Here is a 56,613-nt window from a genome sequence, read left to right on the forward strand (position 1 = left end):
ACCTTCTCGCACCGCCACGCGGTGATGTACGACCAAAACAACGAGAACAAGTACATCCCGCTGAATCACCTGCGTCCGGACCAGGGCCCGTTCGAGGTGCACGACAGTCCGCTGTCCGAAGCGGCCGTCGTCGGCTTCGAGTACGGCTATTCGCTGGCCGAACCGCACAGCCTCGTGCTGTGGGAAGCGCAGTTCGGTGACTTCGCCAACACCGCCCAAACCATCATCGACCAGTTCATCTCGTCGGGCGAGTCGAAGTGGCTGCGCATGTCGGGCCTCGTCATGCTTCTGCCGCACGGCTACGAGGGCCAGGGTCCGGAGCACTCCTCCGCCCGTCCGGAGCGCTTCCTGCAGATGTCGGCCGAGGACAACTGGCAGATCTGCAACCTGACGACCCCGGCGAACCTGTTCCACGCCTTCCGCCGCCAGGTCCGCCGGCCGTTCCGCAAGCCGATGGTCCTGTTCACGCCGAAGTCGCTGCTGCGCCACAAGCTGTGCATCTCCTCGCTGGCGGAGCTGGCCGAGGGCTCGCATTTCCGCCGGGTGATCGGCGAGACGGCGCCGGCCGAGCTGCTGCCGGCCGAGCAGATTCGCCGCATCGTGGTCTGCACCGGCAAGGTCTACTATGACCTGCTGCAGGAGCGCGCGGCGCGCGGCATCAAGGATGTGGCGATCATCCGCCTGGAGCAGCTCTATCCCTTCCCCCGCTCCGCCCTGACCGAGGAGTTCGCCCGCTATCCGAACGCCGAGGTCGTGTGGTGCCAGGAGGAGCCGGAGAACCAGGGCTACTGGACCTTCGTCGACCGCCGCCTGGAAGGCGCTTTGATGTCGATCGAGCACAAGGCGCGCCGCCCCAGCTACGTTGGCCGCATCGCCGCCGCGTCGCCGGCCACCGGCCTGCTGAAGCGCCACAACCAGGAGCAGGCCAAGCTCCTGGAAGACGCCCTGACCATCCGCTGACCCACGCCCAAGCGTAAAACAAGAAAGATCAAGAGGAACAAATGGCTACCGAAATCAAGGTCCCCACGCTGGGCGAGTCGGTCTCCGAGGCCACCGTCGCCCGTTGGCTGAAGCAGGTCGGCCAGCCGGTCGCCGCCGACGAGCCGCTGGTCGAACTGGAGACCGACAAGGTCACGCTTGAGGTCAACGCGCCGGCCGCCGGCACGCTGGCCGAGATCGTCGCTCCGGAAGGCGCGAACGTCGGCGTCGCCGCCCTGCTGGGCGTCATCGGCGAGGGTGCGGTTGCCGCCGCGGCCCCGGCCGCCGCCGCGCCGGCCGCGGCCGGCGCTGCCGCCCCCGCTCCGGTTGCCGCCGCTCCGGCGGGCGCTTCCGTCGCGGCTCTGGCTGACGCCGGCCCGGCCGCCCGCAAGCTGGTCGAGGAGAAGGGCCTCGACGCGTCGAAGATTGCCGGCTCCGGCAAGGATGGCCGCATCACCAAGGGCGACGTGATCGACCACGTCGCCAAGCCAGCGGCCCCCGCCGCCGCGCCGGCCGCCGCCCCGGCCCCGCAGAAGTACCAGTGGACCGCCGGCACCGCCGGCGACCGCCCGCGCGCCGCGCAGGAGGAGCGGGTCCGCATGACCCGCCTGCGCCAGCGCATCGCGGAGCGCCTGAAGGAGGCGCAGAACAGCGCCGCCATGCTGACCACCTTCAACGAGGTGGACATGACCAACGTCATGGCGCTGCGCAACGAGTACAAGGACTACTTCGAGAAGCGCCACAAGGTGCGGCTCGGCTTCATGTCCTTCTTCGTGAAGGCCGCCATCCAGGCGCTGAAGGAGATCCCGGCCGTCAACGCCGAGATCGACGGCACCGACGTCGTCTACAAGAACTACTACGACATCGGCGTTGCCGTCGGCACGCCGCAGGGCTTGGTGGTTCCGATTGTCCGCGACGCCGACAAAATGGGCTTCGCCGACATCGAGGGGAAGATCGGTGAACTGGGCAAGAAGGGCCGCGACGGCAAGCTGTCGATGGACGAGCTGACTGGCGGCACCTTCACCATCTCCAACGGCGGCGTCTACGGTTCGCTGATGTCGACCCCGATCATCAACCCGCCGCAGTCGGCCATCCTGGGCATGCACAAGACCCAGGAGCGTCCGGTCGTCGTCAACGGGAAGATCGAGATCCGCCCGATGATGTACCTGGCCCTGTCCTACGACCACCGCATCATCGACGGCAAGGAAGCGGTCACCTTCCTCGTGCGCATCAAGGAGTGCATCGAGGATCCGCGCCGCCTGCTGCTGGACGTGTGATTTTAAAAGTCTGATCGCAAAGGGAAGCGGAAGGGAACTCTTCTTCCGCACCCGCTCGCCGGGGGCCTCTGGCCCTCGGTCTCCTGAAGGCGCCGCAAGGCGCCTTTTCTTTGCCCGAAACGCCTCGGTGGTGCCGTTAAAGCGGATTGCAATCCGCTTTGGACCGCGACGGCGGGCCCGGCCGCTCATGCGGCCGAAGCCCGACCGGCGAATGAGGTCATATGAATCTAAAGCGAATGCATGAATCTAAAGCGAATGCAAATTCGCTTTAGCGCCCCACCGCCCGCCAGCCGATGTCGCGGCGGCAGAAGCCGTCCGGCCAGTCCAGCGCGTCCACGGCCGTGTAAGCCCGCGTCTGCGCCTCCACCACCGTCGGGGCCAGCGCCGTCACCCCCAGCACGCGGCCGCCCGTCGACAGCACCCGGCCATCCTCCGCGCGCTTCGTGCCAGCGTGGAAGACGGTGACGCCCTCCACCGCGTTGGCGGCCTCGATGCCCCGAATCTCCGTGTTCTTGACGTAGTCGCCGGGGTAGCCCTTGGCGGCCATGACGACGCACAGTGCGGTCTGGTCGTGCCAGCGCAGGTCGATGTTCTTCAGCTGACCGTCGGCCGCGGCGACCAAGGCAGCCAGCGCGTCGGACTTCAGGCGCATCATCAGCGTCTGGCATTCCGGGTCGCCGAAGCGGACGTTGAACTCCAGCGTCTTCGGCACCGGGTTGCCCGCGGCGTCCTTCACGATCATCAAGCCGGCGAACAGCACGCCCTTGAAGGGACGGCCCTCCGCGGCCATCCCCTTGACGGTCGGCTCGACGATCTCGCGCATCACGCGGGCCTGGAGGTCCGGCGTCAGCGCCGGCGCGGGGGAGTAGGCGCCCATGCCGCCGGTGTTCGGGCCAGTGTCGCCGTCGCCCACCGCCTTGTGGTCCTGGGCGGAAACCAGCGGCAGCGCCGATTCGCCGTCGCACAGCGCGAAGAAGCTGACCTCCTCCCCGTCCAGGAACTCTTCCACCACCACTTCCGCGCCAGCGGCGCCGAAGCGGCCCTCGACCAGCGCCTCGTCAATGGCGGCGAAGGCCTCCTCCTCCGTGCGGGCGACGGTCACGCCCTTGCCGGCGGCAAGCCCGTCGGCCTTCACAACGATGGGGGCGCCGTTCTTGCGGACGAAGTCCTTGGCGGCCTCCACCTCCTTGAAACGGCCGTAGGCGGCGGTCGGTACGCCGTACTTGGCCAGGATGTCCTTCATGAAACCCTTGGAGCCTTCAAGCTCCGCCGCCGCCGCGCTGGGACCGAAGGCCTTGATGCCGATCGCCGTCAGCTTGTCCACGAGACCGAGGACCAGCGGCCCCTCCGGCCCGACGACGACGAAATCGATCGCGTTGTCACTGGCAAAGCGGACCAGCGAGTCCACATCCTCGGAACCGATGGCGACGCACTCCGCGACGTCCGCGATTCCGGCGTTGCCGGGGGCGCAGTACAGCTTGTCGCAGAGCGGCGAGTTCTGAATGGCCCAGCACAGCGCGTGCTCGCGCCCACCCGACCCGACGACCAGGACTTTCATGGCACCCCGTCCTTCCACGCTTGTTGCCGACACCGCGCCTTGTATCATGGTGCCGCCATGACTCAAGACCTTGATACGACCCCGCCCCTGATCGCGCCCGAACCACGCCCCGGCTCCAACCTGCCGGAGTTCACGGTCGGCGACCTCGCCCGGCGCCTGAAGCGCACGATCGAGGACGAGTTCGGCTTCGTCCGGGTGCGCGGGGAGATCTCGCAGCCCAAGAAGCACAGTTCCGGCCACTGCTATCTGCGGCTCAAGGACGACACGGCGGTGATCGAGGCGGTCTGCTGGCGCGGCACCGTGTCGAAGCTGGCCATCCGCCCGGAGGAAGGGCTGGAGGTCATCGTCACCGGCCGCATGACCACCTACCCGGGCCGCTCGCAATACCAGCTGATCATCGAGTCGATGGAGCTGGCCGGCGAAGGCGCCCTCCTGAAGATGCTGGAGGAGCGGAAGAGGCGCCTCGCGGCGGAAGGGCTGTTCGACGCCGACCGCAAGAAGCCCATCCCCTTCCTGCCGGACGTCATCGGCGTGATCACCTCGCCCACCGGGGCGGTCATCCGCGACATTTTGCACCGGCTGCACGACCGCTTCCCACGCCGGGTGCTGCTGTGGCCGGTCGCCGTGCAGGGCGAGCGCGCGGCGGCTGAGGTGACCGCGGCGATCGAGGGCTTCAACCGCATCCAGCCGGGGGGGCGTGTGCCGCGGCCCGACCTGCTGATCGTCGCGCGCGGCGGCGGCTCGCTGGAGGACCTGATGGCCTTCAACGAGGAGAATGTGGTCCGCGCCGCGGCGGCCAGTCGCATCCCGCTGATCTCCGCCGTGGGGCACGAGACCGACACCACGCTGATCGACTTCGCCTCCGACCGCCGCGCGCCGACCCCGACCGCGGCGGCGGAGATGGCCGTGCCGGTGCGGGCGGAGCTGCTGGCCCAGGTGCTGGACGACGAGCGGCGCCTGCTCGGCTGCGCCAACCGCCTGATCGCGGAGCGACGCACACGGGTGGAGGGGCTCGCCCGCGGCCTCGGCGACCCGCGCGCCCTGCTGGAGGGCCACGCCCAGCGGCTGGACGACCGGGCGGAGCGGCTGACGCTCGCCGCCGCCACTCTTCTGGAGCGCCGCCGTACGCGTGTTGGAGAGTTGGGCGCGAAGCTTCGCCACCCGCGGGAGAAGCTGATGCAGGCCGGCGAGCGGCTGGCGTCGGAAAGCCGCGCGCTGGACGGCGCGCTGCGCCAAGCGGTGATGGCCGCGCGCGGCCGGTACGAGCGCGTGGGCGCCCGACTGACGCTCTCCCCCGTCCGCATCAAGGTCAGCGAGGGCGGCCGGCGGCTGGAGGACCTCAAACCCCGGCTGGACCGCAGCTACGGCAAGTCCGTGGAGGACCGGGGGGCCAAGCTGAACGCTATCGGGCAGCTGCTGGAAAGCTATTCCTACAAGGGCGTGCTGGCGCGAGGCTTCGCGCTGGTGGAAGCGGCCGACGGGAAGCCGCTGACCAGCGCGGCGCAGGCCACGCCGGGCTTGTCCGTCTCACTGGTCTTCGCCGACGGCAAGGCCGCCGCGACGGTGGACGGCGCGCCGAAGGTGGAAGCCGCGCCAGCGCCGAAGCCCAGGGCGGAGAAGCCCAAGGCGGAGCCGAAGAAGCCCGCGCGCGCGCCGGTGCAGGGAAGTTTGTTCTAGCGTTTGGGGGGAGTGGTGGCCCAACGCCACCACTCCCCCCCAATTAGGTATTCAGATCACCCCCTGTCCCACCAACCGCTCCCGCTCCGCGCGGATCATCGCCGTGTAGGTCAGGCCCAGCCGCGCGCGGCGGCTCTCCGGTGGAGGTGCCAGCACCGGGAAGGGGGACTCGCCGGCCAGCCAGCGGTCGAACAGGGTCGGGTCGCAAAGCGCGGTGTGCAGGCCTAGCGACAGTTCGGTCGGCTCCACGCTCAATCCGCGGGCGTCCAGCGCCAATTCCACCGCGACGAGGACGGCGCCGGCCAGCGGTTTCGGCTCTTGCAGCACGGGGACCGGCTTGTCGCCAGGGCGGAGCGTGCCCTTGTTGCGGAATTCCCGCTCGCAGGCTGTGCGCAGCAGCGACAGGTGGGAGCGGCAGGGGATCGGCCGCGCTGCGTAGGCCGTGCACAGGCCCGTCTTGCGGTCCAGCATGGCGCAGGGAATGCGCGCCGCGCGCCGCTCCGCGTGGCCGAGGGCGGCGATGCGCGGGGCGTCCTGGTCCAGGCGGCGGCGCAGTTCGGCTTGCCGCTCCGGCGCCCAGGAGGTGACGGCGTCAAACATGCCCAACAGCTCCGCCGGGCCGACGGCGATGTGCTGGTGGCAGCAGAAGGCACAGCCGGACTTGCAGCCGACGCGCCGGCCGGACGTCGCCACATCCGCCGCGATGCCGTCGATCAGGCCTTGCGCCGCTTCATGCCCGGCGCGGATGGCGGCCAGCACGCCCTCGCGCGTCGGGCATTCCCCCAGAGTGTCGAGGGTGACGCCGTAGGCCTTGGCGATAAGGCCATCGAGGCCGCCCGCCGCCACTGGTCAGGCCGCCCCGGCGAAGGACCAGCGCGTGGTCTCGCCGCTGCGGAAGGGCAGCACGGCGTCGCCGTCGGCGGTCAGCACGATGTCCGGCGTGGTCGACTCCGTGCGCTCCAGCACGACCTTGTCCTCGGCGACCGGCAGGCCGTAGAAGCGCGGACCGTTCAGGCTGGCGAAGGCCTCCAGCTTGTCCAGCGCACCCGCCTGCTCGAAGGCCTCGGCGTAGAGTTCCAGGGCGTTGGCGGCGGTGAAGCAGCCGGCGCAGCCGCAGGCGCTCTCCTTCGCGGTGACGGCGTGCGGGGCGGTGTCGGTGCCCAGGAAGAACGGCCCCTCGCCCGACGTCGCGGCCTCCAGCAGGGCCACGCGATGCGTCTCGCGCTTGGCGATCGGCAGGCAGTAGAGGTGCGGGCGGATGCCGCCCTGGAAGATGTGGCTGCGGTTGATCAGCAGGTGGTGCGCGGTGATGGTCGCTCCCACCCGACCGGAGGTAGCGTGGTCGCACACGAAGGCCACGGCCTCGGCCGTGGTGCAATGCTCCAGCACCACGCGCAGGGTCTTGTGCCGCTCCAGCAGCGGGCTCAGCACTTTGTCGATGAACACGGCCTCACGGTCGAAGATGTCGACGTGGGCGTCGGTGACCTCGCCGTGGATCAGCAGCGGCATGCCGATCTCGGCCATGCGCTCCAGCACGCCGGCGATCTTGCCGAGGTCGGTGACGCCGTGCGCGCTGTTGGTGGTGGCGTTGGCCGGGTAGAGCTTGGCCGCGGTGAAGACGCCGTCCTGGAAGCCCTGCGCCAGGTCGTCGGCGTCGGTGCCGTCGGTCAGGTAGGCGGTCATCAGCGGCGTGAAGGACATGCCGTCCGGCAGGGCCGCCAGGATGCGCTCCCGATAGGCCACGGCGTCGGCCGCCTTGGTCACCGGCGGCTTCAGGTTCGGCATGATGATGGCGCGGCCGAACTGGCGGGCGGTGAAGGGCAGCACGGCCTTCAGCATGGCGCCGTCGCGCAGGTGCACGTGCCAGTCGTCGGGACGGCGAAGGACGAGGCGATCGGTGGGCATGGCGGCTCCGGCGCGGACAAGAACTGGGGTTGCCGGTGTTCTAGCCCCTTCCGGCCTTGACGGAAAGCCGCTAAAACCGTGCCCTTCCGTGAGATCTTCGAAGCCGGACCCGCGCCGATGAGCCTGATCACCCCCCGCACCCCGCCCGGAACGATGGAGCTGCTGCCGCGCCAGCAGGTGGCCTTCCAGCGTCTGCTCGACACCATCCGCCGCGGCTACGAGCGGTTCGGCTTCGTCCCCGTCGAAACACCGGTCTTCGAGACGGTGGAAACGCTGCTGACCAAGTCCGGCGGCGAGACGGAGAAGCAGGTCTATTTCGTGCAGTCCACCGGCGCGATCCAGCAGGGCCACAAGCCGGACATCGCGCTGCGCTTCGACCTGACCGTGCCGCTCGCCCGCTATGTGGCGGAGCATGAGCGCGACCTCGCCTTCCCCTTCCGCCGCTACCAGATCCAGCGCGTCTACCGCGGGGAGCGTGCGCAGCGCGGCCGCTTCCGCGAATTCTACCAGTGCGACATCGACGTGATCGGCAAGGACAGCCTGTCGCCGCACTACGACGCGGAAATCCCGGCGGTCATCTACCACGTCTTCCGCGAGCTGGACTTCGGCGGCTTCACCATCAACGTGAACAACCGCAAGGTCCTGCTGGGCCTGCTTGACGGGCTGGGCGTCGACGACGCCGAAAAGCGCGTCCTGGTCCTGCGCGAGATCGACAAGCTGGACAAGATCGGCCGCGACAAGGTGCGCGACAGCCTGACGGGCCTCGGCATGGCGCCGGACGCCGCGGAGAAGATCCTGTCCCTGATCGACGCCAAGGGCACGAACGAGGAGACGCTGGCCGCGCTGAACGCGCTGGGCATCGAGAACGAGACTTTCCGCCAGGGCGTGTCGGAGCTGACCACGGTCATCGAGGGGCTGAAGGCCTTCCAGGTGCCGGACGGCGTGGTGCGCATCAACCTCGCCATCGCGCGCGGGCTCGACTACTACACCGGCACGGTCTACGAGACCTTCCTGAACGACCATCCGGGCATCGGCAGCGTCTGCTCCGGCGGCCGCTACGACAATCTGGCGAGCCACTACACCAAGTCGAAGCTGCCGGGCGTTGGCATCTCCATCGGGGCCACGCGCCTGTTCTACCAGCTGATGGAAGCCGGCATCATCAAGGACGGCGGCGCCACGGCCGAGGTGCTGGTGACCCAGATGGACCCGGCGCTGTCCGCCGACTACTACGGTCTGGCGACGACGCTGCGCGCGGCCGGCATCAACACGGAAATCCAGCTGGACGGCGGCAAGATCGCCAAGCAGATGAAGTACGCGGACCGCGCGGGCATTCCGGTCGTGGTCCTGATGGGATCGGACGAGAAAGCCCGCGGCACCGCCACCCTGAAGCATCTGGTCAAGGGCGAGCAGGTCGAGGTGCCGCTGGATCAGATCGCGGAGAAGGCGAAGGCGTTGCTGGGGCGGTAATCGGATGAGGGGGCGCTGCCCCCCTCATACCTTCCCCACCAGCGCCACCTTCGTGATCGGCTTCTGCGACGCCAGGGCCTCCAGCAGCATCGGGCCGGCGATGCCGGCGATCAGCGCCGCGAGGAACAGCGCCAGATCCGGCAGGTGCAGGCGTTGCGCCAGGATGCGGGCGCCGGCGGTGAAGAAGGCGTGGTGCAGGTAGATGCTGTAGGAATGCCCGCCGATCCGCCGGAAGAAAGCGCTGGACGGCATCACCCGCAGCAACGCCATCGCCCCGCACATGCCGCAGAGCACCGGCACCGGGCTGCCCCAGGCCATCGCCCGGTGGTCCACCAGCGCCGTCTGGTGCATCGCGATGCCCAGCACCAGCCCGGTCACCGTCAGGCCGATCATCTCCGGCCGGCGGAACAGGTCGGGGAAGCGGGTGAAGGCCACGCCCAGCAGGAAGTGGGGCAGCAGGATCATCGCCTCGTTCACCGAGAAGGGGTTGTCCGGCACGCTGAGCGTCAGGCAGGCGGCGAGCGCCACGGTGAACAGCGCCAGGAAGGGCAGCGGCCGCGTCGTGATCGCAAAGCCGTCCAGTGCCCCGACCAGCAGGAAGATCAGGAACAGCGACTGCAAGTACCAGAAGTGCGCGTAGGAAAAGACGTAGATCCGCCATATCTCCGTCGGCGCGTAGGCCCCGTGCGCGCCGGGGGCCATCGCCTGCATCAGGTAGAACAGGGTGGAGATTGTCACGAAGGGGATCAGCAGCCGCCGCAGCTTCTTGCCGTAGAAGGCCCCCAGCCGATCGCCCGTCGCCGGGCGGAAGGCGTAGACGAGGCCCGACAGGAAGGTGAACAGCGGCATCCGGATCGGCTCGAAGCTGCTGGTCACGTAGCGATACCAGCTATCGTCGCCGACCTGCATCCCCGACCCCGGAACGCCGACCACATGGTAGGCGACGAGCAGGAAGCAGGCGAGGCCGCGCAACTCATTGATGTTGTATGACATCCGGCGTTGGAGCATGCGAACGCGGCCCGGGGAGGGCCTTCCCTTCCTGATTGAGTGGGGATCGTCCGCCCACGAACGGGACGGACTTCCGGAGAATGTGGGGTCTCACCCGTCCGGCCAAGATCACCATTAGGAATTTGAGCGAAATTCGGAAGATACCCGTTCGGCTGTCCCGACCGGCGAAGCGGTTTCGAACAGGCAAACCGCAAGGGTTTGACAGTCTTAACCACACCACTCAGAAGAGAATTCGTGGCATCGGTGCCACGGAACGCCACGAATTGGTGTTACGCCGATTTCGAGGTGGATTCGACAGCCTTGGCGGGAAAGAGTTACACAGGTTATTAACCAACCGACCCCTACATTTCGGCCGCATCGCTGGACGAGGTTCGCCAGCATTTTAACCAATTCGCGGTGGTTTTCGTTGCAATCCGCGAGGGACAGGCTGGAGCCGACATGACTCGGGTGTGGTGGCGCCGTGCAATCTGGGGTTTAGCCTTCGCGGCGACGGCGGCCGGCGTCGGCTATGCCGCGCGGGAGGAGATGAACACCTCGCGGTTGCAGGCCCGGCTGCTGTCCGCCTACGCCCGCGACATGACCTACACCTTGCGCGAAGGGCCGAACCCGGCCGCGCGCACCCCCACCCAGGGCCCCTACAACGAACGCCTCGGCTACATCGGCCTGCCGAGCTATCTGAAGTCGCTGACCGACGACATGTACACGATCGAGATGCAGGCGCAGATCTCGCCGAAGCTCGATTCCTTCATGGCCGCGGGCGGCTTCCCCATCTACCACGAGAAGACGCGGGCCGGCTTCACCCTGTTGGACCGCAGCGGCGCCACCATGTTCTCCGCCCGCTACCCGGAGCGGACCTTCACCAGCTTCGAGGACGTGCCGCCGCTGGTCGCCAAGACCCTGCTGTTCATCGAGAACCGCGAGCTGCTGAACGAGGACGAGCCGCGCCGCAACCCGGCGGTGGAGTGGGACCGCTTCGCCGGCGCCGTGCTGATGCTGCCGGTGCAGTGGCTGAAGCCGGGCTCGCGCTCCCCCGGCGGCTCCACGCTCGCCACGCAGATCGAGAAGTACCGCCATTCCCCCGACGGCCAGACCACCGGGGTGACGGAGAAGCTGCGCCAGATGCTCTCCGCCAGCGTGCGCGCCTACCTTGATGGCGAGGAGACGGGCGCGCACCGCCGCCGCATCCTGGTGGACTACCTGAACTCCACGCCGCTGACCGCGCGGGCCGGCTTCGGCGAGGTGAACGGGCTGGGCGACGGGCTGTGGGCCTGGTTCGGCACCGACCTCGCCATTGCCGAGAAGGTGCTGTCGGAGGAGCCGGCGGACGCCCGCGCGTTGCAGCTGAAGGCCCTGGCCTACAAGCAGGTGCTGAGCCTGCTGCTGGCCCAGCGCCGCCCGTCTTACTACCTGATCCAGGACCGGCAGGCGCTGGAGCGGCTGGCGAACAGCCACCTGCGCGTGATCCAGCAGGCCGGCGTTATCGACGAGACGTTGCGCGACGCCGCCCTGAACCTGACGCTGAAGTTCCGGGACGAGCCGCCGCAGCCGCAAAGCGCCAACTTCGTGGAGCAGAAGGCGACCAACGCCATCCGCGCGCGCCTGCTGTCCATGCTGGGCGTGCCCAGCCTCTACCAGCTCGACCGCACAGACCTGACGGCGGAGAGCACGCTGGATGCGCCGACCCAGCAGCGGGTGGTGGAGGTGCTGGCCAAGTTGAACGAGCCGGCCTTCGCCGCCCAGATGGGCCTGACGGGGGAGCGGCTGCTGGACGTCAAGAACAGCGACCTGTCGAAGATCATCTACTCCGTCACGCTGTACGAGCGCGGGCCGGACGCCAACTACCTGCGCGTCCAGGCCGACAATTTGGACCAGCCGCTGGACATCAACGAGGGCGCCAAGCTCGACCTGGGCTCCACGGCGAAGCTGCGCACGCTGTCCACCTACCTGGAGATCGTGGCGGAGCTGCACACCCGCTACGCCCACTTGCCCAAGGACTTCCTGGCCGACGTGGAGGAGGAGGCGTCCGACAACCTGACGCGCTGGGCCGCCAGCTGGCTGGCCGCCAGCCCCGGCCGCGGCCTGGGCGCCATGCTCGACGCTGCCATGGAGCGCCGCTATTCGGCGAACCCGGGGGAGGCCTTCTTCACCGGCGGCGGTGTCCACACCTTCGTGAACTTCAACCCGAAGGACAACGGCAGCATCATGCCGCTGACGGAGGCGCTGCGGAACTCCGTCAACCTGCCCTTCATCCGCCTGATGCGCGACATCGTGCAGTTCTACATGGCGGAGGGCGGCGACGACTCGACCGACATCCTCCACAACCCCGACCATCCGGCCCGCCAAGCCTACCTCGCCCGCTTCGCGGACAAGGAGGGCAGCGACTTCCTGAACCGCTTCTACAGCAGCTACCGCAAGCGCACGCCGGACGAGGCGCTGACCATGCTGGCAGCGCGGTCCCGTCCCATGCCGCACCGCCTGTCGGTGATCTTCCGTTATGTCCGTCCCGACGCGGGCGTGAAGGAGTTCGGCGCCTTCCTGCGCGCCCGCCTGCCCGACGCCAAGCTGGACGACGGCGACATCGCCTCGCTCTATTCCAAGTACGGACCGGACAAGTTCCCGCTGAACGACCTCGGCTACCTCGCGCGCGTCCACCCGTTGGAGTTGTGGCTGGTCGCCTACCTTCAGAAGCACCCCGACGCCAAGCGGCACGAGGCGCTGGAGGCCAGCGTCCAGCAGCGCCAGGAAAGCTACAAGTGGCTGTTCAAGAAGGGACAGGCGGCGCAGAACACGCGCATCCGCATCGGCCTGGAGGAAGAAGCTTTCCAGCGCATCACCGAGCAGTGGCGCAAGCTGGGCTACCCGTTCGAAACGCTGGTGCCGTCCTTCGCCACCGCCATCGGCAGCTCCGCCGACCGGCCGGCCGCGCTGGCGGAGCTGGTGGGCATCATCCAGAACGACGGCGTCCGCCAGCCGACCGTGCGCGTGAAGAAACTGCACTTTGCCGCCGGCACGCCCTATGAGGCCATCGTCGGCCTGGGCGAGATGCGCGGCCAGCGCGTGATGAAGCCGGAGGTGGCCTCGACCCTGCGCAAGGCGCTGATGGACGTGGCGCAGAACGGCACGGCCAAGCGGGTCTGGGGCTCCTTCAAGGACGCGTCGGGGCAAGTCATTCCGATGGGCGGCAAGACCGGCACCGGCGACCACCGGCTCGACCGCTACGGCCCCGGCGGCCACCTGATCGAATCGCGCGCGGTGAACCGGACGGCGACCTTCGCCTTCTACATCGGCGACCGCTTCTTCGGCACCATGACCGCCTTCGTGCACGGGCCGGAGGCCGACAACTACCACTTCACCAGCGCCCTGCCCGCCCAGCTGCTGAAGAGCATCGCCCCGGCGCTCCAGCCGCTGATCGACCCAGGCGTGACCAAGACAGCCGACAAGACCACCGACACGGCCTCCGACAGGGCCACCGACCGGTCCAAGCCGCGGACGGGGTTGTAGGAGGCGCCAGCTATCCCTTCTCCCCCCTGGCCTCTCGCGCCCGCTTGCGGGCGCTGCCGGCGACAGGCGGCCTCTGGCCGCCGAGAGCGGGAGAAGGTTGGGATGAGGGGGCGGCCGCAGGCCGGAAACGCAGGCTCATTGCAGTGGGTTGACGCCCTTCGGGCGCCCCCTCACCCAAACCCTCTCCCCAGGGGGGAGAGGGCTTTTTCGCGGCCCCCGCCGCGGCTTTGCCGCATGGCGCAGCGGCGGCGAGCGTGCCAGGATGGCGCTCTCTCCACCCGACCGCCGGGCCTCCCCCATGCCGCGCCGCCACCTGTTCGCCCTGGCCATCCTTTGCCTCGCCCTCCTGATCGGAGCCACGGCCGCAAGAGCCGCCGATCCAACCGCCAGTGGCCCTGTCGCGGGCATGGAGCGGGTGAGCTTCGCCAGCCGCGCCGACCTGGGGACGGACGCGCCGCTGGACCTCGTCGGGTATCTCAGTCGGCCGGACGGGCCGGGTCCATTCCCGGCCGCGGTCCTTCTGCACGGCTGCGGCGGCATCCAGCGCAACACGGCGGTCTGGCGCCGCTTCTTCACCGAACGCGGCTACGCCGTCTTCGCGGTGGACAGCTTCGGCCCGCGCGGCGTGAAGGAGATCTGCCACGACGCCGGGGTGGTCACCTGGAGCATGCGCGGGGCGGACGCCTTCGGCGCGCTCGATTACTTGGCGGCGCAACCCTTCGTGCGCGCCGACTCGGTGCTGGTCATGGGCTTCTCCCACGGGGCGGGCATCGCGCTGGACGCCGCCTCCCTGCGCCCGCTGAACGGAAAGCCGAACGAGCGGCGGAGCGATGCTCCCCGTTTCCGGGCGGCGCTGGCCCTGTACCCGGCCTGCGGCTACAAGGTGCGGCAGGAGGCCGATTATCGGATTCCCGTCTTCATCGGCATCGGGGCGGCCGACGACTGGACCCCCGCCCCCGCCTGCGAGACGCTGCTGGCACGCCATCACGGCGCGGCGCCGATGGAACTGCGGCTGTACGTGGGCGCGGCCCATTCCTTCGACAACGTGGACCGGCCGGTCACCCGTCTGCAAAACGTGCTGAATCGGAACAGCCCAGGCGGTCGCGGCGCAACCGTCGGTGGAAGCCCGGAGTCGCTGGCGGCCTTGCAGACCGACTTGGCCCAGTTCCTCGCAGCAGAAACACAGAGATAATCTCCGCCAGTATTCGAATGATAGTTGCACCATGGCTGCCGAACCGTCTAAAAAAGAGGCATGCGATCCCTGCTTTCCGGCGTGACGCCGGCCGACATCCGGCTTGATCCGTACCCGCACGTTGTGAAGACCGACGTGCTGGACGCGGAGACCTACGCGGCGCTCAGCGCGGGCTTCCCGCCCTTCGGCTTGATGGGCTGGGCCAACCCGGACCGGCCACCGCCCAGCAACAGCCGCTACCAGCTGTCCGCTTGGCTCGCGTCGACCATGGACGCCGTGGCGCCGGCCTGGAAGGAGTTCACCCGCTACCACAGCTCCCCAGCCTTTTTCGCGGAGGTGGCGGCGCTGTTCCGCGACCACTGGCCGGACGCGCTGAAGACGGCGCTCGGCGGGTCGCTGCTCGGCCACAGCATGGGCATGGTCCTGCGCGACGACCACGGGACGGCGCGCATCCTCCAGGACGCGCGGGCGGAGATCAACACGCCGGTGACCGCCGGCCCGTCGGTGTCGCGGGGTGCGCATCTGGACACCATGAACCGGCTGTTCACGGGACTGCTCTACCTGCGCCACCCCGACGACGACGCGGTCGGCGGCGACCTCCAGCTGTTCCGCTGGAAGAACGGGCCGATCCCGAATCTGGACGTGTTCCAGTTGCCTGACGACGCGGTGGAGGTGGTGGCGACCGTGCCCTACCGCGCCAACACGATGGTCATCTTCCCGCAGGGCATCGATGCCATCCACGGCGTCGGGTTGCGCCACCCCACTCCGCACACCCGCCGCTACCTGTTCATCAGCGGGGAGATCGCGGAGAACTGGCTGACCCCGCCCACCGCGGCAACCCCGGCCGCGCCATGAAGCTTCTCGTCTACGGGATGCAGTCGAGCGGGGCAACGGCCTTCACCCTGTTCCTCGCCCAGCGGCCGGACTGCCTGGGATTGGTGGACATCCCCAACAGCCACGCGGCCCCGCGGGTGGACCCGCCCATGGACATGGTGGCAAAGGCGGTGGTCACCACCACCTTCCCGCTGGCCGTCCACATCGAACGGTTCCAGCCCGACAAGACCATCCTGCTGCTCCGCGATCCGCGCGACAATTACCAGAGCCTGAAGACCAAGCCTTACGGCAACCTGTCCGGCCCGATCGACGAAAAGTTCCGGTTGATGGACCAGATCTTCGCGGAACGGGCGCAATTCGACGCGGTGGTGGAGTACGAGGATTTCGTCGCCCGCGACCCCGCGGTGCCGGCGCGCGTGTCGGCGCTGGGCTGGCCGGTCGAGGACAGCTTCCACGGCTTCGCCCGGCGGCACGACGCGATCATCGGCGACCTGTGGCGGCACATGCCGGACCTGTTCCAGCGCATGGAGATCGTCTTCGGCAACGTGCAGGGCCGGGAGGTGTCGGAGCGGTTCCGCGACAAGCCGCGCGACGCGGCGCTGGACGCGCATCTGGAAACGCTCTGCCCGTGCCTGCTCGCCCACTACCGGGCGCGCCGGGGCGCCTGAGCCACAAAAAGGAAAAGGGCCCGGCCCCCATTGACGGGGACAGGGCCCTTTTTCCTGTGCCTTACGCCAGGGCGACGGCGTCGCGCGGCAGGGTCGTCGCCTGCGCCGCGACCGGCGGCAGCTCGGCAAGCAGCATCTCCAGCTCGGCCGCGGCGACGTTCAGCGGCAGCTGCGGCCGGCAGGCGCGCAGGGCCTCCAGGGCCACGTCGAACGCCGTTTCGTGCTCGCCCTCCTCAAGCGCCGCGAGGTACGCGTGCGCAACGGTGGCGACTTCCTCCGGCGTCAGGTCGTCAACCCGCAGGGACGTATCGGACAGCATGGCGGCGATTCTCGTACGGAAAAGGACGGAAAGTCGCAGAATACGGAAACATGGTTAACAGATCGTTTCAGAAACCGCCCTATCGAGGTCAGGCCGGCTGGGTGGACGGCTTGGGCTTGGCCTTTCGTTCGGGCGGCGGAGTGAAGGGCTTGGTCGGCGCGCCGTCCGCGCGGGAGGGGTCGAAACTCAGCGACGACAGGAAGGTCCGCGCGTCGGCCAGGGTCATGCGGTTGGCGCAGGCGTGGCCGCGGACCGATTCGCTGAAGCCGGCGGAATATTGCTGCGGACCGCGGTAGGCCACGAAGCCCACGCAGGCCTTGCCGTTCATGGTGAAAGAGACAGCCTGATAGGCCAGTCCACCGGCCTCGATCCGTTCGACCTCCCCCCAGCCGCGCGCGTTGGTGTCGACAATCTTGTTCGTCTTCAGCGTTTCCCGGACGCCCAGATTTTCCACGTGCGTGTGGTTCATCGCCTGGATGTAGAGCACGCCGGACTGCCCCCCGGGGATCTCGAAGTCACGGCCGAAGACGAAGGCGGTGAGCGTCGCACCGTCGGGCGTGACGCGAACACACTTCCCATAGCTCGGCGTGTAGGCGTTGTTCCAGCTGGACTGGATCGGCGACCGGGCGCAATCCATCTCCACCCGTTCGCCCGAGCTGTATCCCGTCGTCTGGCACGCGCCCAGAAGCAGCGTGGCCCCCGCCGCCGAAAAGACCAAGAACCGCATCGCCACTCCGCATCGCTGTTGGACACCGCCGCCGGGCGCTCCTCCGCGCACGGATCTTCACCGGCATGGGTTACTTTACCGCGTATATCTGCGACATAATATTCAAATTCCGGTCATTGGTGATGCTGATCACCGCTTCCACGTTATTGCAGGATGAATGTTCCCGCAAAGCGCGCTGAAAACCGGTCCGCCACGTCCGCAGCGACGCCGTCGGCCACACGCTGAGCGGCATCAGGAGGACCGGCTCGCTTGCGACCACAGCCGCTGAAAGTCCTCCAGCTCCCCGCGGTTGAGGTCGGACACCGCCCACAGCGCAAGGCCTGGGCCGGTCCAGTGCAGGACGTTGTAGCCCTGTGCGCCGCGGAATCGGGGCGCGTCGGCGGGGTCCGCGGGCTCCGGCCAGACGAACAGGTTGATGACATGGCGGGCGCGCCGGTAGACCAGAACGGCCACCGGGCGCCCATCCACATAGTCCAGCCGCCCGCCGGCCAGGGGGAAGCCCTGCTCGGCAAGGTCCGGCACCGGCGGCGACAGGTCGATCCGCCCGTTGAACCAGGGCTTGACCGTGTGCCGGTCGGACGAGGGCACGTCGGTCAGATGGTCGGCCATCAGCGAGCGCAGATGGGCGTCGACAAGATCCCGCTCCAGCGCCGCGTCACGGCCGGGCATGATGACGACCAGCGTCAGCGCCACGGCGAGCGCCGCCGAGGCCAGCGACAGGCCACCGGTCAGCCAAGCCCAGGGCCAACTCCAGGCCTTCCCCCAGGGCCAGCGCCGGACGGGTGCCGGCACCGGGTTTGGCGAGGGCTCGCCTTGCGGAAGGGAGTCCAGCAGGCGCCGGCGCAGCGCGTCCGGCATGGCGAAGCTCTCGCCCCCGACACGAACGCGCCGGACCAGGGCCCGGCGGCGGGCATAAGCCTCCCGGCAGGCGGCGCAGGCGGCGGTGTGGGCCTCCAGCGCAAGCTGCGCCGGCAGGTCCAGCTCCCCGTCGAGGCTGGCGTCGATCAGGCGGCGGGTGTCGCTACAGTCCACGCGGTCCCTCCGTTGCGTTTGTCGCGTCCCATGCCGCCTGCAGCATCTGCCGCGCCCGCGACAGGCGCGACATGACGGTGCCCATGGGCACCCCGGCGATCCCGGCGATCTCCCGGTAGGACAGGTCGTTCAGTTCGCGCAGCACGATCACCTCACGGTAGGCGACCGGCAGGTCGGCGATCAGCCGGTTGACCAGCCGGCGCTCCGCCTCCTTCATCGCGTGGGTTTCCGGGTCGTCGGGCGCGGCCGTCCGGCCGTCCAGGACACAGTCGGGGTCGTCGCCCGGCCCATTCCCGTGCTCTAATCCATGCTCATCCAGGCTGCACAGCTCCGCCGGGCGGTTGGCGCGCAGCCAGTCGTAGGCGGCGTTGCGCACAATGCGCAGCAGCCACGGCCGGGCGTCTCCCGGGCGGCAGCCCCCGAAGAAGCGGAAGGCCCGCAGAAAGGCGTCCTGCATGACGTCCTCCGCGTCGTGATGGTTGCGGGTCAGCCAACGCGCCAAGTTGTACGCGGCGTCCAGATGGGGCAGCACCGTGTCCTCGAAGCGCGTGGCTTGGCGGCTGTTCGGCAAGGGCGGCCCCCCGGTCTGTACGGCGGCTTGGCGCCGGCTCTCCCCTGTCCTACCGGGATCGGCGCGCGCTTATTCCCTCCCCTCCACGCTAGCGCAGGCGCCGCCTCCATCCCAGCGATGCAAGAGAGGTGGAATATTCCGCGGCCAGCGCCGGTAGGACCGGGTGCGATGTTCGCAAACCCGCAAGGAGGATCGACCATGACCCGGATCGAGAAAGCGTCGCGGACCGACCAGGAGCAGGGACTCAGCCGGCGCACCGCCCTGTCCTGCATGGCCTGGGTGGGAACGGGGGTGCTGTGGACGGTGGCGGGCGGCGTGCCGCGCTCCCTTGGTCTCATTGGCGACGCGGCAGCGGCGCCCCCCGGCGGATCCACGCCCAACAGCTTCACCTTCGTGCAGGTCAGCGACAGCCACATCGGCTTCAACAAGGAGGCCAACCCGGACGTCGGGGCGACGCTGCGCGCGGCGATCGACGGCGTCAACGCCTTGCCCGTCCGGCCCGCCTTCGCCGTCCACACCGGCGACGTCACCCACCTGTCGAAGCCGGAGGAGTTCGACACCGCCGCCCAGCTGCTGGGCGGCCTGAAGACCGGCGCCCTGCATGTGGTGCCGGGGGAGCACGACGTGCTGGACGATACCGCCACCGCCTTCCGCGAGCGCTACGCCCCGCGGGACGCCCGGGGCAACGGCTGGTACAGCTTCGACGAAGCCGGGGTGCATTTCCTGGCGCTGGTCAACGTCATGGACCTGAAGGCCGGCGGCCTCGGCAACCTCGGGGAGGAGCAGCTGGCTTGGCTGGAGGACGACCTGCGCGGGCGCGCGGACAGCACGCCCATCGTCGTGCTGGCCCACATCCCGCTGTGGTCGGTCTATCCCGAATGGGGCTGGGGCACGGCCGATTCGGAGCGCGCGCTGGCCGCGCTGCGGCGCTTCGGCTCGGTGACCGTGCTGAACGGCCACATCCACCAGGTGATGCAGAAGGTCGAGGGCCGCATCGCCTTCCACACCGCCATGTCCACCGCCTTCCCGCAGCCGGCCCCCGGTTCGGCGCCCTCCCCCGGGCCGATGAAGGTACCGGCGGACCAGTTGCGGCGCATGCTGGGCGTCAGCCGTGTCGAGTATGTGCCCGGCACGGCGCCCCTGGCCCTCGTCGACACACCGCTCATCGGATGACCATCGTTGAATGACATGGGGAGGCATGGACATGACCATCGTCCGACGCATGGCCGGGGCGCTGCCGGGCGCCGCCCTCGCCCTCGCGCTCCTTGCCGCGGCACCGCCACAGGCGCGCGCGGCCGGGCCCGTCGAGATACGGATCGACAACTTCACCTTCAACCCGCCGGTCATCACCGTCCCGAAGGGAACCGCGGTGACCTGGCTGAACGCCGACGACATCCCGCACAAGCTCGCCGGCAGCGACCGGCCCTGGAAGTCTCCGGTGCTGGACACCGACCAGCGCTTCTCCATGACCTTCGCGGAGCCGGGGACCTACCCCTACTTCTGCTCGCTGCACCCGCACATGACCGGCACGGTTGTGGTGACGGCGGAGTGACAACGCCGGCGGCCGACCGTATCGTTCCGTCAGGATGTCCCTGACAGGCGATACGAGCATGAGCACTTCGGCGGAATCGTCCACGAGCGAATGGGCCATGCGCGAAAGGTTGGCGCGGTGGATCAAGACGGCGGCCCCCTCGGTCGCGTCCGGCGCCGCATCGCCGGAGGAGGTTCTGGACGCGCTTCTCGACGTCATGCAGTCCGCCCCGGACGGCGCTCTGGTCTATGAGGCCGGCCGGGCCGAACTGCCGTCCCGCAGCGCCGCGGAGGCGAAGGCCGTCTTCAACGCCATGGTCGAGGCGATCAAGGCCGGGGCGTGACCATCAGGCCCCACCGCCGAGCCCCCGCCGCCCCCATCGGTGCCGTTCGATCGGCCCGCTGCGGGCACTGTCTTTCACCGTCTCGCTGACGCCGCCCACCGTGCGCTGCATGTCGGTGGACGAGGTGGTGTCCGTCGGCGGGATGGTGAAGGGCGGCGTGGCGAAGAGAATCCATGTGCCGTCGGCGCTCACGCCGGTGACGGCAGCGTTCAACTGGCTGCCGTCGGCGACGGCACCGCCATTTCCAATGCGGTGTGGACCGGCTCACAGCCGGGCTGGGCGGCTGCGGGTAGGGTCTGGTCATCGACAACGCCGGGGCGCGGGCCCTGGCCTCACACCCAGGAGACCACCATGATCCGCACCTCGCTGCTCGCCGGTTTCGCCACGCTGGCCCTGCTGTCCGCCCCGGCCATGGCGCAGAACATCACCAGCCTGAACAACACCGCCGCGGGCGTCGGCAACGTCGCGGTGCAGAACGCCTTCACCAAGCAGAAGGGTGGCGGCTTGCTCGGCGGCCCGAACATCATCAACATGAACAACACCGCGGCCGGCGTCGGCAACCTCGCGGTCCAGAACGGCACCGTGATCCAGAAGACCCCGAAGGTCGGTCCTCTCGGCGTGCCCTTCGGCGGCGGCAACCAGTTCCAGGCCAACAACCTGGCCGCCGGCATCGGCAACTTCGCCAAGCAGAACGCCTTCGGCATCCAGAAGTAACGCAGCACCCCTCACGCCCTACGCTCTTTCCCTGGAGCCCAGACCGGCCCCCGTCGGTCTGGGCTTCCGCGATTCTCGGCTCTGCAACTCCAGAAGGCAAGGCGGTGAAACTGTCCCAGAGTCTCAGCTGAGAGCTAAGTTCAACGACGATGGGACAGCGCTACTGGCGCGGTTTTCTCGGTCTGTCGTGATCGACAAGGCCAGCAGGGACCGCAAGGCGCTGAACAGTTGCGCGTCGCTGATGGGCTTGCTGATGCACATGGTTGGGCCGCGAAACTCGTCCAGCGTGCCGCGCTCCAGCGTTCGCCCGGTCATGATAACGACGGGGAGATTTGGGCGCTTGGCTCTCAGACACCGGATAAGGTCCATTCCATCCAGCCGCGGCATCTGAAGATCAGTCAGCAGTATATCCGCCTCATCACGGGCATCGGCTTGAATAGCCCTCCAACCATCATGAGTTATTGTCGCACGATATCCAGCTTTTTGAAGATCGAATGAAAGAGACAAGGCGCACAAGACTTCATCTTCTGCAACAAGGACGTGCGGCACGTTTTTTTTCACTAACGCCTCCCACCCTGATTTGCTGCTGGAGCGTACGTCCCCGCAGTGCAACAGGGAAGTGATTTCGGCCGGTCCGGAAGCTGGTGCACGGCCGTTTCCCCGGTACCTCTACGTCAACTGACCTTCAGTGTGTGTGGCGGGCACCCTCGGATTGGATAGGCCTTCGAGAGCGATGAGCCATGGCTCATACCAAGCCTCAGCTGTCATAGCCGTTGAGCCCAACCCCATGCCATTGGGCTCATCATCCATGATTGACCGGCCTCGCGCGCCACTTGGATAAGGCTGTTCTGACCGGTGTGGCCCAATTGCCGCTGGCACCTTGGTCCCGGTCCCGCTCGTCCACCGGGATGTCCGGGAGACCCACGGACTGCCGTTTTGCCGAAAGGGCCCGGCACCAACCGGGCCCTGTTCCCCCTACCCTCAGAATGTCGCGCGGACGCCCGCGTACACGCTGCGCCCTTCACCCGGATAGAAGATCTGGGTGCCGGCCTTGCGGGCGTCGGTGACCGTGCTGATGTCGCTGACGTAGTGCTTGTTCGTCAGGTTGCGGGCGTCGACGAACAGCAGGACGCCGTTGGGCAGTTCGACACCCGTCTGCAGCCCGAGCAGCGTGTAGCCCGGCGCGCGCAGCGTGTTCGCCTGGTCCGCCCAGGCGCCGGTCGGCACCCAATCCACCGTCGGCGTGACGTAGAACCCGTCGGGCCGGCTGTAGGTGAGCGTGGTGCGCAGGACGTGCTCGGGCGCGCCGGCGATGGTGTTGTTGCCGTACTGCCGGTCGTTGCGGAAGGTGAAGTCGTTGAAGGTCCACACTTGACCGAGGACAAGCTTGTCGCCGGCGCCGGGCCCCGACACATCCCGCACCACGTCGGCGCGCGCGCCGAACTCAATGCCCTGGTGCAGCGTGCGCCCGGCGTTGAAGGTGGCTGCCGGGATGTCGGGGTTGGTGGTGAACTGCAGCATCTCGCCGCGCAGCATCGAGCGGTAGGCCGTGACGTCCCAGCCGAAGCGCCCGACGTCGCCGCGCGTGCCGATCTCCGCGGTCCAGGCGTGCTGCGCCTGCAACGGCACGAAGCCCGGCCGCCCGTTGGCCTGCGTCTGCGTCAGGTCGCCGAAGTCGGGCATGTCCTGGCTGCGCGTGACGTCGGCGAAGACCTGGACGTTCGCCCGCGGCTCCCACAGCACGCCGATCTTCGGGTTCACGCCCGCGTAGGTCTGGCTGGAGTCGCGGCGCGGGTTCCATTTGTCGGTGAACTCCCGCTCATTGCGCAGGACCTTGGCGCCGGTCATCAGGGCCACGGTCGGCGTCAGGAACAGCCGGTTCTCCGCATAAGCCTCGACGTTGCGGGCGTCCTGGCGGGTGTTGGCGGTCTGCGCGCCCCGGCTGCCGGCGACGTTGACGAACTGCAGCGCCGTGGTGTTGCCGGCGAAGGCCCGCGCGCCGACGATCAGGTCGTCGCGCATGCCCCCGACCGTGAAGGAGGTCGAGTAGCGCGGCGCCACGCCGTAGGTCCAGCCGTCCTGGTCGATGACCTGGAAGATGGGGTGGAACAGCTTCTTGTGGATCGCCCACGTGTCGACGTCGACCTGCCCACCGTCGAGATGGACGGTGGTCCGGTTGGCCACCCGCTCCGTCCAGGTCATGCGCGACTGGTTCCCGGCGACCGCGCTGGGCGCCGCCTTGGTCGGGTTGTGCAGCGCGTCGCCGAGGCTGAGGGCGCCCGGCAGCTGCTGGTCGACGATGTAGGCGCCGACGTAGAAGCGCGTCTCCACGTCAGGGTTGAAGCGGTAACCGACGTTGCCGTTGATCAGCTCGCCCTGCTGGCGCGAATGCTGGCGGAAACCGTCGGCGTGGGTCACCGTTCCGCTGATCAGGAAATCGGCGTCGCCGAGGTCCCGCGAGACCTGTCCGCTGGCCCGCGCCGTGCCATAGCTGCCGCCCTCCAGCCGCAGGATGTTGGGCGCCACCGCGGTCCGCGCCGTCGGCGTCACGAAGTTGATGGCCCCGCCGAGCGTCGAGGAGCCGTAGGCCAGCCCGTTGCCGCCGCGGAACACCTCGGTGTAGCGCAGGCCCAGCGGGTCGATCTGGTAGAAGTCGCCGCTGCCGTCGGCGAGGTTGACCGGGATTCCGTCCTGCAGCACCTCCAGGCCGCGCAGGTGGTAGCCGCGGGCGAGGCCGGATCCGCGCACCGAAAGCCGAACCTCCTGGCCGTAGCGGCTCTGAACGAAGACGCCGGGCGTGTCCTGAAGGACATCGCGCAGGTTCCCGGCGTTGCGGCCCTTGTAGGACTCGCTGTCCACGAATCCGACCGAGCCGGGCGTCCGGTTCAGGTCCTCGCGCGCCTGCTCGGCGGTCGGGGCGGTCAGGGAGCCGGCGGCCTGCGCGTTGATGGTCAGCGTGTCCAGCGTGATCGGCTTGTCCGATGCGGGCGATGGGGGCGTGGCGGTCTGCGCCATGGCCGGCGACAGCGCGGTGGTCATCATGAGAAGCGTGGCAAGCGCGATGGCGCCCGTGCCGATGTTTTGGGTACGAGTCACAAGAGGTCTCCCCTCGGGCCGGCGGCAGCGCCGGCCGATGATTCACGTCGACGATGATGCGAAGGCGTGGGGAGGACCCGGCGGGGCACGGGCGTTGGGACGGCGGCCGCGTGGACGGCGGCGTGGGAGGGGCTTCGCGGGAACCGCCCGAAGCTGATACCTTCGCCATGGGCGCGGCACGGCGACATCCGCCGTGAGCAGCGTTGCCGGCGCCGTGCAGCACACTTGGCACGCCAGACAGGGCGCATGGTCGTGCCGCGCGTCGGGCGCGGTCGGCGGCGGGCTTTCGCCGCCCCCTTCGTGCACACACATAGCCTCCGCCGCGACCACCTGGGCCATCCCGGCCGCCAGCATCGCCACGGCCTGCCGCGGCACCTGAACCAGGAGCAGAAGCAGGCTTGTGGCCAGCACGACGGCGAGCGTGGCGGTCCAGCGCGGAAGGGGGCGGAGGCGGCGCGTCATGCCAGGGGCCACTTCCTCATTGCAGGGCGAACTGCACGGGGAGAACGATGTCGAGCCGGTCGGCGGCGATGCCCTCCGGAATCGGCGGCAAGGGCGCGGCGCGCTCGATCATCGTTTCGACCTGACGGTCCAGGCTCGCGACGCCCGAGCCGCGCTCGATGGTCCAGGACAGCACCCGCCCGTCGCGCGCGACGGCGAAGCGCAGCAGCACCGTGCCCTGCTCGCGGGCCAGTTGGGCGGCGCGCGGATAGACCTTGTAGCGGGCGAGGCGGGCCTGAATCGCCGCGAGGTAGTCCGGCGGCGGTCCGGCGACGCGGGCGGGCGCCGGGGGTGCCGCGGGGCCCGGTGCGGCGGAGGCCGGTGGGGACGATGCCGCCGCGGGCGCCGCGTCGCGCGGCACGGTGGCCGGCGGCGGCCGATGGACCACGGCCGACGGCTTCGGCGGAACCGGGCGCTGGGGCTTGGGAGGGGGCAGTGGAACCAACACCGCCGCCGTCGGAACGGCCGGAGGCGGCGTGGGGTCCGGAGCGGGCGGTGGCGGCACCTCCGGAACCGGCGGTTCCGGATCGGTGGGCGGCTCCACCGGGGGAACCTCCGCGGCCATTGGTGGCGGGACAACGGGCTCGCTCACCTCCGGAACGACCGGGGGCTCCGGCAGCGGCTCGGCCTCAACGGCGCGCGCCTCTTCGATTGGCGGCAACGAAACTTCGATGCGCAGGACCGGCGGCGCCGGCGGGGGCAGCCCGTGCGACGCCATCAGACCCGCCAGCACCGCGGCGTGTGCCGAGACCGACAGACCGGGAGCCCAACGGCGGACCATCCAGGCCATGGCTCAGGGCCTCCCGGTGCCGGCCGGCGCCGCCGCCGGCCCTTCGGCCATCAGCGAAACCCGTGTGAAGCCGGCCCGACTCACCTGCCCCATCAGCTCCATCACGCGGCCGTAGCTGAGGGACTGGTCCCCACGCACGTGGACGACCGCCTCCGGGTCCTCCGCGGCGAGCGCCGCCAACCGCGCCGGCATGTCGGCGGGCGCGACCTCGTCACTGCGCAGGAACAGGCGGCCGTCGCGGTCCACGCTGACGACCACCGGCTGGCGCGGCTGGCTGACCGCCTGGGCGGCGGTCTTGGGCAGCTGCACGGGAACACCCGCCGTCATCAGCGGGGCCGCCACCATGAAGATGATGAGCAGGACTAGCATCACGTCGATGAAGGGCGTGACGTTGATCTCGGCGACGGGGCGGTAGGAGACATCGTCTCCCGTCCCGAGCCCCACTCCGCCATCGGTCGGTGCCATGCCCATCACTCGGCCGCCTTCAGGTGGACGACGCGCTCCCGCGCCATGCGGCCGGCCAGCCGGCCGATGGCCACGGACAGCCTTTGCGACAGCCGGCCCAGCGTGCCGGTCAGCGTGTTGTAGGCGACCACGGCGGGGATCGCCGCGACCAGCCCGATGGCGGTGGCGAACAGCGCCTCGGCGATGCCGGGCGCCACCACGGCGAGGCTGGTGTCGTTCGATTGGGCGATGGCGGTGAAGCTGTGCACGATGCCCCACACCGTGCCGAACAGCCCGACGAAGGGCGCCGACGAACCGACGGTGGCGAGCACCGGCAAGTGGGCGTCCAGCCGGCGCAGCTCCTCCACCATGGCGACCCGCATGGCACGCTCCAGCCGGTCGCGCGTGGCGGCGCGGCTCTCGCCGGGGTCGTGGTCCAGGGCCTCCCGGCGCGCGGCGGCGGCGATGGTGGCCAGGAGGCCCGGCGCGTCGGCCGTGTCGAGGTCGGCGCCCTCCGCGACGGCCGCCTCGAAACGCTGCGTCTGCCGTTTGGCGCGCCCGAGCGCCACCGCCTTGTCGAGAACGATCGCCCAGCAGATCACCGAGGCGAGGACGAGCAGGATCATCACACCCTTCACCACCGGATCGGCGGCGACGAAGAGACCGATGACCGAGAGATCATGGTTCGGCACGGAAGCCTCCTTGCTCCGCGCGTGGCCAGCCACGCGCGAAGGCAGCGTGCGCAGCGGCGCGCGTTGTGTCGCTGATGAACTGGCGGACGGGGCCGCTCAGCGGTTCGGGGCGGCGGTGAGCGTCACGGTCGGTGCCGGTTCGCGCCCTTCCGGCTTTCCGGGTTCGGGAAGCTCGATCCAACGGCTGGCCGTCGTCCCGCACTCCTGCACGACCGGGAACGGCAGCACCGTGCCGGCCGACCGCTTGGGCAGCTGTGCGAGGAAGATGAACTCGTCGTACCAGCCGTCCGGCAGGGAGCCGCCGGTCCAGGCGATCTCGGTGACGCCGCGGGTGATGGTGCGGCCGTGCGATTCGTAGGCTTGGGCGTAATCGCCTTCCTTGGTCGCCAGCTCCCAGCCCGGCTTCGGCATCGGCTTGACCCCGATCACCCCCTCCGGCAGACGGATGCGGACCGCCGTGGTGGTGGCGCCGGCGCAACCGTGCGGCACACGGAGGACGGCCTTGTAATAGCTGCCGGCGGGGGCCTCGCGGGTTTCCAGCGAGACGTGTGCCGAGGCGGTGCCGGCCGCAGCGGCCAGGCACAGCAGCCCGGCGCCGAGCGCCAGGGCGTGGACGTGTTTCATGGTGGCTCCGAACAGGGATCGGGCAGAGGGATCAGATGCGGGGATCCGTCAAAGGCGCGGTCGGCGCCCGGCTGTGGACGATCAGACCTGTTCGGCGGCCGGCGGTGCGCGCGGCCCGCTTCCAACGAAGAAGAGTTGCGGCGGACGAATCCCCGGCTGTGCAAGAACCACGGCCGCTGCATAGCTCACCGGAACGGCAAGCTCCGCTCCGGGGTGGGTCGGCGTTCCGTGCGTGTTCAGCGCGAGGCAGAACGCGCACAGTTCCTCATGCGGGTGCCGGTCGGCCGGCGCCGACTTGGCGGGCCACGCCGCCCCGTCGGGATGATGGTGAAGGGCGTGCTGGACGTGCTGGGCCGCAACCACTGGAGCTTGCTGCCGGGCCGCCATGGCGAAGTCCGGGACGATCGTCTGCACCAGGATCGCCAACACCGCGAGGCACACCGCCATCCCGACCCATCCTCGGGCCGACGACGGCCTGCGCCGTCCGACCCCATGCGTCCGGGCGAAGCCGCTTGAAGCGGTTCTCCCGACACTGCGGTTGCGGATGAGGCGGCGACCCGTCATGGCGGTGGACTGCTCGAACGTGGTGGAGCGTGTTGTCGTGCCCACCGATACCCGCATTTACGGACCGGGCGCTTGTCCGTGATCAAGTGTCGGACGGCTTTTCAGCGACGCTGCTCCAAGAACTCGTCCAGGTCAGAATCCTCTTGGCCCTGATCTTCCCGCCGATCGAGCCGCCGGCCTGATCGGCGCAACGGTGCGCAGCGGAAGTGGCTGGAATATCGAGGCGCGGCGCACGGATGGTGGATCCTCCATCCTTCCAGCCGCAAACTGAGGCGGCTATCCGCGCCAGACTCTTCTGTTTATTTTCAAGCTGGTGCGGGCGGCGGGACTCGAACCCGCATACCAGAGGGTGAGGGATTTTAAGTCCCTTGCGTCTACCAATTCCGCCACGCCCGCGCACCGTCGGCGGATCGGTGTCCAGACGCAATCAAACGCGCCCGTCGGGGTTGCATATTATTGTATGCAGCCCTCCGCTCCGCCCGATTGACTTAGACAATCGGGAGGCGTTTGGTCAAGAACCGTGCACGCTTGGGACGGAATCACCATATTTTTCCCACGCAACCTCAACGATTACCGGAGGGCGGGGATGGAGTCGTTCAACTGGCTGGGGCTGGTCAGTCTTCTGATGGTGGCGGTGCTCGTCGTGCCGGCGGCGCTGGGCCGGAACCGGCGCACATGGCTGCCCTATGCGGCCGTCTGGGCCGCCGTCATCGTGGTGCTGGTCTGGGCCTACCAGACCTTCGGACCCTTTTAGGCCGCTTGCCTCCGGGCAAGCCGCGCCGGGGCCCGCGCGTCAGGGACGCGTGTCCTCGTTCAGGGTCATCACGCCGATCCCCATCGCCACGCTGCCGAAGGTGACAATCAAACCGGCGTACAGCATCACCGCGGCGATGATGCCGTGATCGCTGCTGCCCATCAGCGTCGCCAAGTTGGCGACGTCGAACACGAGGAGGCCGGTGCCGAGCACGACAGCCCCGGCAACCCCCGACAGCAAGTGTTTCAACAGGAACAGGACGGCCGCTTTTTCGAAAGGTTTCATGGCACGACGCTTCACATCGTCACTCCCTCTCGTCCCAACATAATCTTGTATAGTGTCGCGACAATATGTCGCACCAAGCAACTTCCGACGTATCCGGCCACTAGCCTTTCGTACCAACCGTGATGTTGGGCGTGCCGCCCAGCCGGCGCACGATCCCCGCCAACTCCTCCGTCGCGGCCTCCAGCCGGGGCTCGTCGGTGCCGCGCAGGACGAGGCTGACGCCGAAGTAGCCGTTCCGGAAATAGGGGTAGCTGCCGATCTCCAGCTCCGGGTGACGGTCCTGCAACGCGCCAAGTTCGGCGGCGATCACGCCCTCCGCCAGCTCGCAGGCCACGGTGCGGGCGTGCAGGGCCGGGCCGCCCTGCAGGCGGGGCAGGACGCCGTCGAGCATCGCCTGCATGATGTTCGGCACACCGGCCATGACGAAGACGTTGCCGATGCGGAAGCCCGGCGCCGCGCTGATCGGGTTGTCGATCAGCTCACCGCCGGCTGGGATGTTGGCCATGCGCAGCCGCGCCTCGTTCAGCTTCGACGGGTCGCCGTAATGCCGTTCCAACCGGGCGACGGCCTCCGGGTTGCGTTCCAGCGCCACGCCGAAGGCCTTGGCGACGCAGGCCGAGGTGATGTCGTCGTGGGTCGGGCCGATGCCGCCGGTGGTGAAGACGTAGCTGTAGCGGGCGCGCAGCGCGTCCAGCGCCGCAATGATCTCCTCCTCCACGTCCGGGACGACGCGGGCCTCGCGCAGGAGGACGCCGATCCCGCCCAGCTTTTCCGCGATGTGCGGAAGGTTGGCGTCCTTGGTGCGGCCGGACAGGATCTCGTTGCCGATGATCAGGACGGCGGCGGTCGGATTGGCGGCCGTGGGATTCGATTCAAGCGTGGTCATGCGCGGACGGCTCCGGTCTCGGATGGCGCAGGGGTGGTCCGGCAGGCTTGCCGGAAGGAAGGGGCGGCTTTAACCTAGCCCACAAGATGCGCTTCCCCACCCCCCTCCTTCAAGGCCGCCTCGTCCGCCGCTACAAACGCTTCCTCGCCGATGTCGAGCTGAGCGGCGAGGTCGTGACCGCCCACGTCCCCAATTCCGGCACCATGATCGGCGTCGACGCGCCGGGCTCCGCCGTCTGGCTGTCGCGGTCGGACAACCCAAATCGCAAGCTCGCCCACACTCTTGAATTGGTGGAGGCGGATGGGACCTTGGTGGGCGTCAACACCGCGCACCCCAATGGGCTGGTCGCTGCGGCAATCGCCGCCGGCACGATCCCGGAACTGGCCGGCTACCCCCGCCTGCGGCGCGAGGTGAAATACGGAAAGAACTCCCGCATCGACGTGCTGTTGGAGGACGATGCCCAGAACGGAGGGCGTCCGCCGGTCTATGTGGAGGTGAAGAACGTCCACCTGCGCCGGCCGGGCAGCGGCGACGGGCTGGGCGCCGAGTTCCCGGACTGCGTCACCGCCCGCGGGGCGAAGCATTTGGAAGAGATGGCCGAGATGGTGCGCCAGGGCGCGCGGGCCGTGATGGTGTACCTTGTCCAGCGGAACGACTGCGCCTACTTCCGGGTTGCCGCCGACATCGATCCCACCTACGACGCAGGCCTGCGCCGCGCACGCGAATCGGGGGTGGAAGCCGTGTGCTGGTCCTGTAGGATCACACCGGAGGCGATCGAGCTGGACCGGCCGCTGCCGATCCGCATGGACTGATCGCCGGGACGGGTGCGCGACATTATTGCTTACCGGCCGCAGGGCCGATCAACAGGGGCTACTCTCTTGGACCACAACGACCTCGATTCCCATCGCATCCGGATCCACGGGCCGGAGGACTTCGAGGGCATGCGCAAGGCCGGACGGCTGGCCGCCGCGACGCTCGACTTCATCACGCCCTACGTGCAGCCGGGGGTCACGACCGGCGAGCTGGACCGGCTGCTGGAGCAGTACATCCGCGACCACGGCGGCGTGCCGGCGCCGCTCGGCTACCGCGGCTTTCCGAAGGCGAACTGCATCTCCGTCAATCACGTCGTCTGCCACGGCATCCCGGGCGAGAAGCGTCTGATGAACGGCGATATCCTGAACATCGACGTCACCCCAATCCTCGACGGCTGGTATGGCGACAGCAGCCGCATGTACCTGTGCGGCGACGTCGGCGTGAAGGCGAAGAAGCTGGTGGAGGTCACCTACGACGCGCTGATGATCGGCATTGCCCAGGTGAAGCCGGGCGCCACGCTGGGCGACGTCGGCCACGCCATCCAGACCTTCGCGGAAGGCCACCGCTTCTCCGTCGTGCGCGACTTCTGCGGCCACGGGCTTGGGCGCGTCTTCCACGAACCGCCGTCGGTCCTGCATTTCGGCAACCCCGGCACCGGCGTGGTGCTGAGGGAAGGCATGATCTTCACCATCGAGCCGATGATCAACGCCGGCCGTTACGACGTGAAGATCCTGGGCGACGGCTGGACCGCCGTGACCAAGGACAAGTCCCTGTCGGCCCAGTTCGAGCATTCCATCGGCGTGACCAAGGACGGTTGCGAGATCTTCACCCTCTCTCCCGCCGGCTACACCAAGCCGCCCTACGAGCTTCCCGCGGAGGAAGCCAAGGTCGCGGTCTGAGCGGATTTCCCGACGCAGTTCCGGTGCGATTTTCCCGCGGAAGAGGTATAGTCCGGCGCACACCTATGTAGGACAGCGCCGGAATGGCCGAACGCAAAACCAGGAAGGGCATGAGGGACGCGGGCGCGCCGGCGGGCATCGCCGGCGCGGATCTGTTTGGGTTGGACCTGGACCCGCCGGACTCCGACACCCCCGAGCCCGGCACCAGAACGGACGAGGCCCATTACCAGGGGCACCGGGCGCGGCTCTACAGCCGGTTCCTGGAGGGCGGGCCGGACGCGCTTCAGGACCATGAGTTGCTGGAGATGATCCTCTTCGCGGTCAACCCGCGCCGCGACGTGAAGCCGCTCGCCAAGGCCCTGATCCGGGAGTTCGGGGACCTATGGACCGTCGTCAACGCGCCGCCGGAGCGGCTGCGCGGCTGCAATGTCGATGGCGTGTCGCTGGCGTCGGACAAGGCGGTCGCCATGATCCGGGTGGTCGGGGCGGCGGGGCTGCGCGGCATGCGGCAGCGGGTGATGAACCGGCCGGTCCTGGCCTCCTGGCAGGCGCTTCTGGACTATTGCACCGCCGCCATGGCGCACAAGCCGACGGAGCAGTTCCGCCTGCTGTTCCTCGACCGCAAGAACAAACTGATCGCCGACGAGGTGCAGCAGACCGGCACCGTGGACCACACGCCGGTCTACCCGCGCGAGGTCGTGAAGCGCGCGCTGGAACTGTCGGCCAGCGCCATCATCCTGGTGCACAACCACCCCTCGGGCGACCCGACGCCCAGCCGCGCCGACATCGAAATGACCAAGGAGATCGTGCGCGCCGCCCACGCCGTCGGCGTCATGGTGCACGACCACGTCATCGTCGGCCGCGGCAAGCACGCGAGCTTCAAGGCGCAGGGGCTGATGTAGGGACATCGAGGGGAAGCCGGCCCCTCACCCCACGGGCTCGTCCAGCGCCGACTCCACCATGTCCTTGTGCTCGCCGATGAAGGTCACCAGGTCGCGGAAGGGCATCGGGCGGGCGAGCAGGTAGCCCTGGATCTGGTCGCAGCCGAGGCGGGCGAGGAAGCCGAACTGCTCCTCCGTCTCCACGCCCTCGGCGATGGTCTGCATGTTCAACGAGCGGGCCATGCCGATGATCGCCTCGGTGATGGCGCCGCCGTCCGAGCCGTCGGTCAGGCCCAGCACAAAGGACCGGTCGATCTTCAGTTTGTCGACGCGGAACCGCTTCAGGTAGCTGAGGCTGGAATAGCCGGTTCCGAAATCGTCGATGGCAAGCGCCACCCCCATTTCGCGCAGGCGGGCGAAGGCGGTGGCGACCATGTCGGAGTCGTCCATCAGGACGCTCTCCGTCACCTCCAGTTCCAGGCACTCCGGCGGCAGGTCGTAGGCAGCCAGCCAGAAGGCGACCCGGTCGGCCAGGCCCGGCCGGCGCATCTGGACCGCCGACAGGTTGATGGCGATCAGCAGGCGGTGGCCCTGGGCGTGCAGCTCCGCCGCGCGGCGGCAGGCCTCCCCCAGCACCCAGTCGCCGAGCTGGACGATCAGGCCGGTGTCCTCCGCCACCGGGATGAACTGGCCGGGCGGCACCAGCTGCCCATCGCGGCGGCGCCAGCGGACCAGCGCCTCCGCCCCGACCAGCCGGCGCCCGTCCACGGAGAACTGCGGCTGGAAATGCAGCTCCATCTCGTTGTCGGCCAGCGCGTGGCGCAGGTTGCTTTCCAGCCACAGCCTCTCCGACGCGCGCTTGTTCAGGTCGGGCGTGAAGAACTGGTAGTTGGCGCGGCCCGACTCCTTCGCGGCGTACATGGCCATGTCGGCGCTCTTGAACAGCGCGTCGATGCTGTCCCCGTCGTCCGGGTACATGGCGATGCCGATGGACGGGGAAATTTGCAGCTCGTGCCCGTCGATCGCGAAGGGCTCGGACATGGCGCGCAGAACCTTGCGGGCCACCGCGCTGGCGCCGTCGGAGTGGTCCAGATCGTTGAGCAGGATGACGAACTCATCGCCTCCCTGGCGGCTGACCGTGTCGCTCGCCCGCACCGTCTCGCACAGCCGCCCCGCCACCGCGCGCAGCAGATTGTCGCCGATGGCGTGGCCCAGGCTGTCGTTGATGGTCTTGAAGCGGTCCAGGTCGACGAACAGCAGGCCGACCTTGGTGCCGTGGCGGACGGCGGTTGCCATGGCGCGCTCCAGCCGGTCGCGCAGCAGGAAGCGGTTGGGCAGGTCGGTCAGGAAGTCGTACTGGGCCAGATGGCGGATGCGTTCCTCCTGCGCGCGCTTTTCCGTGATGTCGGAGAAGGCGGCGATGTGGTTCACCACCTCCCCAGCCTCGTTGCGCACCACCTGGACGCTCAGCCATTCGGGGAAGGCCTCGCCGGACTTGCGCACGGTCCAGATCTCGCCCGACCAGTGCCCGACCTCGTGCAGCCGCTCCCACATGTCCCCCTGAAAGGCCCCCTGCAAGGCGTTGTCCGGCCCGCCGGCCGCCAGCATGGCCGGCACCTCGCCCATCACCTCCTCGCGGCTGAAGCCGGTGATGCGGCAAAAGGCATCGTTCACCGCCACAATGCGGTTGCGCTCGTTGGTGACGACCATGCCTTCGGCGGCGTTGTCGAACACCTTGGCGGACAGCCGCAGCTCCCACTCCGCCCGTTTGCGCTCGGAGATGTCGCGGGCGATGGCGCAGTAGAAATCCTCACCCTCGTAGGTGACGCGGCTGGCGGTCACCTCCAGTTCCAGCACGCGCCCGTCGCGCGTCCGGTACTGCGTCTCGTAATGTTCGGACGCCGCACCTCCGCTTCCTGGGCCGCCGTATTCGCGGCCTCCGTTCTCCTTGACCCCGTTTTCTTTGGACCCGTTCTCCTTGAAGGCGACCAGCAGGTCGGCGTGGCTGCCGGCCAACTCGTCCGCAGGCGCACCCAGCGCGGCGCAGCCGAACGGGTTGACGTAGGCGATGTGCAGCCCGGCGTCGGCCAGAACCACGATCTCGGACACGTGGTCGACGAAGAAATTGGCGAGGTAGAGCTGGCGCGCGCGTTCGCGCAGGATGCTGTCGCTCTGCCGCATGCTGCGGCGGTAGGTGCCGACGATGCGCCGGATCCAGCCGGTGACCAGCCAGGACAGCGCCACCGACGCGGCCAGCGCGATGCCGAGCGCGCCCAGCGTGGTGAGGATGCGCAGGCGGACGCCGCGGCCCACCTCCGCCCGGCGGTTCTCCATCTCGGCGGCGAGGTCGTTGACGGTGAAGCTGGCGACGACGATCCAGCCCCACGCGTCGGGCTTGGACACCAGCGCGATCTTCGAGGCCGGACGTCCGGTCTCCGGGTTCACCCAGTCGTAGCGCAGCTCCCCGCCCCCGCCGCGCCCGAGGTCAAGCAGGCGGCTCACCAAGCCCCGCTCCGACGCGTCCGGGATGGTCTCCACCCGCAGCCCCTCCACCGCCGGCGTGGTCGGCGACAGCAGGATGCGGCTGTCGTCGCGCAGCACGGCGATGGTCCCCGTCTCGCCGAAGCGGACGGCGCGGAGCCGGTCCAACGCCTCCCGCTTCAGCTTGTTCTCCAGCGCCTCCACATACTCACCGGCGCCGATCAGCCAGTCGTAGGGCTCGAACCGCCGCACGTAGGAGAATTTGTCCTGCGTCACATGGGGCGTCGCCGGCGCGTACCAGCGGTAGCGGACCGAGGCATAGCTGCCGTAGTCGCCCGCGGCCTCCAGCAGGCGCCGCACGAAGCGGTCGCCGGTGTCGTCCTGGAGGTCGCGCAGCGACGTTCCCTCCCGCTGCGGCTCGATGGGCAGCAGGATGCCGTCGCCGGCCGTGTCGATGATGAAGTAGTAGCCCCGCCCGTCGAAGAAGCGCAGCGGGCGCAGCGCCTCCTTGATCATGGGCTTCAGCAGCTGGTCGGGCAGGTGGCTCTTCTCGCGTTCGTAAATGGTCCGCGCGATGTAGTAGCCGTCATCCACCTGGGCGCGCAGCTGCTCCCGCAGCAGCGGCTCCATCCGGGAGCGGATGTAGGCGATGTAGGATCCGGCGTTGTCCACCTCCCGCGCCAGCGTGTCGCGCTGCTCCGCGACGTAGCGCGTCTCGGACTGGCGCAGGTCCGCCTCGAAGTCCCGCCAGTGCTGCCAGATGAAGTAGGCGCCGAGCCCGATCACGAGCGACGCAACCAAAGAGAGCGACGCCAGGAACTGGAGACGGTAAAGTCGTGCCTCGTCGGAGGAATGGGACGTTTCACCCATCAACTCGGCAACTGGGTCGGACAAAGACCGCTCTCCCCCGAACCGCACCCCAAGCACAGCACCGGATGCGTTTATAACTATCCATTAAGGCGTATGACACGATGTCCGCAAGCCGATCAGGGTCACCAAAGCGCGACGAATTGACCGTTTTCCTCTCTTGGACCGATCCATAGGCCGGAAACAACCGATTTACGCACGAGAATACCAGGGCAATCAAACCGAAAAAGAGAAATTCGCGAACAGCCCGAAGCGGTTTGGCCCGAAGGGGCTTTGCAGCGATGACGCGCGCGGCTATGGTCCCGCGCGCGATCCGGGCGCGGCCGGGTCGCGCGCCGAATCGCCTGATCGAACACACCCGCACCAGGTCCGCACCCGGAGAGAGCCGATGATCCCCCGCTACACCCGCCCCGAAATGGCCCGCATCTGGGAACCGGAGAACCGGTTCCGCATCTGGTTCGAGATCGAGGCGCACGCCTGCGACGCGCAGGCCCAGCTGGGCGTTATCCCCAAGGAGGCGGCCGCCGCCGTCTGGGCGCGCGGCAAGTGGGAGATCGACCGCATCGACGAGATCGAGCGCGAGACCCGGCACGACGTCATCGCCTTCCTGACCAACCTCGCCGAGCATGTCGGGCCGGAGGCGCGCTTCGTCCACCAGGGCATGACTTCCTCGGACGTGCTGGACACCTGCCTCGCCGTGCAGATGACCCAGGCCGCCGACCTGCTGCTGGAGGACCTGGACAAGCTGCTGGCCGTGCTGAAGCGCCGCGCCTATGAGCACAAGGACACGGTCACCATCGGCCGCAGCCACGGCATCCACGCGGAGCCGACGACCTTCGGCGTGAAGCTGGCCGGCCATTACGCCGCCTTCGCCCGCAATCGGGAGCGTCTGGTCGAGGCGCGCAAGGACATCGCCACCTGCGCCATCTCCGGCGCGGTCGGCACCTTCGCCAACATCGACCCGCGCGTTGAGGAATACGTCGCCGCCAAGCTGGGCTTGGCGCCGGAGCCGGTGTCGACCCAGGTGATCCCGCGCGACCGCCACGCCTTCTACTTCTCGGTGCTGGGCGTCATCGCCTCCTCCATCGAGAACCTGGCCGTGGAGATCCGCCACCTGCAGCGCACCGAGGTGCGCGAGGCGGAGGAGTATTTCCACCCGGGCCAGAAGGGCTCGTCGGCCATGCCGCACAAGCGCAACCCGGTCCTGTCGGAGAACCTGACGGGTCTGGCCCGCATCGTCCGCGCGGCCGTCGTCCCGGCGCTGGAGAACGTGGCGCTGTGGCACGAGCGCGACATCTCCCACAGCTCGGTGGAGCGGATGTTTGGTCCCGACGCCACGGTGACGCTGGACTTCGCGCTGGCCCGCCTGACCGGCATGATGGACAAGCTGGTCGTCTATCCGGAGCGCATGCAGAAGAACCTGGACGACCTGGGCGGGCTGGTCTTCTCGCAGCGCGTCCTGCTGGCGCTGACCCAGGCCGGGATGAGCCGCGAGGACAGCTACAAGGCGGTGCAGCGCAACGCCATGCAGGTGTGGGAAAAGGGCGGCAGCTTCCTAGACCTTCTGGCTGCCGACGCCGACGTGGCCAAGCACATCTCCCGCGACACGCTGGCGCCCATGTTCGACATGAGCTACCACACGAAGAACGTCGACACGATCTTCAAGCGTGTGTTCGGCGAGTAAGCGCCCCGCGTATTGCCCCAAAACACAAAAGGCCCGGCGCTCCCCAGCGCCGGGCCTTTCGCATTCCATCAAGCCGCCGCGTTACTCCGCGTGGACCTGCTGGCGGGCGACCTCCAGGAGGCTGACCAGCTCGCGCTCCACCCGGTGGTCGGAGATGTCGATGCCCTTGGCATGCAGGTCGGCCGCCAGACGGTCGCGGATGTCGTGCGGACCGACGGCGCCGATGTCGGCCTCGATGATCTGCCGGACGTAGGCGTCCGCCTCCGCACCCGTCAAGCCCAGCAGGTTCGCCGCCCACAGGCCGGCCAGCCGGTCGCGGCGGGCCCGAATCCTGAAGAGCAGGTCCTGGTCGTGCTGGAACTTGTTCTCGAAGGCCCTCTCGCGCTCGTCGAAGGTCGTCATGGGGACCCAGGCTCCTTGGATTGGTTTTCGCTCCCAGATACAAGATTATATAGCCGGTGCTCCGGGCATCGTCATCGGCACTTCTTTATCAGCCCGGCCGCATCGGCCAATCGGCGAATCCGGCGTGCGGCGACATACCTCTCAAGGACGCGGAAGGCAAGATTCCCCATGTGCAGCGTGATCCTCCTGCGACGACCGGACGCAACGTGGCCCCTGGTGGTGGCCGCCAATCGGGACGAGATGCAGGGCCGGCCCTGGAAGGCGCCCGGCCGCCACTGGCCCGACCGGCCCAACGTGGTTGCCGGGCTGGACGAGCTGGCCGGCGGCTCCTGGATGGGGCTGAACGACGAGGGCGTGGTCGCCGCCATCCTGAACCGCATGGGCACGCTGGGGCCGGAGGCCGGCAAGCGGTCGCGGGGAGAGCTGGTGCTGGACGCGCTGGACCACGCCGACGCGGCGGACGCGGCGTTGGCCCTGTCGCAGCTCGACACGCGGGCCTACCGGCCCTTCAACCTGCTGGTCGCCGACAACCGGGATGCCAAGCTGATCGTCCACCGCGGCAACTCCGCCCGCAACCGGCCGGAGGTCATCGACATTCCCGTGGGCGTCCACATGGTCACCGCCAGCGACCTGGACGACACCGACGACCCGCGCCAGGCGCAGTACCTGCCGCTGTTCCGCACGGCAACCCCTCCGGATTTGGACAAGGCGGGCCCCGAAAAGACGGAGTGGGGCGGCTGGCCGGAGCTGCTGGCGAGCCGCATCTGGGACGGCGAACGCGGGGAGCGCGGCGCCATGAACTTCCTGCTGCCGACGGGCTTCGGCACGGTGTCCAGCTCGCTTCTGGCCCTCCCCACAGCGGAGCGGCCGGAGCTGGACCCGGTCTGGCACTTCGCCGCCGGTCGCCCGCACGAGGCCCCGTGGGAGCCTGTGGATCTGGGGTGAGGCGGCGCCCGTAGGGTCCCTCCTCCCAGGTCCTGGCCCCGCGCATTGTGTTCCCTGGGCCAGCTTGCTATATCACTCGTGCATAACCCTGGACCGGTCCCCCGTGCCCGGGCCACACGTTTTTGGACGATCTCTCATGACACGACGCCGGCGCATCTATGAAGGCAAGGCGAAAGTCCTGTTCGAAGGGCCGGAGCCGGGCACCCTGGTGCAGTACTTCAAGGACGACGCGACCGCCTTCAACAACCAGAAGAAGGGCATCATCACCGGCAAAGGGGTGCTGAACAACCGCATCTCCGAGTATCTGATGAGCCGCCTGTCGGAAATCGGCGTGCCTACGCATTTCGTCCGCCGCCTGAACATGCGCGAGCAGCTGGTGCGCGAGGTGGAGATCATCCCGATCGAGCTGGTGGTGCGCAACGTCGCCGCCGGGTCGCTGTCCAAGCGTTTCGGCATCCCGGAAGGCACGCCGCTGCCGCGCTCGATCATCGAGTACTACTACAAGTCGGACGAGCTGAACGACCCGATGGTCACGGAGGAGCACATCACGGCCTTCGGCTGGGCGGCTCCGCAGGACCTCGACGACATGGTCGCGCTGTCGCTCCGCGTGAACGACTATCTGTCGGGCCTCTTCCTCGGCATCGGCCTGCGTCTGGTGGACTTCAAGCTGGAGTTCGGCCGCCTGTGGGAGAACGAGGAGATGCGCATCGTTCTGGCCGACGAGATCAGCCCCGACAACTGCCGCCTGTGGGACATCAAGACCAACGAGAAGCTGGACAAGGACCGCTTCCGCCAGGATCTCGGCAAGGTCGAGGAAGCCTACCAGGAAGTCGCCCGGCGCCTGGGCATCCTGCCCGAAGGCGGCCCGGTGGACGTCAAGGGTCCCAAGACGGTTCAGTAACCCCGCATTCCCCCATCATCAGCACCATCAAGCGAACGGACATTCCGATGAAGGCGAAGGTTCACGTCACCCTCAAGCGCGGCGTTCTCGACCCCCAGGGCAAGGCCATCGCGCACGCGCTGCACACGCTGGGCTTCGACGGCGTCGAGGACGTCCGCGCCGGCAAGGTCATCGAGCTTCAGCTGAAGAGCACCGACGAGGCCACCGCCCGCCAGGAGGTGGAGGCGATGTGCAACAAGCTGCTCGCCAACACCGTCATCGAGGACTACGCGATCGAACTGGTGGCGTAAGCCGCTTCCGCGCTCAGACGCGCCGATCGAAAATGGGGGATGCACAATCGCTGTGCATCCCCCATTTTCGTGCGACCATGTCCCTCGACCATCTCTCATCCCTCGACCCCATCTTCGCCGAATCGCTGCGCGTCGGCGGAGCGGAAATCCGCGACTTCACGCGGCCGGACGGCTTTCCCGGCCTGCTGCGCCTGATCATCGAGCAGCAGCTCTCCACCAAGGTCGCTGCGGCCCTGTGGGAGAAGCTGCTGGGCATGGTCGGGACGGTCACGCCGGACGCCATCCTCGCCCTGCCCGACGAGGATCTGCGCGCCTGCGGCCTGTCGCGCCAGAAGATCGGCTACGCCCGCGGCCTCGCCCAGACCGTCGCCGACGGGCGGCTGGACATCGCGGCCATCCACGGCATGGACGACGAGGAGGCCATCGCGGCGCTCGTCACGCTGAAGGGCATCGGGCGCTGGACCGCCGAGATCTACCTGATGATGGCGCTCGGCCGGCCGGACATCTGGCCAGTGGGCGACCTCGCCATCCAGCTGGGCGTGCAGCGGCTGAAGGGCTGGGCGGAAAAGCCGACCCCGGCCCAGCTGCTGGCCGTGGCGGAACCCTGGCGCCCGCACCGCAGCCTTGCCGCCAAGCTGGTGTGGCACCACTATGTCGCCCTCCAGGAACAGGCCGTAAAGGCGAGAAAGAAACCGTGACCGAGACCACGATCCGCGCCGTCCTCGTCGGCAAGGCCGTTCCCTTCGGCCCGCCGGGGCGCGCCGGCAACAGCGCCATCGCCAAGACGCCCGTGGACGGCCCGCGCGCCGTGGGGCCCGAAGGCTTCCTGGACGACGAGCAGGGCGACCGCCGCGTCCACGGCGGCCCCGACAAGGCCATCCACCACTACCCGCTCGACCACCACCCCGCCTGGGCGGCGGATCTGGGCAACGACATTGCGCTGCTGGGCCAGCCCGGCGCCTTCGGCGAGAACATCTCCACCCTCGGCCTGACGGAGGCCGACATCTGCGTCGGCGACCGCTTCCGCGCCGGCACCGCGCTGCTGGAGGTGGCGCAGGGCCGCCAGCCCTGCTGGAAGCTGAACCACCGCTTCGGCGTGCCGGACATGGCCCGGCGCGTCCAGACCACCGGGCGCACCGGCTGGTACTACCGCGTGCCGGAGCCCGGTGTGATCGGCCCCGGCGACCGGCTGACGCTGGTCGAGCGCCCCTACCCGCAATGGACGCTGACCCGGCTTCTGCACGTCCTCTACGTGGACACGATGAACCGGGAGGCGCTGGCCGAGATGGCGGCCCTGCCCGTCCTGGCCCAGGCCTGGCGCACGCTCGCCGAACGCCGCCTGGACCGCAACGCCGTTGAGGACTGGGACGGGCGCCTCAAGGGGAAATAACCGCCGCCCGGCGGACCGACAGCCACAACGCCGCGGTCGCCGCCACGGCCACCAGTTCCAGTGCCGCGGACAGCAGCAGGGCCGCCCCCTCCCCCGCCCGTTCGATGACCATGGCGTAGGCGAGCGGGGCCAGGGCGGAGACGTAGAAGCTCGGCGCCACCAGCCGGCCGACCGTGCTGCCGTAGGTGCGCGGGTCGAACAGGACCAGTGGCAGCGTGCCGCGCACGATGGTCGCCAGCCCGTTGCCGGCCCCGAACAGCACGGCGAAGGCGACGCCGGCGGCGACCCACTGCCCGCTCGCCATCCCGGCCAGGAAACCCGGCACCGGCAGCGCCGCGGCGATCAGGGCGAGGCTGGTCGGGTGCAGCCGCGCGCCGAACAGCACCTCGCACAGCCGGGCGGAGGACTGGCCGATCCCGCGCAGGGTCGAAATCCACACCGCCGCCACCGGCGCCACCCCCAGCCCGCCGAGGATGCCGATCATGTGCGCCGAGAGGCCGGAGGCGAGCAGGCCGGTCGCCGCCACGATCAGCGCGAAGAGCACCGGCGCCCCAGGCACCGGGTGTGGCCGTTCCGCCGCATCGAGCGCCGGACCGTTCTTAGGCTCCACGCGCCGCTCGTAGCGTTCGGCCGGGATGGCGGCGTGCAGGGGAATGGTCAGCAGAGCGAGAACCGCGTAGCCGACCAGCGCGCCGCGCCAGCCGAAGGCGTCGGCCAGCGCCTGCCCGACCGGCCACAGTGTGGTGGAGGCCAGCCCGCCCAGCAGGGTGATCTGCGAGATCGGCTTGCGCGCCTGCGGCCCGCCCAGCCGGGCCAGCGCCGCGAAGGCCGCGTCGTACAGCGTCGCCCGCATGGCGAGGCCGAGCACCAGCCATGACGCGTAGTAGCCCACCACCCCCGTGCAGGCCGCCAGCCCAAGGCAGCCGGCCGCCGACAGCAGCGACCCCGCCACCATCACCGGCCGTCCGCCCCAGCGGTCGATCGCCTTGCCGATCGCCGTGGAGGTCAGCCCCATGACCAGAAGCGCCGCGGTGAAGCCGCCGAAGGCGACCGGAAGGCTCAGGCCCAGGTCGGCGGCCATGACCTTCCCGAACAGGCCGATCAGGTAATAGGAGATGCCCCAGCACACGAGCTGCGAGACGCCGAGCAGCCAGACCAGCTTTCGTGTGATGTGCGACATGGGACCATTCGACGCGGGAAGGACGGGTCAGGCCACGATAGGCACCTGATGCTGCGCCGACAAACGACTTGTCTTCTCCCGACCCTTGAGAAAAACTCAATCGATGCCGCCCCGTCTGCCCCCGCTGAACGCCCTGCGCGCCTTCGTCGCCGCCGCCCGCCATTCCAGCTTCCGTCTCGCCGCGGAGGAGCTGAGCGTCACTCCCGGCGCGGTCAGCCGGCAGATCCGCACGCTGGAGGACTTCCTCGGCACCCCGCTGTTCGACCGCAGCCAGCGGCAGGTGCGGCTGACGGAGGTCGGGGCGCGCTACTTCACGCGGATGGCCGACCTGTTCAGTGAAATCCAGCAAGCGACCGAGACCATCCTCGACGCGAGTCTCCGCCAGACCATCCGCCTGGACTGCATCCCGACGTTCGCCATGCATTGGCTGCTGCCGCGCCTGCCGCGGTTCCAGCAGGCCTTTCCCGATCTGGAAGTGTCGCTGTCCACCGCCCCCGGCCCCATCGACACGACCCAGCGCTTCGACTACGCGATCCGGCGCGACCCCGCCCATTTCGCCGGGTTGAAGCCCCTGCCGCTGATGGCGGAACACTGCGCGCCGGTGTGCAGCCCGGCGCTGGCGGAGATGGCGTCGATCCGCACGCCGGCCGACCTGACCGGCCAGACCATCATCACCATCCGCGCCCGCACCGACCTGTGGCCGGCCTGGTGCACCGCGCAGGGGCTGGAACTCCAGGCTTTTCGCAGCCGGATGGAGGTGGACCACACCTACTTCGCCATCCAGGCTGCCGAGGACGGGCTGGGAGTCGCGGTCGTGCCCCTGCTGTTCGTGGAGCGCTCCCTGTCCACCGGCCGGCTGACCACGCCGTTGGGCGCCGGGACGGTGGTGTCCGGCCATTATTACCTGTTGGAAAGCCGCCAGCGCGGCCACACCGAGGCGCCGCAGTTCCGCGACTGGCTGATCGCGCAGGCGGGCGCCTGACAGGCTTTCACCACAGAGACGCGGAGACACAGAGAGCGTGGTCTCTCTGTGTCTCCGCGTCTCTGTGGTGACCCATTCACTCCCCGGCACATCGCTTGCAAATACGTCGGCAGCACCAGACGCACCCTGCCCGCCTTTTGGGCGATCCGCCCACTGTTTGCTTCCGAAGCGGGCGATTCAAAGCTTGCGTAAATTTGCCCAATATCGTATCAGTTCGCCTACTTTTTAGGCATCTTGCTGAAGGTTTGGGCAAAATGGGTGCAGCGAAGACCGGCGGAGACGTCCTCTTTGTCCTCATCGGCGCCGTGATGGTGCTGGCCATGCATTGCGGTTTCGCGCTGCTGGAGGTCGGGACGGTCCGGGAGAAAAATCAGGTGAACGCGCTGGTGAAGATCCTGTCGGACTTCGCCATGTCCACCATCGCCTACTTCTTCGTCGGCTACGCGGTGGCCTACGGCGTGGACTTCTTCGCCGACGCCAAGACGCTGGTCGGCAAGGGCGCCGCTGGCTTCGCCGCCTACGGCTACGACCTCGTGAAGTTCTTCTTCCTGGCGACCTTCGCCGCCGCCGTGCCGGCCATCGTGTCGGGCGGCATCGCGGAGCGGGCGAAATTCTGGCCGCAGGCCTGCGCCACGCTGCTGCTGATCGCCTTCTTCTACCCGGCGATCGAAGGCATGGTGTGGGGCACGCGGCTCGGGCTGCAGGACTGGATGACCGCAACCTTCGGCCAGCCCTTCCACGATTTCGCCGGCTCCGTCGTCGTGCACGCCTTCGGCGGCTGGGTGGCGCTGGGCGCGGTGCTGATGCTGGGCAACCGGCGCGGCCGCTACCGCCACAACGGGTCGCTGGTCGCCATCCCGCCGTCCAACATCCCCTTCCTGGCGCTGGGCGCCTGGGTGCTGGCCGTGGGCTGGTTCGGCTTCAACGTGATGAGCGCGCAGTCGCTCGACGGCGTCTCCGGCCTCGTCGCCATCAACTCACTGATGGCCATGGTCGGCGGCATCGTCACATCGCTGGTGATCAGCCGCAACGACCCGGGCTTCGTTCACAACGGCGCGCTGGCTGGGCTGGTGGCGGTCTGCGCGGGCTCCGACGTGATGCACCCGCTGGGCGCGCTGATCACCGGCGGCATTGCCGGGCTGCTGTTCGTCTGGGCCTTCAACAAATGCCAGATCAACTGGAAGATCGACGACGTGCTGGGCGTCTGGCCGCTGCACGGGCTGTGCGGCTTGACCGGCGGCATCCTGGCCGGTGTCTTCGGGCAGGAAAGCCTGGGCGGCATGGGCGGTGTCTCGCTGCCGGCGCAAGCCGTGGGCACGCTGGGCGGTGCGGCCTTCGGCCTGCTCTCCGGCCTCATCGTCTACGGCGCGCTGAAGATGACCGTCGGCATCCGCCTGGACGCGGAGGAGGAGCATCGCGGTGCGGACCTGTCGTTGCACCAGATCACCGCCTATCCCGAGGCGGACGCCCCTGCCCTGCGCTGAACAGGGGGTTATTGCCCCCGATAAGGCCTATATCGGGGGTCGGACCCCTTGCTTTGACGGGGCCGGGCCTTTAGTGTCCGGCCTCGAACCGTTCCCCCCACGACGCCGGATTTCCCAAGCCCCATGAAGGCCGCCGTCATCGTTTTCCCCGGCTCCAACCGCGAACGCGACGCCGTCGCCGCGCTGGAGGCCGCCAGCGGGACCAAGCCGCATCTGGTCTGGCACCGCGACACCGAACTGCCCAAGGTCGACTTGATCCTCGTGCCGGGCGGCTTCTCCTATGGCGATTACCTGCGCTCCGGCGCCATGGCGGCACACTCGCCGATCATGCGCGAGGTGAAGGCGCGGGCCGATCAGGGCGTGCGGGTGCTCGGCATCTGCAACGGCTTCCAGATCATCACGGAGGCGGGGCTTCTGCCCGGCGCCCTGATGCGCAACGCCAAGCTGAAGTTCGTCTGCCGCACCGTGCACCTGCGCGTGGAGAACACGGACAGCCCCTTCACGGCCAAGTACCGCAAGGGGCAGATCGTCCGCTACCCGGTGGCGCACGGCGACGGCAACTACTGGACCGACGCGGAGGCGGTGAAGCGGCTGGACGGCGAGGGCCAGGTGGCCTTCCGCTACGTCAGCGACGCGGGCCGCGACGACGGGCTGTGGAACCCGAACGGTTCGTTGGACGACATCGCCGGCATCTTCAACGCCAAGCGCACCGTGCTGGGCCTGATGCCGCACCCCGAGGACGCGGTGTCCGCCTTCCACGGCAACACCGACGGCAAGCCCCTGTTCGACGGTCTGGTGGAGGCCCTGTCGTGACCACCGCGCAGCAGCCCGAAGTCTCCCTTGAGATGGCCCGCGAGTTCGGCCTGTCCGAAGGGGAATACAACAGCGCCCTGGAGATCCTGGGACGCAAGCCGACCTACACGGAACTGGGCATCATCTCGGTGATGTGGTCGGAGCACTGCTCCTACAAGTCGTCCAAGAAGTGGCTGATGACGCTGCCGACCACCGGCCCGCAGGTTATCTGCGGCCCCGGCGAGAACGCCGGCGTGGTCGATGCCGGCGACGGCGACGCCATCATCTTCAAGATGGAGAGCCACAACCACCCGTCCTACATCGAGCCCTTCCAGGGCGCGGCGACGGGCGTGGGCGGCATCCTGCGCGACGTGTTCACCATGGGCGCCCGGCCCATCGCGAACATGAACGCGCTGCGTTTCGGCTCGCCCGACCACCCGAAGACCCGCCATCTGGTGTCGGGCGTGGTCGCCGGCATTGCCCATTACGGCAACTGCGTCGGCGTGCCGACCATCGGCGGCGAGACGAACTTCCACCCGGCCTACAACGGCAACATCCTGGTCAACGCCATGACCGTGGGCGTCGCCAAGGCCGACCGGATCTTCTATTCGGCCGCCGCCGGCATCGGCAACCCGGTGGTCTATGTCGGGTCCAAGACGGGCCGCGACGGCATCCACGGCGCCACCATGGCGTCGGCCGAGTTCAGCGAGGATTCGGAGGAGAAGCGCCCGACCGTGCAGGTCGGCGACCCCTTCACCGAGAAGCTGCTGATCGAGGCCTGCTTGGAGCTGATGGAGACGGACGCCATCGTTGCCATCCAGGACATGGGTGCGGCCGGCCTGACCTCCTCCTCGGTCGAGATGGCCGGCAAGGGCGGCCTGGGCATCGAGCTGGTGCTCGACGACGTGCCGATGCGCGAGGAGGGGATGACCCCCTACGAGATCATGCTCTCCGAAAGCCAGGAGCGCATGCTGATCATCCTGAAGCCCGGCCGCGAGGACGTCGCCCGCGCGATCTTCGAGAAGTGGGAGCTGGACTTCGCCGTCATTGGCCACCTGACCGACAACGGCAAGCTGGTCATCAAGATGCACGGCCAGACTTGGTGCGACATGCCGATCGCGCCGGTGTCCAACGCCTCCCCGCTCTACGACCGTCCGTGGGAACCGACCCCGGCCGCCGCGGAGCTTGAGGAGTCGGTGCGCGCCCTGCCGGCCGGCAAGACGCTGGGCGACATCCTGGAAAAGATCGTCGCCTGCCCCGACCAAGCCTCCAAGCGCTGGATTTGGGAGCAGTACGACAGCCTGGTGAACGGCGACACCCGCTACATGTCCGGCCAGGCCGACGCGGGCGTGGTGCGGCTGCCCGGCCAGACCAAGGGCATCGCCGTCACCACCGACTGCACCCCGCGCTACTGCCTTGCCGACCCGGTCCGCGGCGGCGCCCAGGCGGTGGCCGAGGCGTTCCGCAACCTGTCCGCCGTCGGCGCCCTGCCGCTCGCCGTCACCGACAACATGAACTTCGGCAACCCCGAGAAGCCGCGGATCATGGGCCAGTTCGTGGGCGCCATCCAGGGCATGGCCGACGCCTGCCGCGCGCTGGACTTCCCGGTCGTGTCGGGCAACGTCTCGCTCTACAACGAGACGAACGGCGAGGCCATCCTGCCGACGCCGGCCATCGGCGCCGTCGGCCTGCTGCCCGACGCCGTGATGGCCGTGGGCATCGCCTTCAAGAACGAGGGCGACACGATCCTCCTCATTGGTGAGACGCAGGGCCACCTCGGCCAGTCGCTTTACCTGCGGGAGATCCTGGGCCGCGAGGACGGCCCTCCGCCGCCGGTCGATCTGGCGGTGGAGCGCCGCAACGGCGACTTCGTCCGCGGCATCGTCCGCGAGGGGCTGGTGGTGTCGAGCCACGACATCCAGGACGGCGGCCTGCTGGTGACCGTGGCCGAGATGGCCATGGCCGGCGGCATCGGCGCCAACCTGTCCGGCCTGGATGGGGCCGACGCCGGAACTCTGTTCGGCGAGGACCAGGGCCGCTATGTCCTGGCCGTCCGCCCTGACAAGGCCGCAGCGGTGCAGGAGAAGGCCAAGGCTGCCGGCGTGCCAGTGACCGTGCTCGGCAAGACCAACGGCACGGCCCTGACCGGCCGCGGCGGCGAGGCGATCACCATCGCCCGCCTGAAAAAGGCCAACGAGGCTTGGCTGCCGGGCTACATGGCCGCCGCCGAGTAATTAAAGCGGATTGCGATCCGCTTTGGACCGCGACGGCGGGTCCGGCCGCCCATGCGGCCGAAGCCCGGCCGGCGAATGAGGCCATATGAATCTAAAGCGAACGGAAGTTCGCTTTAGACGCGATCGACGCGAAAGGCCGGGCGGCGGAAACGTCGTCCGGCCTTTTTTATTTTTGCGGTGCCCGTCCGAAAAAGATCGCCGTCTCCGCACAGGTGTGCGCGCTGGTTGATTCAGGTCAGCCCGGTTGCCTTAACGAATCCTTATACGTGCAGCGGGCATGGTTTTTCCCCGAAACACCGGGGATGGCCCGATCCGCCCGTACGGTCGGCGAGGAGGATGAGGTGACACTGATCAAGTGGAGCGACGAAGGCGGGCAGGTCCGCCTTGGCCTGCCGAGCGACCTCGACCTCCCCATGGCTCAGCCGCTTCTGGAGGGCTTGCGCGCCGGCTTCGGCGCGTCCGACACCGTGATCGCCGACGCGGGCGCGGTGGAGCGCGTCAGCACCGCCTGCATCCAGGCCCTGCTGGCCGCGTCGCGCCACGCCGCCGAACACAACCGCACATTCGCCATCCTGCAGCCGTCCGAGGTTCTGACGGAGGCGTGCGAGGATCTGGGCCTCGCCCCCTGGCTGAAGCAATGGAGCCGAGCGTGAAGAAAAAGGTTCTCACCGTCGATGATTCGCGGACCATGCGGGACATGGTCGCCTTCACGCTGAAGGGCGCGGGCTACGACGTGGTGGAGGCCGGCGATGGGCAGCAGGCGCTGACCCTCATCGGCACCAACAAGGTGGACCTCGTCATCACCGACCTGAACATGCCGGTGATGGACGGCCTGACGCTGATCCGCCGCCTGCGCGCGACACCGGCCCACCGCACGTTGCCGATCCTGATGCTGACCACAGAGGCGGACGAGTCGAAGAAGGCGGAAGGCCGGTCGGCCGGGGCGACGGGCTGGATCGTCAAGCCCTTCAACCCCGACAAGCTGATTTCCGTCGTGCAGAAGGTCTGCGGCTGACGCCGCACTCTTGGCTTGTGAGGGCACGCCCGTGGAAGACCTGAGCCGGTTCAAGCAAACCTACTTCGACGAGAGCGCGGAGCTGCTGGCGGTGGCCGAATCCGGCCTGTTGCGCCTGACGCCCGGCGAGGTGGATTCCGACGAGGTCAACGCCATCTTCCGCGCCGTCCATTCCATCAAGGGCGGCGGCGGCGCCTTCGGCTTCACCGAGCTGGTCGCCTTCGCGCACGAGTTCGAGACGGTGATGGACGGGGTGCGCAACAACAGCATCCCGGTCACGACGGAGCTGGTGGACACGCTGATCCGCGCCAACGACGTGCTGGGCCAGATGCTGGCCTACGCCCGCGAGGAGGCCGCCGCCCCGCCCGGCACCACAGACGACACGGTGGCGGCTCTGCGCCGCCATCTGGCCGGTGGTCCGGCCGAGGTGACCGCGTCGGAGCCCACTCCGACTGTTCAACCCGCCGCCTACCCGGATGACGAGGACGACGAGGCGGGCATCTTCGGCGACGCCATGGCCGCCATCGACGCCGCCCGGACGGAGGCGGAAACGGGAATCGGCGCCCCCGTGCCCGAGGGCAAGCTGCGCTGGACCATCACCTTCCGGCCGAAGCCCGACCTGCTGTTGTCCGGCAACGAGCCGACCTTCATGCTGCGCGCGCTGCGCCGGCTGGGCGACGCCACCATCGACTGCGACCTGCGGAGCCTGCCGCCTCTCCCCGCGCTGGAGGCGGAGCTTCTGTACCTGTCCTGGACGGTCACGCTGGTCGCCGATCCCGACGTGGACCAGGAAAAGATCAACGACGTCTTCGAGTTCGTCGCCGACGAGTGCGACATCCGCATTTCCGTCGAGGCCCCGCCCCCCGCGGTGGTGGCACCCCCGGCAATCCAGGCCTCCACGGATCCGGTGCCGGTGTCGGCCACCCCGCCGGTGCCGGCTGCCACGCCCAAGCCGCCCGATGTCGCCCGGGCCGAACCCGCCAAGCCCCGCCCCAACGCTGGTAACAGCGGTGGCGAGCACGCCGGCCTGACCAGCCACACCATCCGTGTCGACCTGGACAAGATCGACCGGCTGGTCAACATGGTCGGCGAGATGGTCATCACCCAGGCGATGATCGCGGAGCATGTGCGCGACCTGCCGCCCGGCGAGTTCCAGGAATTGCTGGAGGGGCTGGAGCAACTGGCCCAGCACACGCGCGAACTGCGCGAGAGCGTGATGTCCATCCGCGCCCAGCCGGTGTCCAGCGTCTTCTCCCGCATGCCGCGGCTGGTGCGCGAATGCGCCGCCGCGACGGGCAAGGAGGTGCAGCTGGTCACGTCGGGCGAGACGACCGAGGTCGACAAGACGGTGGTGGAAAACCTCGTCGACCCGCTGACCCACATGATCCGCAACTCCATCGACCACGGTCTGGAAGGGCCGGAAGAGCGGGAGCGCATCGGCAAGCCGCGCGCGGGCACGGTGCACCTGTCGGCGCAGCACCGGTCGGGCCGCATCGTCATCGAGATCACCGACGACGGGCGCGGCATCAACCGGCCCAAGGTGCTGTCCAAGGCCATCGAGAAGGGGCTCGTCCAGCCGGGCGCCAGCCTGTCGGACGAGGAGATCGACAACCTGATCTTCCTGCCGGGCTTCTCCACCGCCGACCAAGTGTCCAACCTGTCCGGCCGCGGCGTCGGCATGGACGTGGTGCGGCGGAACATCTCGTCGCTGGGCGGGCGCATCGGCGTCTATTCGGCGCCGGGCGAGGGCTCCCGCTTCGTGCTGTCGCTGCCGCTGACGCTCGCCGTGCTGGACGGCATGGTCATCTCCGTCGGCGAGGAGCGCTTCGTCCTGCCGCTGACCAACATCGTGGAAAGCCTGCGCCCGAAAGCGGCGGACCTGCACGGGCTGGTCGGCAAGTGCGACGTCATGATGGCGCGCGGCGAGTATGTCCGGCTCGTCTACCTGCACCAGCTGTTCGGCATCCCCAAGGCGGTCACCGACCCCACCCGCGCGCTGGTCGTGCTGGTGGAGACGGAGGACGGCGCGCGGCTCGGCCTCGTCGTGGACGAGGTGCTGGGCCAGCAGCAGGTCGTGATCAAGAGCCTGGAGGCCAACTTCCGCCGGCTGGACGGCGTGGCCGCCGCCACCATCCTGGGCGACGGGCGCGTCGCCCTGATCCTGGACGTCGCCGGCCTGCGCGAGATGAGCCGCCATTATGAATCAGGATACTCCCGGCCGCCCGGCCCCGCGCCGGCCGCCCTTCCCGCCCCCGCCCTCGAACCGGTCTGAGGCCAAGCGATGACCACCTCCACCGCGCTGACCACCATCGGCAGCACCCGGACCGACGTCATGTCGGTCAACGCCTCCGAAGAGCAGTACGTCACCTTCACCGTCGGCAGCGAGGAATATGGGGTCAACATCCTGTCCGTGCGCGAGATCCGCGGCTGGACGCCGGAAAGCCGGCTGCCGAACCTGCCGGACTATGTGCGCGGCGTGATCAACCTGCGCGGCATCATCATCCCGATCTTCGACCTGCGCGCCCGCTTCGGCGGCGGCGCCACGCAGGTGACCAAACGCCACGTCGTGGTGGTCATCCAGGTGGGCGAGCGCACGCGCGGCATCCTGGTGGACGCCATCTCCGACATCCTGGCCATCGGCCACGACAGCATCAAGCCGCCGCCCGATGTGGACAGCGGCATGATCGACGCGGAGTACCTGAGCGGCCTCTACACCGCGGACGACCGCATGGTCACCCTGCTGAACGTGGAGAGGCTGTTCTCCGTCGAAGCCGGGGAGGCCGCGGACGCGGCAGCGGCCCGGGTCCCGCTGGCGCTGGAAAAGGCGCACTGAGAACGGGCGACACCGAGGACGGGCGGCGGCGCCGGGGGGAGGCCGCCGAAACACGTCGATATCGCATGAAGAACGGCAAACAAACGCCTGGGGGAAGCGCATGTCGGGTCTGAGCATCTCGAAGCGGTTATGGCTCGCCTTCGGGCTCCTGCTGGCTTTGCTGGTGGCGCAGGTCGGCGCCGCCATGCTCGGCATCCGCAGCCTGAACGACAACGTCGACGCGGTGCTCGCCTCCTCCGACCTGGCGAGCTTCGCCAAGGATTTGTCGGCCCGGCTCGCCAACCAGCGCATTCAGGGCCGCGACTACCTCTTCACCGGCGACCCCAAGACGCTCGACCGCCAGCGCGCGCTTCGCGCCGAGTTCGACCAGGCGATGGCCGGGCATGAGGCCGCCGTTAAGGCGTCGCCGCAGGCCGCCAAGTTCGCCGAGCTGGTCCGCCTGCACGCCGAATACCACGCCCAGTTCGAAGCCGTGCGCGCCCACCGCGAACGCTACGACGCGGCGATCCGGCAGCGCATGGACCCGCTGGGCGCGGCCATCACCGACCGGCTGGAGCGCCTGTCTGAGGACATGCTGGCCTCCGGCGGCAGGGATGCCGCCCTGGCGGTCGGAGAGGCCGCGAAGCATTGGGCACTGGTGCGCCTCTACGCCAACCGCGCCATCGGGATGCGGGATGCCGGCGCGCCGCGCCTGCTCGACGCCAATCTGAAGGAGATGTTGGGGCACATCCGCGAGGCGCAGCCCCTCCTGTCCGATGCCACGCTGCTGCAGGGCCTGCGCGAGGTCGAGGCGCGCGCGCCGGACTACCGCGCCGCCTTCGCCGAGGCCGTCGCCGCCGATCAGGACATCGACCGCCTGCGCGCCGACGTGGTCGCGAAGGTGGTGTCCCGGTTGAACGAGACGCTGGAGGCGGTGGTCGCCGCCGTCCACGCCGAACAGAACGGCATCGAGCGGCAGGCCGAAGGCGAGGTGACGAAGAACCTGATCCTGTCGCTGGCCATCGGCGGCCTATCGCTCCTGCTGGGCATCCTGGCGGCCCGCGCCATCGCGCGGTCCATCGCCGGGCCGGTCAACGGCATCCGCAAGGTCATGGCCGACCTGACCGACGGGCACCTGTCGGTTACGGTCCCGCACACCGACGGGCGCGACGAGCTGGGCGAGATGGCCCGCGCCGTGGACGCCTTCAAGGACGACGCAGTGTCCGCCGTGCGCTCGCGCATCGCGCTGGACCGCGTGTCGGCCAGCATCATGATGGCGGACGCCGACGGCGCGATCACCTACGCCAACGCCTCCCTGCTTGCCATGTTCAAGGCCGCAGAGGCCGACCTGAAGGCGGTCCTGCCCAGCTTCGACAGCAACGGGCTGGTCGGCCGCAACCTCGATTCCCTCCATTCCGATCTTCAGGGCGATCGTCAGAGCGTAGGGGCGCAGCCGCGCGGCGTCCTGACCGGCCTGACCGCCACCCACCGGGGGACGATCAAGGCCGGGCGCCGGACCTTCCAGATCATCGCCAACCCGGTCGCCGGCCGCCATGGGGAGCGGCTGGGCACTGTCATCGAATGGCGCGACCTGACCGACGAGCTGTCCATCGAGGCGGAGATCGCCGGCATGGTCGACAGCGCGGTGCGCGGCGACTTTTCCCGCCGCATCGACCTGGCGGGCAAGGCCGGCTTCTTCCGGCTGGTCAGCGAGGGCATCAACCGGCTGGCCGGCAACGTCTCCGACGTTGCGGAGGAATTGGCCTCGACCCTGGAAATGCTGGCGCAGGGCGACCTGTCGCGCCGCATCGACCGGCCCTACGAAGGCGTGTTCCAGCGTTTGAAGGAGGACTTCAACAACACGGTCGAGAAGCTGTCGGAGATCGTCCGCCGCATCAACGCCGCCGCGGAATCCATCGCCACGGCCAGCGGCGAGATCGCCGAGGGCAGCCTGGACCTGTCCGAACGCACGGAGCAGCAGGCCTCCTCGCTGGAGGAGACGGCGGCGAGCATGGAGGAGTTGGCGGCGACCGTGCGGTCCAACGCCGACAACGCCCAGCAGGTGACCACCGTCGCCAACGACGCCCGCGCCGCCGCCGAACGCGGCGGGAAGGTGGCCGCCAGCGCCGTCGACGCCATGCGCCGGATCGAGCAGTCGTCGCAGAAGATCTCCGACATCATCGGGGTGATCGACGAGATCGCCTTCCAGACCAACCTTCTGGCGCTGAACGCTGCCGTCGAAGCCGCACGCGCCGGCGACGCGGGCCGCGGCTTCGCGGTGGTGGCGCAGGAGGTGCGCAACCTCGCCCAGCGCTCCGCCCAGGCGTCGAAGGAGATCAAGACGTTGATCCTGGACAGCGGCGCGCAGGTGCGCGACGGCGTGGACCTCGTCCGCTCGGCCGGCGCGACCCTGACCGACATCGTATCCGGCATCTCCCGCGTCGCCGACCTCGTGTCGGAGATCGCGCGGGCCACGGCGGAGCAGGCCTCCGGCCTGGACGAGGTGAATTCCGCCGTCGCCCAGATGGACGAGATGACCCAGAAGAACGCCGCCCTGGTCGAGGAAAGCACGGCCGCCGCCCGCTCCCTGGAGGAGCAGGCCGGGCAGCTGCGCCAGCAGATGGCCTTCTTCGCGCTGGACCGTGCCGCCGCGCTCGGGCGCAGCGGAACCGACGACCTGGCGCGCCACGTCCAGCTGATCGAGAACACCAAGATCGATCACCTGACCTTCCGCGAGAACGTGTTGAAAGCGGTGCAGGGCCGCGGCGACGCCACCGCCGACAAGCTGGCCGACCACCATCACTGCCGGCTCGGCAAATGGTACGACACGGTCGGCGACGCGGCCGTGCGCTCCTCCCCCGCCTTCGCGCGGCTGGCCGAGCCGCACGCCCGATTCCACGAGGCCGGCAAGCGCGCGCTGAAGGCCCATGAACAGGGGGACGACGCGGCCACCGCCCGGGCGCTGGAGGATCTGGAACGGCTGTCGGGCACGGTGCTCGGGCTGCTCGACACGCTGGCCGCCGATGTGCGCGCCACAGACCGTGCCCAGCCGCGCGGGCACGCCGCGTGAGCATGGGGGCAACCATGAGCCGCGCCGGGATCGACAGCGCCAGGATAAGCCGCGACGGGGACGGTCCATGACCGCCGCCACGCCCGCATCGCAGAACCCCGCCGCCCCGGCCACCACCCCGGCCGCCGCCGGCCGGCGGGAGTTTCCGTTCGAGAAGCGGCACTTCGAGTTCATCGCGCGCATGCTCCACCAGCTGGCGGGCATCGCGCTCGCCCCGCACAAGGTGGAGATGGTCTATTCCCGCCTCGCCCGGCGGCTGCGGGAGCTGAACCTGGCGGACTTCGACGCCTACTGCGCGCTGCTGGAGGGCGAGGACGGCGGCAACGAGATCGGTTTCCTGGTCAACGCGCTGACCACCAACCTGACCAGCTTCTTCCGGGAATCGCACCACTTCGACTATCTGGCGAAGACGGTCGTCCCCGACATCCGGGGACGGCACGGCGGGGAATCCTCGCACCCGCGGCTGCGCATCTGGTCGGCCGGCTGCTCCTCGGGGCAGGAGCCCTACACCATCGCCATGGTGCTGGCCGCCGCCTTCGGGCCGGAACTGCGGCGCTGGGACGCGAAGATCCTCGCCACCGACATCGACACACACATGATCGAGACCGCCCGGCGCGGCGTCTACCCGGCGGAGGTGGCGGCCAGCATCCCCGGCGCGCTGCGCGACCGCTTCACCCGGCGCCTGCGCGAGGATGGCGAGGCGAAGATCGCGGTGGACGAGGAGCTGAAGCGGCTGATCACCTTCAAGCCGCTGAACCTGCTGGAACACTGGCCCATGAAGGGGCCGTTCGACGCGATCTTCTGCCGAAACGTGCTGATCTATTTCGACCGCGCCGGGCGCACCCAGGTGATCGAGAACTTCGCCCGCCTGCTGGAGCCCGGGGGGTGCCTGTTCCTTGGTCACTCGGAAAGCCTCTACGGCGTGTCCAACCGGTTCCGCCAGACCGGGCCGACCATCTACCGGAGGCTGCCATGACCGGCTTCGCAGGCCGCCGCGCCGCCCAGGCCCGGCCGAACACGCTGCGGGAAGGTGGGACGCGGGATGGCAGCGTGAGGCCGGCCGGTTCCCGGCAGCCCGGCGGCTATTACAACGCGCAGTTCCAGGCCCACACGCTGAAGGTCTTCCTGGGGCATCACCTGGTCAGCGAGCGGTCGGACGTGATGATGGTCACCACACTCGGCTCCTGCGTGGCGGCCTGCGTCCACGATCCCGCGGCGGCCATCGGCGGCATGAACCATTTCCTGCTGCCCGAGGTGCCGGAATCGGAGGATGGCGGGGCCAGCGCTGCGGCGCGCTATGGCTCGGTCGCCATGGAGAGGCTGATCAACGACCTGCTGTCACGCGGCGCCCGCCGCGACCGTCTGGAGGTGAAGCTGTTCGGCGGCGCCCGCGTCATCGATTCCAGCTTCGACGTCGGGCAGAGCAACGCCCGCTTCGCGCTGGACTACGTGCGGCGCGAGGGGCTGAAGCTGGTCGGGCAGGACCTGGGCGGCGGCTCGGCCCGGCGGGTCCATTACTTCCCGAACACCGGCAAGGCCCTGCGCAAGCTGCT

The 56,613-nt window shown here is 68.9% G+C and carries 55 protein-coding genes and 1 tRNA gene (2 of these 56 running past the window's edge); 33 read left to right on the forward strand and 23 right to left on the reverse strand.

Features of this window, described 5'->3' with window-relative positions; translation table 11 throughout:
* Positions 1–960, forward strand: the end of a protein-coding gene (locus tag M2351_RS12705; protein WP_264656414.1) for a 2-oxoglutarate dehydrogenase E1 component. The gene continues 1,962 nt to the left of window position 1, outside the view; only the last 960 of its 2,922 coding nucleotides appear in the window; the start codon falls outside the window, past its left edge; the stop codon is at positions 958–960.
* 41 nt (positions 961–1,001) lie between these two features.
* Positions 1,002–2,255 (forward strand): 2-oxoglutarate dehydrogenase complex dihydrolipoyllysine-residue succinyltransferase, encoded by a 1,254-nt coding sequence (gene odhB, locus M2351_RS12710; RefSeq protein WP_264656415.1) that lies wholly within the window; start codon positions 1,002–1,004, stop codon positions 2,253–2,255.
* A gap of 268 nt (positions 2,256–2,523) precedes the next feature.
* Here the strand turns inward: odhB and purD are convergent, their stop codons facing one another.
* Positions 2,524–3,813 carry a phosphoribosylamine--glycine ligase gene (gene purD, locus M2351_RS12715; RefSeq protein ID WP_264656416.1) on the reverse strand — a complete coding sequence of 430 codons (1,290 nt, stop codon included), beginning with the start codon at positions 3,811–3,813 and terminating at the stop codon, positions 2,524–2,526.
* Between the two features lie 57 nt (positions 3,814–3,870).
* On the opposite strand from purD, the gene xseA reads away from it, so the two are divergent.
* Complete coding sequence (gene xseA, locus M2351_RS12720) at positions 3,871–5,490, forward strand: exodeoxyribonuclease VII large subunit (RefSeq protein WP_264656417.1); 1,620 nt, start codon at positions 3,871–3,873, stop codon at positions 5,488–5,490.
* Between the two features lie 51 nt (positions 5,491–5,541).
* Here xseA and M2351_RS12725 read toward each other — a convergent pair whose 3' ends face one another.
* Positions 5,542–6,336, reverse strand: a complete 795-nt coding sequence (locus tag M2351_RS12725) for a YkgJ family cysteine cluster protein (protein WP_264656418.1) — start codon at positions 6,334–6,336, stop codon at positions 5,542–5,544.
* Between the two features lie 3 nt (positions 6,337–6,339).
* Positions 6,340–7,395, reverse strand: a complete 1,056-nt coding sequence (pyrC, locus tag M2351_RS12730; RefSeq protein ID WP_264656419.1) for a dihydroorotase — start codon at positions 7,393–7,395, stop codon at positions 6,340–6,342.
* 117 nt (positions 7,396–7,512) lie between these two features.
* Here pyrC and hisS point away from each other — a divergent pair, with 117 nt between their 5' ends.
* A complete protein-coding gene (hisS, locus tag M2351_RS12735; RefSeq protein ID WP_264656420.1) occupies positions 7,513–8,862 on the forward strand; it encodes a histidine--tRNA ligase in 1,350 nt (449 codons plus the stop codon).
* Positions 8,863–8,886: 24 nt separating this feature from the next.
* On the opposite strand, the gene M2351_RS12740 is transcribed toward hisS, so the two are convergent.
* Positions 8,887–9,855, reverse strand: a complete 969-nt coding sequence (locus M2351_RS12740; RefSeq protein WP_264656421.1) for an acyltransferase family protein — start codon at positions 9,853–9,855, stop codon at positions 8,887–8,889.
* Positions 9,856–10,308: 453 nt separating this feature from the next.
* Between M2351_RS12740 and M2351_RS12745 the strand changes: the two genes are divergently transcribed.
* The 4 genes from M2351_RS12745 to M2351_RS12760 all read left to right on the forward strand — a co-directional run bounded on the left by M2351_RS12745 (position 10,309) and on the right by M2351_RS12760 (position 16,065).
* Positions 10,309–13,371: a transglycosylase domain-containing protein gene (locus tag M2351_RS12745; RefSeq protein WP_264656422.1), complete on the forward strand. Its 3,063-nt coding sequence runs from the start codon at positions 10,309–10,311 to the stop codon at positions 13,369–13,371.
* A gap of 262 nt (positions 13,372–13,633) precedes the next feature.
* Positions 13,634–14,563 (forward strand): dienelactone hydrolase family protein, encoded by a 930-nt coding sequence (locus M2351_RS12750; RefSeq protein WP_264656423.1) that lies wholly within the window; start codon positions 13,634–13,636, stop codon positions 14,561–14,563.
* 60 nt (positions 14,564–14,623) lie between these two features.
* Positions 14,624–15,418 carry a 2OG-Fe(II) oxygenase gene (locus M2351_RS12755; protein WP_264656424.1) on the forward strand — a complete coding sequence of 265 codons (795 nt, stop codon included), beginning with the start codon at positions 14,624–14,626 and terminating at the stop codon, positions 15,416–15,418.
* Positions 15,415–16,065 (forward strand): hypothetical protein, encoded by a 651-nt coding sequence (locus M2351_RS12760; protein ID WP_264656425.1) that lies wholly within the window; start codon positions 15,415–15,417, stop codon positions 16,063–16,065. The genes M2351_RS12755 and M2351_RS12760 overlap by 4 nt, the downstream gene beginning before the upstream one ends.
* 61 nt (positions 16,066–16,126) lie before the next feature.
* Here M2351_RS12760 and M2351_RS12765 read toward each other — a convergent pair whose 3' ends face one another.
* The 4 genes from M2351_RS12765 to M2351_RS12780 form a co-directional block, all read right to left on the reverse strand.
* Positions 16,127–16,384 (reverse strand): hypothetical protein, encoded by a 258-nt coding sequence (locus M2351_RS12765; protein ID WP_264656426.1) that lies wholly within the window; start codon positions 16,382–16,384, stop codon positions 16,127–16,129.
* Between the two features lie 88 nt (positions 16,385–16,472).
* Positions 16,473–17,111 carry a hypothetical protein gene (locus tag M2351_RS12770; RefSeq protein ID WP_264656427.1) on the reverse strand — a complete coding sequence of 213 codons (639 nt, stop codon included), beginning with the start codon at positions 17,109–17,111 and terminating at the stop codon, positions 16,473–16,475.
* Between the two features lie 231 nt (positions 17,112–17,342).
* Positions 17,343–18,143 carry an anti-sigma factor family protein gene (locus tag M2351_RS12775; RefSeq protein WP_264656428.1) on the reverse strand — a complete coding sequence of 267 codons (801 nt, stop codon included), beginning with the start codon at positions 18,141–18,143 and terminating at the stop codon, positions 17,343–17,345.
* Positions 18,133–18,714 (reverse strand): sigma-70 family RNA polymerase sigma factor, encoded by a 582-nt coding sequence (locus M2351_RS12780; protein ID WP_264656429.1) that lies wholly within the window; start codon positions 18,712–18,714, stop codon positions 18,133–18,135. The genes M2351_RS12775 and M2351_RS12780 overlap by 11 nt, the downstream gene beginning before the upstream one ends.
* 198 nt (positions 18,715–18,912) lie before the next feature.
* Between M2351_RS12780 and M2351_RS12785 the strand changes: the two genes are divergently transcribed.
* The 3 genes from M2351_RS12785 to M2351_RS12795 all read left to right on the forward strand — a co-directional run bounded on the left by M2351_RS12785 (position 18,913) and on the right by M2351_RS12795 (position 20,588).
* Positions 18,913–19,887 carry a metallophosphoesterase family protein gene (locus tag M2351_RS12785; protein WP_264656430.1) on the forward strand — a complete coding sequence of 325 codons (975 nt, stop codon included), beginning with the start codon at positions 18,913–18,915 and terminating at the stop codon, positions 19,885–19,887.
* 31 nt (positions 19,888–19,918) lie between these two features.
* On the forward strand, positions 19,919–20,266 hold the full coding sequence (locus tag M2351_RS12790; protein ID WP_264656431.1) for a cupredoxin domain-containing protein: 348 nt from the start codon (positions 19,919–19,921) through the stop codon (positions 20,264–20,266).
* A 97-nt stretch (positions 20,267–20,363) separates the two neighbouring features.
* The gene (locus M2351_RS12795; RefSeq protein ID WP_264656432.1) at positions 20,364–20,588 is read left to right on the forward strand and encodes a hypothetical protein; all 225 of its coding nucleotides are present in this window, start codon (positions 20,364–20,366) and stop codon (positions 20,586–20,588) included.
* Between the two features lie 3 nt (positions 20,589–20,591).
* Here the strand turns inward: M2351_RS12795 and M2351_RS12800 are convergent, their stop codons facing one another.
* Positions 20,592–20,801, reverse strand: a complete 210-nt coding sequence (locus tag M2351_RS12800; RefSeq protein ID WP_264656433.1) for a hypothetical protein — start codon at positions 20,799–20,801, stop codon at positions 20,592–20,594.
* 138 nt (positions 20,802–20,939) lie between these two features.
* On the opposite strand from M2351_RS12800, the gene M2351_RS12805 reads away from it, so the two are divergent.
* Positions 20,940–21,302 (forward strand): hypothetical protein, encoded by a 363-nt coding sequence (locus M2351_RS12805; RefSeq protein WP_264656434.1) that lies wholly within the window; start codon positions 20,940–20,942, stop codon positions 21,300–21,302.
* A gap of 123 nt (positions 21,303–21,425) precedes the next feature.
* Here M2351_RS12805 and M2351_RS12810 read toward each other — a convergent pair whose 3' ends face one another.
* From M2351_RS12810 to M2351_RS12845, 9 genes are all read right to left on the reverse strand, one after another.
* Positions 21,426–21,863: a response regulator gene (locus tag M2351_RS12810; RefSeq protein ID WP_264656435.1), complete on the reverse strand. Its 438-nt coding sequence runs from the start codon at positions 21,861–21,863 to the stop codon at positions 21,426–21,428.
* 420 nt (positions 21,864–22,283) lie between these two features.
* Complete coding sequence (locus M2351_RS12815; RefSeq protein WP_264656436.1) at positions 22,284–24,398, reverse strand: TonB-dependent receptor family protein; 2,115 nt, start codon at positions 24,396–24,398, stop codon at positions 22,284–22,286.
* A gap of 42 nt (positions 24,399–24,440) precedes the next feature.
* The gene (locus tag M2351_RS45065; protein ID WP_406567381.1) at positions 24,441–24,860 is read right to left on the reverse strand and encodes a DUF2946 family protein; all 420 of its coding nucleotides are present in this window, start codon (positions 24,858–24,860) and stop codon (positions 24,441–24,443) included.
* 16 nt (positions 24,861–24,876) lie between these two features.
* On the reverse strand, positions 24,877–25,689 hold the full coding sequence (locus tag M2351_RS12820) for an energy transducer TonB family protein (protein ID WP_264656437.1): 813 nt from the start codon (positions 25,687–25,689) through the stop codon (positions 24,877–24,879).
* Between the two features lie 3 nt (positions 25,690–25,692).
* Positions 25,693–26,154 (reverse strand): protein TolR, encoded by a 462-nt coding sequence (gene tolR / locus M2351_RS12825; protein ID WP_264656438.1) that lies wholly within the window; start codon positions 26,152–26,154, stop codon positions 25,693–25,695.
* Between the two features lie 5 nt (positions 26,155–26,159).
* Entirely contained in the window at positions 26,160–26,825 is a 666-nt protein-coding gene (locus M2351_RS12830; RefSeq protein WP_264656439.1) for a MotA/TolQ/ExbB proton channel family protein, read from the reverse strand.
* A gap of 96 nt (positions 26,826–26,921) precedes the next feature.
* Positions 26,922–27,449: a YcnI family copper-binding membrane protein gene (locus M2351_RS12835; protein WP_264656440.1), complete on the reverse strand. Its 528-nt coding sequence runs from the start codon at positions 27,447–27,449 to the stop codon at positions 26,922–26,924.
* Positions 27,450–27,530: 81 nt separating this feature from the next.
* Complete coding sequence (locus tag M2351_RS12840; protein ID WP_264656441.1) at positions 27,531–27,896, reverse strand: DUF2946 family protein; 366 nt, start codon at positions 27,894–27,896, stop codon at positions 27,531–27,533.
* A 428-nt stretch (positions 27,897–28,324) separates the two neighbouring features.
* Positions 28,325–28,409 (reverse strand) — tRNA-Leu (locus tag M2351_RS12845).
* A 190-nt stretch (positions 28,410–28,599) separates the two neighbouring features.
* On the opposite strand from M2351_RS12845, the gene M2351_RS12850 reads away from it, so the two are divergent.
* Positions 28,600–28,767 carry a hypothetical protein gene (locus M2351_RS12850; protein ID WP_264656442.1) on the forward strand — a complete coding sequence of 56 codons (168 nt, stop codon included), beginning with the start codon at positions 28,600–28,602 and terminating at the stop codon, positions 28,765–28,767.
* Between the two features lie 39 nt (positions 28,768–28,806).
* Here M2351_RS12850 and M2351_RS12855 read toward each other — a convergent pair whose 3' ends face one another.
* A complete protein-coding gene (locus M2351_RS12855; RefSeq protein WP_264656443.1) occupies positions 28,807–29,067 on the reverse strand; it encodes a hypothetical protein in 261 nt (86 codons plus the stop codon).
* A gap of 85 nt (positions 29,068–29,152) precedes the next feature.
* Complete coding sequence (locus M2351_RS12860) at positions 29,153–29,938, reverse strand: competence/damage-inducible protein A (protein ID WP_264656444.1); 786 nt, start codon at positions 29,936–29,938, stop codon at positions 29,153–29,155.
* Between the two features lie 86 nt (positions 29,939–30,024).
* Here M2351_RS12860 and sfsA point away from each other — a divergent pair, with 86 nt between their 5' ends.
* From sfsA to radC, 3 genes are all read left to right on the forward strand, one after another.
* On the forward strand, positions 30,025–30,750 hold the full coding sequence (gene sfsA, locus M2351_RS12865) for a DNA/RNA nuclease SfsA (protein WP_264656445.1): 726 nt from the start codon (positions 30,025–30,027) through the stop codon (positions 30,748–30,750).
* 66 nt (positions 30,751–30,816) lie between these two features.
* Complete coding sequence (gene map / locus M2351_RS12870; protein WP_264656446.1) at positions 30,817–31,650, forward strand: type I methionyl aminopeptidase; 834 nt, start codon at positions 30,817–30,819, stop codon at positions 31,648–31,650.
* Positions 31,651–31,733: 83 nt separating this feature from the next.
* Positions 31,734–32,552: a RadC family protein gene (radC, locus tag M2351_RS12875; protein WP_264656447.1), complete on the forward strand. Its 819-nt coding sequence runs from the start codon at positions 31,734–31,736 to the stop codon at positions 32,550–32,552.
* A 24-nt stretch (positions 32,553–32,576) separates the two neighbouring features.
* Here radC and M2351_RS12880 read toward each other — a convergent pair whose 3' ends face one another.
* On the reverse strand, positions 32,577–35,906 hold the full coding sequence (locus M2351_RS12880; protein ID WP_264656448.1) for an EAL domain-containing protein: 3,330 nt from the start codon (positions 35,904–35,906) through the stop codon (positions 32,577–32,579).
* 361 nt (positions 35,907–36,267) lie between these two features.
* Between M2351_RS12880 and purB the strand changes: the two genes are divergently transcribed.
* Entirely contained in the window at positions 36,268–37,563 is a 1,296-nt protein-coding gene (gene purB, locus M2351_RS12885; protein ID WP_264656449.1) for an adenylosuccinate lyase, read from the forward strand.
* Between the two features lie 81 nt (positions 37,564–37,644).
* Here the strand turns inward: purB and M2351_RS12890 are convergent, their stop codons facing one another.
* On the reverse strand, positions 37,645–37,965 hold the full coding sequence (locus M2351_RS12890; protein ID WP_264656450.1) for a DUF1476 domain-containing protein: 321 nt from the start codon (positions 37,963–37,965) through the stop codon (positions 37,645–37,647).
* A gap of 168 nt (positions 37,966–38,133) precedes the next feature.
* On the opposite strand from M2351_RS12890, the gene M2351_RS12895 reads away from it, so the two are divergent.
* The 5 genes from M2351_RS12895 to M2351_RS12915 all read left to right on the forward strand — a co-directional run bounded on the left by M2351_RS12895 (position 38,134) and on the right by M2351_RS12915 (position 41,491).
* Positions 38,134–38,910, forward strand: coding sequence for an NRDE family protein (locus M2351_RS12895; protein ID WP_264656451.1), 777 nt, complete (start codon positions 38,134–38,136; stop codon positions 38,908–38,910).
* A gap of 136 nt (positions 38,911–39,046) precedes the next feature.
* Positions 39,047–39,811, forward strand: coding sequence for a phosphoribosylaminoimidazolesuccinocarboxamide synthase (gene purC, locus M2351_RS12900; protein ID WP_209766300.1), 765 nt, complete (start codon positions 39,047–39,049; stop codon positions 39,809–39,811).
* A gap of 47 nt (positions 39,812–39,858) precedes the next feature.
* The gene (gene purS / locus M2351_RS12905; RefSeq protein ID WP_209766299.1) at positions 39,859–40,101 is read left to right on the forward strand and encodes a phosphoribosylformylglycinamidine synthase subunit PurS; all 243 of its coding nucleotides are present in this window, start codon (positions 39,859–39,861) and stop codon (positions 40,099–40,101) included.
* Positions 40,102–40,178: 77 nt separating this feature from the next.
* On the forward strand, positions 40,179–40,799 hold the full coding sequence (locus tag M2351_RS12910) for a DNA-3-methyladenine glycosylase family protein (RefSeq protein ID WP_264656452.1): 621 nt from the start codon (positions 40,179–40,181) through the stop codon (positions 40,797–40,799).
* Positions 40,796–41,491: an MOSC domain-containing protein gene (locus tag M2351_RS12915; protein ID WP_264656453.1), complete on the forward strand. Its 696-nt coding sequence runs from the start codon at positions 40,796–40,798 to the stop codon at positions 41,489–41,491. Before M2351_RS12910 ends, M2351_RS12915 begins: the two co-directional genes overlap by 4 nt.
* On the opposite strand, the gene M2351_RS12920 is transcribed toward M2351_RS12915, so the two are convergent.
* Complete coding sequence (locus M2351_RS12920; protein ID WP_264656454.1) at positions 41,478–42,671, reverse strand: MFS transporter; 1,194 nt, start codon at positions 42,669–42,671, stop codon at positions 41,478–41,480. The genes M2351_RS12915 and M2351_RS12920 overlap by 14 nt on opposite strands.
* Positions 42,672–42,774: 103 nt before the next feature.
* Between M2351_RS12920 and M2351_RS12925 the strand changes: the two genes are divergently transcribed.
* From M2351_RS12925 to M2351_RS12985, 11 genes are all read left to right on the forward strand, one after another.
* The gene (locus tag M2351_RS12925; protein WP_264656455.1) at positions 42,775–43,653 is read left to right on the forward strand and encodes a LysR substrate-binding domain-containing protein; all 879 of its coding nucleotides are present in this window, start codon (positions 42,775–42,777) and stop codon (positions 43,651–43,653) included.
* Between the two features lie 254 nt (positions 43,654–43,907).
* Positions 43,908–45,137, forward strand: a complete 1,230-nt coding sequence (locus tag M2351_RS12930) for an ammonium transporter (protein ID WP_264656456.1) — start codon at positions 43,908–43,910, stop codon at positions 45,135–45,137.
* A 123-nt stretch (positions 45,138–45,260) separates the two neighbouring features.
* Positions 45,261–45,950, forward strand: a complete 690-nt coding sequence (gene purQ / locus M2351_RS12935) for a phosphoribosylformylglycinamidine synthase subunit PurQ (protein ID WP_264656457.1) — start codon at positions 45,261–45,263, stop codon at positions 45,948–45,950.
* Between the two features lie 32 nt (positions 45,951–45,982).
* Positions 45,983–48,163 (forward strand): phosphoribosylformylglycinamidine synthase subunit PurL, encoded by a 2,181-nt coding sequence (gene purL, locus M2351_RS12940; RefSeq protein ID WP_264656878.1) that lies wholly within the window; start codon positions 45,983–45,985, stop codon positions 48,161–48,163.
* 341 nt (positions 48,164–48,504) lie between these two features.
* A complete protein-coding gene (locus tag M2351_RS12945; RefSeq protein WP_264656458.1) occupies positions 48,505–48,816 on the forward strand; it encodes an STAS domain-containing protein in 312 nt (103 codons plus the stop codon).
* A complete protein-coding gene (locus tag M2351_RS12950) occupies positions 48,801–49,178 on the forward strand; it encodes a response regulator (RefSeq protein ID WP_319801882.1) in 378 nt (125 codons plus the stop codon). Before M2351_RS12945 ends, M2351_RS12950 begins: the two co-directional genes overlap by 16 nt.
* 31 nt (positions 49,179–49,209) lie before the next feature.
* A complete protein-coding gene (locus tag M2351_RS12955) occupies positions 49,210–51,450 on the forward strand; it encodes a chemotaxis protein CheA (RefSeq protein ID WP_264656460.1) in 2,241 nt (746 codons plus the stop codon).
* A gap of 9 nt (positions 51,451–51,459) precedes the next feature.
* Entirely contained in the window at positions 51,460–52,011 is a 552-nt protein-coding gene (locus M2351_RS12960) for a chemotaxis protein CheW (protein WP_264656461.1), read from the forward strand.
* 100 nt (positions 52,012–52,111) lie between these two features.
* A complete protein-coding gene (locus tag M2351_RS44930; RefSeq protein WP_319801883.1) occupies positions 52,112–55,060 on the forward strand; it encodes a methyl-accepting chemotaxis protein in 2,949 nt (982 codons plus the stop codon).
* A 67-nt stretch (positions 55,061–55,127) separates the two neighbouring features.
* Positions 55,128–56,036, forward strand: a complete 909-nt coding sequence (locus tag M2351_RS12980) for a CheR family methyltransferase (RefSeq protein WP_264656462.1) — start codon at positions 55,128–55,130, stop codon at positions 56,034–56,036.
* Positions 56,033–56,613 carry the 5' portion of a chemotaxis protein gene (locus M2351_RS12985; protein ID WP_264656463.1) on the forward strand. The gene runs 106 nt beyond the window's last position, so the window shows 581 of its 687 coding nt (coding positions 1–581); its start codon is at positions 56,033–56,035; its stop codon lies off the right edge, out of view. The genes M2351_RS12980 and M2351_RS12985 overlap by 4 nt, the downstream gene beginning before the upstream one ends.

The sequence above is a fragment of the Azospirillum canadense genome, from assembly GCF_025961225.1.
Classification (GTDB): Bacteria; Pseudomonadota; Alphaproteobacteria; order Azospirillales; family Azospirillaceae; genus Azospirillum; species Azospirillum canadense.

Coding starts and splice junctions, on each gene's coding strand:
- M2351_RS12890 (WP_264656450.1), bottom strand. CDS start 37,965: ATGACGACCTTCGACGAGCGCGAGAGGGCCTTCGAGAACAAGTTCCAG.
- M2351_RS12805 (WP_264656434.1), top strand. CDS start 20,940: ATGATCCGCACCTCGCTGCTCGCCGGTTTCGCCACGCTGGCCCTGCTG.
- M2351_RS12895 (WP_264656451.1), top strand. CDS start 38,134: ATGTGCAGCGTGATCCTCCTGCGACGACCGGACGCAACGTGGCCCCTG.
- purD (WP_264656416.1), bottom strand. CDS start 3,813: ATGAAAGTCCTGGTCGTCGGGTCGGGTGGGCGCGAGCACGCGCTGTGC.
- M2351_RS12925 (WP_264656455.1), top strand. CDS start 42,775: ATGCCGCCCCGTCTGCCCCCGCTGAACGCCCTGCGCGCCTTCGTCGCC.
- odhB (WP_264656415.1), top strand. CDS start 1,002: ATGGCTACCGAAATCAAGGTCCCCACGCTGGGCGAGTCGGTCTCCGAG.
- M2351_RS12770 (WP_264656427.1), bottom strand. CDS start 17,111: ATGCGGTTCTTGGTCTTTTCGGCGGCGGGGGCCACGCTGCTTCTGGGC.
- M2351_RS12950 (WP_319801882.1), top strand. CDS start 48,801: ATGGAGCCGAGCGTGAAGAAAAAGGTTCTCACCGTCGATGATTCGCGG.
- purQ (WP_264656457.1), top strand. CDS start 45,261: ATGAAGGCCGCCGTCATCGTTTTCCCCGGCTCCAACCGCGAACGCGAC.
- M2351_RS12745 (WP_264656422.1), top strand. CDS start 10,309: ATGACTCGGGTGTGGTGGCGCCGTGCAATCTGGGGTTTAGCCTTCGCG.
- sfsA (WP_264656445.1), top strand. CDS start 30,025: ATGCGCTTCCCCACCCCCCTCCTTCAAGGCCGCCTCGTCCGCCGCTAC.
- hisS (WP_264656420.1), top strand. CDS start 7,513: ATGAGCCTGATCACCCCCCGCACCCCGCCCGGAACGATGGAGCTGCTG.
- radC (WP_264656447.1), top strand. CDS start 31,734: ATGGCCGAACGCAAAACCAGGAAGGGCATGAGGGACGCGGGCGCGCCG.
- purC (WP_209766300.1), top strand. CDS start 39,047: ATGACACGACGCCGGCGCATCTATGAAGGCAAGGCGAAAGTCCTGTTC.
- M2351_RS12835 (WP_264656440.1), bottom strand. CDS start 27,449: ATGAAACACGTCCACGCCCTGGCGCTCGGCGCCGGGCTGCTGTGCCTG.
- pyrC (WP_264656419.1), bottom strand. CDS start 7,395: ATGCCCACCGATCGCCTCGTCCTTCGCCGTCCCGACGACTGGCACGTG.
- M2351_RS44930 (WP_319801883.1), top strand. CDS start 52,112: ATGTCGGGTCTGAGCATCTCGAAGCGGTTATGGCTCGCCTTCGGGCTC.
- M2351_RS12960 (WP_264656461.1), top strand. CDS start 51,460: ATGACCACCTCCACCGCGCTGACCACCATCGGCAGCACCCGGACCGAC.
- M2351_RS12980 (WP_264656462.1), top strand. CDS start 55,128: ATGACCGCCGCCACGCCCGCATCGCAGAACCCCGCCGCCCCGGCCACC.
- M2351_RS12790 (WP_264656431.1), top strand. CDS start 19,919: ATGACCATCGTCCGACGCATGGCCGGGGCGCTGCCGGGCGCCGCCCTC.
- purL (WP_264656878.1), top strand. CDS start 45,983: ATGGCCCGCGAGTTCGGCCTGTCCGAAGGGGAATACAACAGCGCCCTG.
- M2351_RS12760 (WP_264656425.1), top strand. CDS start 15,415: ATGAAGCTTCTCGTCTACGGGATGCAGTCGAGCGGGGCAACGGCCTTC.
- M2351_RS12750 (WP_264656423.1), top strand. CDS start 13,634: ATGGCGCTCTCTCCACCCGACCGCCGGGCCTCCCCCATGCCGCGCCGC.
- M2351_RS12765 (WP_264656426.1), bottom strand. CDS start 16,384: ATGCTGTCCGATACGTCCCTGCGGGTTGACGACCTGACGCCGGAGGAA.
- M2351_RS45065 (WP_406567381.1), bottom strand. CDS start 24,860: ATGACGCGCCGCCTCCGCCCCCTTCCGCGCTGGACCGCCACGCTCGCC.
- M2351_RS12755 (WP_264656424.1), top strand. CDS start 14,624: ATGCGATCCCTGCTTTCCGGCGTGACGCCGGCCGACATCCGGCTTGAT.
- M2351_RS12860 (WP_264656444.1), bottom strand. CDS start 29,938: ATGACCACGCTTGAATCGAATCCCACGGCCGCCAATCCGACCGCCGCC.
- M2351_RS12910 (WP_264656452.1), top strand. CDS start 40,179: ATGTCCCTCGACCATCTCTCATCCCTCGACCCCATCTTCGCCGAATCG.
- M2351_RS12850 (WP_264656442.1), top strand. CDS start 28,600: ATGGAGTCGTTCAACTGGCTGGGGCTGGTCAGTCTTCTGATGGTGGCG.
- M2351_RS12920 (WP_264656454.1), bottom strand. CDS start 42,671: ATGTCGCACATCACACGAAAGCTGGTCTGGCTGCTCGGCGTCTCGCAG.
- M2351_RS12795 (WP_264656432.1), top strand. CDS start 20,364: ATGCGCGAAAGGTTGGCGCGGTGGATCAAGACGGCGGCCCCCTCGGTC.
- M2351_RS12785 (WP_264656430.1), top strand. CDS start 18,913: ATGACCCGGATCGAGAAAGCGTCGCGGACCGACCAGGAGCAGGGACTC.
- xseA (WP_264656417.1), top strand. CDS start 3,871: ATGACTCAAGACCTTGATACGACCCCGCCCCTGATCGCGCCCGAACCA.
- M2351_RS12740 (WP_264656421.1), bottom strand. CDS start 9,855: ATGTCATACAACATCAATGAGTTGCGCGGCCTCGCCTGCTTCCTGCTC.
- purS (WP_209766299.1), top strand. CDS start 39,859: ATGAAGGCGAAGGTTCACGTCACCCTCAAGCGCGGCGTTCTCGACCCC.
- tolR (WP_264656438.1), bottom strand. CDS start 26,154: ATGGCACCGACCGATGGCGGAGTGGGGCTCGGGACGGGAGACGATGTC.
- purB (WP_264656449.1), top strand. CDS start 36,268: ATGATCCCCCGCTACACCCGCCCCGAAATGGCCCGCATCTGGGAACCG.
- M2351_RS12820 (WP_264656437.1), bottom strand. CDS start 25,689: ATGGCCTGGATGGTCCGCCGTTGGGCTCCCGGTCTGTCGGTCTCGGCA.
- M2351_RS12840 (WP_264656441.1), bottom strand. CDS start 27,896: ATGGCGGTGTGCCTCGCGGTGTTGGCGATCCTGGTGCAGACGATCGTC.
- M2351_RS12930 (WP_264656456.1), top strand. CDS start 43,908: ATGGGTGCAGCGAAGACCGGCGGAGACGTCCTCTTTGTCCTCATCGGC.